At 67.2% G+C, this 57671-nt stretch carries 47 protein-coding genes (2 of these 47 only partly in view); 19 read left to right on the top strand and 28 right to left on the bottom strand.

The features are described 5' to 3' along the window. Window positions 1-10, top strand: partial view of a TetR/AcrR family transcriptional regulator gene (locus tag ATO6_RS20075; RefSeq protein ID WP_088625931.1) — the 3' end only. The gene continues 674 nt to the left of window position 1, outside the view; only the last 10 of its 684 coding nucleotides appear in the window; its start codon lies beyond the left edge, outside the window; it ends in the stop codon at window positions 8-10. Beyond that, a protein-coding gene (locus ATO6_RS20070) for an ABC transporter ATP-binding protein (RefSeq protein ID WP_088625834.1) crosses the window boundary here: on the top strand, window positions 1-771 show its 3' portion. The gene continues 21 nt to the left of window position 1, outside the view; the window shows 771 of its 792 coding nt (coding positions 22-792); its start codon lies beyond the left edge, outside the window; its stop codon occupies window positions 769-771. Before ATO6_RS20075 ends, ATO6_RS20070 begins: the two co-directional genes overlap by 31 nt. Then, a complete protein-coding gene (locus ATO6_RS20065; protein WP_303395925.1) occupies window positions 758-2659 on the top strand; it encodes a long-chain fatty acid--CoA ligase in 1902 nt (633 codons plus the stop codon). The genes ATO6_RS20070 and ATO6_RS20065 overlap by 14 nt, the downstream gene beginning before the upstream one ends. A 2-nt stretch (window positions 2660-2661) precedes the next feature. Beyond that, window positions 2662-3549 carry a branched-chain amino acid ABC transporter permease gene (locus ATO6_RS20060; RefSeq protein WP_088625832.1) on the top strand — a complete coding sequence of 296 codons (888 nt, stop codon included), beginning with the start codon at window positions 2662-2664 and terminating at the stop codon, window positions 3547-3549. Between the two features lie 2 nt (window positions 3550-3551). Then, window positions 3552-4625 carry a branched-chain amino acid ABC transporter permease gene (locus ATO6_RS20055; protein WP_088625831.1) on the top strand — a complete coding sequence of 358 codons (1074 nt, stop codon included), beginning with the start codon at window positions 3552-3554 and terminating at the stop codon, window positions 4623-4625. A gap of 8 nt (window positions 4626-4633) precedes the next feature. Next, complete coding sequence (locus ATO6_RS20050; protein WP_088625830.1) at window positions 4634-5440, top strand: ABC transporter ATP-binding protein; 807 nt, start codon at window positions 4634-4636, stop codon at window positions 5438-5440. Window positions 5441-5567: 127 nt separating this feature from the next. Then, window positions 5568-6722, top strand: coding sequence for an ABC transporter substrate-binding protein (locus tag ATO6_RS20045; protein ID WP_254919219.1), 1155 nt, complete (start codon window positions 5568-5570; stop codon window positions 6720-6722). Window positions 6723-6807: 85 nt separating this feature from the next. Further along, window positions 6808-7596, top strand: coding sequence for an enoyl-CoA hydratase-related protein (locus ATO6_RS20040; RefSeq protein WP_088625828.1), 789 nt, complete (start codon window positions 6808-6810; stop codon window positions 7594-7596). Between the two features lie 615 nt (window positions 7597-8211). Here the strand turns inward: ATO6_RS20040 and ATO6_RS20035 are convergent. The 15 genes from ATO6_RS20035 to ATO6_RS19965 form a co-directional block, all read right to left on the bottom strand. Next, window positions 8212-9504 carry a TRAP transporter large permease gene (locus ATO6_RS20035; protein WP_088625827.1) on the bottom strand — a complete coding sequence of 431 codons (1293 nt, stop codon included), beginning with the start codon at window positions 9502-9504 and terminating at the stop codon, window positions 8212-8214. 50 nt (window positions 9505-9554) lie between these two features. After that, window positions 9555-10082, bottom strand: coding sequence for a TRAP transporter small permease (locus ATO6_RS20030; RefSeq protein ID WP_088625826.1), 528 nt, complete (start codon window positions 10080-10082; stop codon window positions 9555-9557). 24 nt (window positions 10083-10106) lie between these two features. Next, window positions 10107-11144 (bottom strand): TRAP transporter substrate-binding protein, encoded by a 1038-nt coding sequence (locus ATO6_RS20025; protein ID WP_088625825.1) that lies wholly within the window; start codon window positions 11142-11144, stop codon window positions 10107-10109. A 516-nt stretch (window positions 11145-11660) separates the two neighbouring features. Beyond that, entirely contained in the window at window positions 11661-12260 is a 600-nt protein-coding gene (gene leuD / locus ATO6_RS20020) for a 3-isopropylmalate dehydratase small subunit (RefSeq protein WP_088625824.1), read from the bottom strand. Between the two features lie 11 nt (window positions 12261-12271). Further along, window positions 12272-13672: a 3-isopropylmalate dehydratase large subunit gene (gene leuC / locus ATO6_RS20015; RefSeq protein ID WP_088625823.1), complete on the bottom strand. Its 1401-nt coding sequence runs from the start codon at window positions 13670-13672 to the stop codon at window positions 12272-12274. Between the two features lie 8 nt (window positions 13673-13680). After that, window positions 13681-15186, bottom strand: a complete 1506-nt coding sequence (locus ATO6_RS20010; protein ID WP_088625822.1) for a tripartite tricarboxylate transporter permease — start codon at window positions 15184-15186, stop codon at window positions 13681-13683. A gap of 42 nt (window positions 15187-15228) precedes the next feature. Then, window positions 15229-15702: a hypothetical protein gene (locus ATO6_RS20005; protein ID WP_088625821.1), complete on the bottom strand. Its 474-nt coding sequence runs from the start codon at window positions 15700-15702 to the stop codon at window positions 15229-15231. Between the two features lie 66 nt (window positions 15703-15768). Beyond that, on the bottom strand, window positions 15769-16767 hold the full coding sequence (locus ATO6_RS20000; protein WP_176441031.1) for a tripartite tricarboxylate transporter substrate-binding protein: 999 nt from the start codon (window positions 16765-16767) through the stop codon (window positions 15769-15771). 79 nt (window positions 16768-16846) lie between these two features. Continuing rightward, entirely contained in the window at window positions 16847-17737 is an 891-nt protein-coding gene (locus ATO6_RS19995) for an oxaloacetate decarboxylase (RefSeq protein ID WP_217899034.1), read from the bottom strand. Between the two features lie 380 nt (window positions 17738-18117). Next, on the bottom strand, window positions 18118-18921 hold the full coding sequence (locus tag ATO6_RS19990; protein WP_088625818.1) for a GntR family transcriptional regulator: 804 nt from the start codon (window positions 18919-18921) through the stop codon (window positions 18118-18120). A gap of 145 nt (window positions 18922-19066) precedes the next feature. Next, window positions 19067-20341 (bottom strand): acyl-CoA dehydrogenase family protein, encoded by a 1275-nt coding sequence (locus ATO6_RS19985; RefSeq protein WP_088625817.1) that lies wholly within the window; start codon window positions 20339-20341, stop codon window positions 19067-19069. Next, window positions 20341-21120, bottom strand: a complete 780-nt coding sequence (locus ATO6_RS19980; protein ID WP_088625816.1) for an enoyl-CoA hydratase/isomerase family protein — start codon at window positions 21118-21120, stop codon at window positions 20341-20343. The genes ATO6_RS19985 and ATO6_RS19980 overlap by 1 nt, the downstream gene beginning before the upstream one ends. Beyond that, window positions 21117-22238, bottom strand: a complete 1122-nt coding sequence (locus tag ATO6_RS19975) for an acyl-CoA dehydrogenase family protein (protein WP_088625815.1) — start codon at window positions 22236-22238, stop codon at window positions 21117-21119. The genes ATO6_RS19980 and ATO6_RS19975 overlap by 4 nt, the downstream gene beginning before the upstream one ends. Before the next feature lie 7 nt (window positions 22239-22245). Then, the gene (locus ATO6_RS19970; RefSeq protein ID WP_088625814.1) at window positions 22246-23433 is read right to left on the bottom strand and encodes an acyl-CoA dehydrogenase family protein; all 1188 of its coding nucleotides are present in this window, start codon (window positions 23431-23433) and stop codon (window positions 22246-22248) included. Next, a complete protein-coding gene (locus ATO6_RS19965; protein ID WP_088625813.1) occupies window positions 23430-24527 on the bottom strand; it encodes a nitronate monooxygenase family protein in 1098 nt (365 codons plus the stop codon). The genes ATO6_RS19970 and ATO6_RS19965 overlap by 4 nt, the downstream gene beginning before the upstream one ends. Window positions 24528-24709: 182 nt before the next feature. On the opposite strand from ATO6_RS19965, the gene ATO6_RS19960 reads away from it, so the two are divergent. From ATO6_RS19960 to ATO6_RS19940, 5 genes are all read left to right on the top strand, one after another. Next, window positions 24710-25426 carry a helix-turn-helix domain-containing protein gene (locus tag ATO6_RS19960; protein WP_088625812.1) on the top strand — a complete coding sequence of 239 codons (717 nt, stop codon included), beginning with the start codon at window positions 24710-24712 and terminating at the stop codon, window positions 25424-25426. Between the two features lie 73 nt (window positions 25427-25499). Continuing rightward, a complete protein-coding gene (locus tag ATO6_RS19955; RefSeq protein ID WP_088625811.1) occupies window positions 25500-27383 on the top strand; it encodes a TRAP transporter fused permease subunit in 1884 nt (627 codons plus the stop codon). Then, window positions 27380-28687 carry a DUF1254 domain-containing protein gene (locus ATO6_RS19950; RefSeq protein WP_217899033.1) on the top strand — a complete coding sequence of 436 codons (1308 nt, stop codon included), beginning with the start codon at window positions 27380-27382 and terminating at the stop codon, window positions 28685-28687. Before ATO6_RS19955 ends, ATO6_RS19950 begins: the two co-directional genes overlap by 4 nt. Then, on the top strand, window positions 28684-29715 hold the full coding sequence (locus ATO6_RS19945) for a TAXI family TRAP transporter solute-binding subunit (RefSeq protein WP_217899032.1): 1032 nt from the start codon (window positions 28684-28686) through the stop codon (window positions 29713-29715). Before ATO6_RS19950 ends, ATO6_RS19945 begins: the two co-directional genes overlap by 4 nt. Further along, window positions 29715-31802, top strand: a complete 2088-nt coding sequence (locus ATO6_RS19940) for an acetate--CoA ligase family protein (RefSeq protein ID WP_088625809.1) — start codon at window positions 29715-29717, stop codon at window positions 31800-31802. The genes ATO6_RS19945 and ATO6_RS19940 overlap by 1 nt, the downstream gene beginning before the upstream one ends. Before the next feature lie 113 nt (window positions 31803-31915). On the opposite strand, the gene ggt is transcribed toward ATO6_RS19940, so the two are convergent. Continuing rightward, window positions 31916-33703 (bottom strand): gamma-glutamyltransferase, encoded by a 1788-nt coding sequence (gene ggt / locus ATO6_RS19935; protein WP_088625808.1) that lies wholly within the window; start codon window positions 33701-33703, stop codon window positions 31916-31918. A gap of 374 nt (window positions 33704-34077) precedes the next feature. On the opposite strand from ggt, the gene ATO6_RS19930 reads away from it, so the two are divergent. The 4 genes from ATO6_RS19930 to ATO6_RS19915 are packed head-to-tail and all read left to right on the top strand — an operon-like array spanning window position 34078 to window position 41483. After that, the gene (locus ATO6_RS19930) at window positions 34078-36327 is read left to right on the top strand and encodes an acyl-CoA dehydrogenase (RefSeq protein WP_088625807.1); all 2250 of its coding nucleotides are present in this window, start codon (window positions 34078-34080) and stop codon (window positions 36325-36327) included. After that, a complete protein-coding gene (locus tag ATO6_RS19925; protein ID WP_088625806.1) occupies window positions 36324-37607 on the top strand; it encodes an acetyl-CoA C-acetyltransferase in 1284 nt (427 codons plus the stop codon). The genes ATO6_RS19930 and ATO6_RS19925 overlap by 4 nt, the downstream gene beginning before the upstream one ends. Beyond that, a complete protein-coding gene (locus ATO6_RS19920; protein ID WP_088625805.1) occupies window positions 37604-39673 on the top strand; it encodes a 3-hydroxyacyl-CoA dehydrogenase NAD-binding domain-containing protein in 2070 nt (689 codons plus the stop codon). The genes ATO6_RS19925 and ATO6_RS19920 overlap by 4 nt, the downstream gene beginning before the upstream one ends. Next, a complete protein-coding gene (locus ATO6_RS19915) occupies window positions 39666-41483 on the top strand; it encodes an acetyl-CoA hydrolase/transferase C-terminal domain-containing protein (protein WP_254919218.1) in 1818 nt (605 codons plus the stop codon). Before ATO6_RS19920 ends, ATO6_RS19915 begins: the two co-directional genes overlap by 8 nt. Before the next feature lie 48 nt (window positions 41484-41531). Here ATO6_RS19915 and ATO6_RS19910 read toward each other — a convergent pair whose 3' ends face one another. The 8 genes from ATO6_RS19910 to ATO6_RS19875 all read right to left on the bottom strand — a co-directional run bounded on the left by ATO6_RS19910 (window position 41532) and on the right by ATO6_RS19875 (window position 51960). Beyond that, window positions 41532-42860: a TRAP transporter large permease gene (locus tag ATO6_RS19910; RefSeq protein ID WP_088625803.1), complete on the bottom strand. Its 1329-nt coding sequence runs from the start codon at window positions 42858-42860 to the stop codon at window positions 41532-41534. A 2-nt stretch (window positions 42861-42862) separates the two neighbouring features. Next, window positions 42863-43393 carry a TRAP transporter small permease gene (locus ATO6_RS19905; protein WP_088625802.1) on the bottom strand — a complete coding sequence of 177 codons (531 nt, stop codon included), beginning with the start codon at window positions 43391-43393 and terminating at the stop codon, window positions 42863-42865. A gap of 76 nt (window positions 43394-43469) precedes the next feature. Continuing rightward, complete coding sequence (gene dctP / locus ATO6_RS19900; RefSeq protein WP_088625801.1) at window positions 43470-44537, bottom strand: TRAP transporter substrate-binding protein DctP; 1068 nt, start codon at window positions 44535-44537, stop codon at window positions 43470-43472. Window positions 44538-44603: 66 nt separating this feature from the next. After that, complete coding sequence (dctP, locus tag ATO6_RS19895; RefSeq protein WP_088625800.1) at window positions 44604-45671, bottom strand: TRAP transporter substrate-binding protein DctP; 1068 nt, start codon at window positions 45669-45671, stop codon at window positions 44604-44606. Between the two features lie 79 nt (window positions 45672-45750). Continuing rightward, window positions 45751-46728 carry a phosphotriesterase gene (locus ATO6_RS19890; RefSeq protein WP_088625799.1) on the bottom strand — a complete coding sequence of 326 codons (978 nt, stop codon included), beginning with the start codon at window positions 46726-46728 and terminating at the stop codon, window positions 45751-45753. A gap of 388 nt (window positions 46729-47116) precedes the next feature. Further along, a complete protein-coding gene (locus ATO6_RS19885; RefSeq protein WP_088625798.1) occupies window positions 47117-48700 on the bottom strand; it encodes a class I adenylate-forming enzyme family protein in 1584 nt (527 codons plus the stop codon). Window positions 48701-48719: 19 nt separating this feature from the next. Next, entirely contained in the window at window positions 48720-51083 is a 2364-nt protein-coding gene (locus tag ATO6_RS19880; RefSeq protein WP_176441030.1) for an acyl-CoA dehydrogenase, read from the bottom strand. A 4-nt stretch (window positions 51084-51087) separates the two neighbouring features. After that, window positions 51088-51960 (bottom strand): enoyl-CoA hydratase, encoded by an 873-nt coding sequence (locus ATO6_RS19875; RefSeq protein ID WP_217899031.1) that lies wholly within the window; start codon window positions 51958-51960, stop codon window positions 51088-51090. A 149-nt stretch (window positions 51961-52109) separates the two neighbouring features. Here ATO6_RS19875 and ATO6_RS19870 point away from each other — a divergent pair, with 149 nt between their 5' ends. After that, entirely contained in the window at window positions 52110-52949 is an 840-nt protein-coding gene (locus tag ATO6_RS19870; protein WP_088625796.1) for an IclR family transcriptional regulator, read from the top strand. 43 nt (window positions 52950-52992) lie between these two features. On the opposite strand, the gene ATO6_RS19865 is transcribed toward ATO6_RS19870, so the two are convergent. After that, the gene (locus tag ATO6_RS19865) at window positions 52993-54645 is read right to left on the bottom strand and encodes an NAD(P)/FAD-dependent oxidoreductase (RefSeq protein WP_088625795.1); all 1653 of its coding nucleotides are present in this window, start codon (window positions 54643-54645) and stop codon (window positions 52993-52995) included. Between the two features lie 436 nt (window positions 54646-55081). Here ATO6_RS19865 and ATO6_RS19860 point away from each other — a divergent pair, with 436 nt between their 5' ends. Continuing rightward, the gene (locus tag ATO6_RS19860; RefSeq protein WP_176441029.1) at window positions 55082-55462 is read left to right on the top strand and encodes a nuclear transport factor 2 family protein; all 381 of its coding nucleotides are present in this window, start codon (window positions 55082-55084) and stop codon (window positions 55460-55462) included. Window positions 55463-55488: 26 nt separating this feature from the next. On the opposite strand, the gene ATO6_RS19855 is transcribed toward ATO6_RS19860, so the two are convergent. From ATO6_RS19855 to ATO6_RS19845, 3 genes are read right to left on the bottom strand one after another with little or no spacing between them, the layout of a single operon-like run. Next, window positions 55489-55899 (bottom strand): PaaI family thioesterase, encoded by a 411-nt coding sequence (locus ATO6_RS19855; RefSeq protein WP_088625793.1) that lies wholly within the window; start codon window positions 55897-55899, stop codon window positions 55489-55491. Next, complete coding sequence (locus tag ATO6_RS19850) at window positions 55896-56744, bottom strand: MaoC/PaaZ C-terminal domain-containing protein (RefSeq protein WP_217899030.1); 849 nt, start codon at window positions 56742-56744, stop codon at window positions 55896-55898. The genes ATO6_RS19855 and ATO6_RS19850 overlap by 4 nt, the downstream gene beginning before the upstream one ends. Window positions 56745-56778: 34 nt before the next feature. Next, window positions 56779-57579, bottom strand: a complete 801-nt coding sequence (locus tag ATO6_RS19845; RefSeq protein WP_088625791.1) for a crotonase/enoyl-CoA hydratase family protein — start codon at window positions 57577-57579, stop codon at window positions 56779-56781. Between the last annotated feature and the right edge of the window lie 92 nt (window positions 57580-57671).

The following is a 57671-nucleotide window of genomic DNA, read 5'->3' as shown; positions in this document are numbered from 1 at the left end:
ATCGCCCTGAGATGCACGGGTATCGAACGACGCTTTCACGGCGTTGTTGCGGTAACCGGCATCGACGTCGCAATCGCGAAGGGAGAAATATTCGGGCTGGTAGGCCCGAACGGCAGCGGGAAAACCACCCTCGTCAACGCCATCACCGGATTCTTCCCACCGTCCAGTGGAGAAATCCGCCTGAACGAAAAGGTCACGACCGGCCTTGCCCCCTATCGCATCGCGTCGCTCGGCGTGGCGCGAACATTCCAGAACCTGGCGCTTTTCAACGGGCTGACGGTTCTCGACAATATCCTCCTCGGCCGCCACATCCACATGCGCCCCTCAGTCTGGCGCACGGCACTCTATTGGTGGGCGGCGCAGGCTGAAGAGGCGGCCAATCGCGAAAAGGTCGAAGAGATTATCGAGTTCATGCAGCTGGAAAGCGTGCGTGACGAACTGGTCGACGACATTCCGATCGGCGTCAAGAAACGGATCGAACTGGCCCGCGCGCTGGCGTCCGAACCTTCGCTGCTGATCCTCGACGAGCCGATGGCCGGCATGAACCAGGAAGAGACCGAATACATGGCGCGGTTCATTCTGGATGCCCGCGACGAACGGGATGTCACCGTCCTGCTGATCGAGCACCAGATGGACGTCATCACCGGGATCTGTGACCGGGTCCTCGCCCTGAACTATGGCGAGATGATCGCGACCGGCACCCCGTCCGAAGTTGTCTCCGATCCCCGTGTGGTCGAAGCCTATATCGGGGGCAGTCGTGAACCTGTCTGACTCCGCACCCCACACGCTGATGCATCTGGTGCGGGACAATGCCCGGACCGTGCCAGGCGACATCGCGTTTCGGGAAAAGGTCCGCGGCATCTGGCGCAACCTGACCTGGGCCGAACTCGAACGAATGGTCGAGACCTGCGCTGCGGGCCTTCACGGTTTGGGCATGCGACCCGGCCGGGCAGTGCTGATCCTTGGCGACAACAATGTTCGTCTTTATGCCGCGCTTCTGGCGACCGGATACATGCGCGGCTACGCCATGCCCGCCTTTCCCGACGCCGGGTCCGAGGAACTGGCCCATATCGTCGGGGATCACGATCTCTGCGCGGTGATCGTCAGCGATCAGGAACAGGCCGACAAGGCCATCGAACTGCGTCGTCGCGGGCTGCAGACCGGGGTGATCGTCTATGACGACGACCGGGGTCTGAAGGATTATGCCGAAGACCGGATGCAATCGTGGGACAAGCTCCTGCGGGACGGCGCCGCGGCGCTGGCGGAGCAGCCGGACCTGCCTGAGCAATGGCTGGCGGCACTCGGCGAGGACGATCCGGCGGTTCTGGTGCATTCCTCGGGCACCACCGGAAAGCCCAAGAGCATCCTGCTCAGCCACCGCAACGTGTTGTCGGTGGGCCGGGCCTGCATCGAAGCCGACGTGCTGGAGCCGGGATGCGAACTGGTCGCTTACCTGCCCATGGGGTGGATCGGGGATATTCAGCTGTCCATCGTCAACGCGTTTCTGGGCCGCTGCACGGTCAATGTCCCGGAAAGCCAGGAAACCGTCATGCACGACGTGCGAGAGGTCGCGCCGTCGTTCTACCTCGCGACCCCGCGAAGCTGGGAGAACCTGCTGACCGCTATCCAGGTCGCGATGGAGGATGCCACGCCGCTCAAGAAGCGGGTCTACCGGTTCTTCGTCGACCGTTCGGTCGAACGCGAGCGCCGCCTGAACCGTGGCCAGTCCGGCGGCCTCGGCGGCGGGATGATCCGGTGGCTCGGGGACAGGCTGGTCTTTGGCCCGATCAAGGACAAGTACGGCCTGTCGCGTGTCACCCACGCATGGACCGGCGGCGAGGCGATCGGCGAGGAGACGTTCCTGTTCTACCGCGCCATGGGTCTGCGGCTGCGGCAGCTCTATGGCCAGTCGGAACTGTCGGCCTTCGCCACGGTGCAGGCCGCAGGCGCCACCAAGATCCATACCGTCGGCCGCCCGATCAATGGCGTCGAGCTGCGGATCAGCGACAGCGGCGAAGTGCTGGTTCGTTCACCCGGCGTTTTCGCCGGGTATCTCAACCGCCCCGACGCCACGGCCGAGGCGCTGCGCGACGGCTGGCTGCACACCGGGGACGCCGGGCGGATCGAGGACGGCGAACTGGTGATCGAGGGCCGTTTCTCGGAAATGGTCTCGACCGCTGGCGGCCAGCGCTACGTGCCGACCGCCATCGAGAACCGGCTGAAGTTCAGCCCCTACATCAAGGATGCCGCCGTCTTCGGCGCGGGCCGGGATGAACTGGTCGCGCTGGTCTGCATAGATTTCGGCGCGGTCGGACACTGGGCCCAGATCAACGGAGTTTCCTACACCTCCTATGCCGATCTGGCGCAGAAGCCGAAGGTTTACGACCTGATCGAACGGGCGGTGCGCGACCTGAACGCCTCGCAACCGGACGGCCTGAAAATCCGCCGGTTCGCCTGCCTCTACAAGCAGTTCGACCCCGACGACGGCGAGATCACCCGCACCCGGAAACTGCGCCGGACCGCCGTGCAGGAGATGTACGAGCCGGTGATCGAGGCGCTTCACGACGCACAGCCCGAGGTCCTGACGCAGGCGCGCGTGACCTACGAAACCGGCGCAACAGGCAGCATCGAACGCCGCCTCGAACTGAGGGAGATCTGACGATGGACTGGATCCTGTTCCTGGAACTTGCCGCGAACGGTGCCGTCACGGGCCTGCTCTATGCCATGGTGGCGATCAGCATCGTGCTGATCTTCAAGTCCTCGGCAGTGCCGAACCTCGCGCAGGGCGCGCTGGTCATGGTGGGCGCCTATGCGGTGCTGGCCTTCTCCGACTGGCTCGGCCTGCCGATGTGGCTGGCCATTCCGGCCGCGATGGTCTTCATGTTCGGTCTCGGGATCGGGATCGAGCGGCACGCGCTGCGCCGCCTCGCCGGCCAGCCGATCATCATGATCCTGATGATGACCCTCGGCCTCGATATCTTCCTGCGCGGCATCACCCTTGCGGCCTTTGGCGGTTCCGCGCGCCGCATGGACCTCGGCATCAGCGACGATCCCCTGTTCGTCGGCCAGATCCTGATGAGCCGGGTGCATCTGACCGGGGCCGCCGTCGCGCTGATGGTCTTTGCCGCACTGGTGCTGTTCTTCCGCACCCGGCGCGGCATCCGCCTGCGGGCGATTTCCAACGACTACGTGGCATCGTGGTCGGTCGGTATCGGTGTCGAGCAGGGCGTCGCCCTCTCGTGGGCGCTGGCCGCCGTCATCAGCACCATCGCCGGCGTGTTCTGGGGGGCGGTGCAGGGCGTCGATCAGAGCCTGTCGCTCCTGCTCCTCAAGAGCCTGACGGTTGCGGTTCTGGGCGGGCTCGACAGCCTGCCGGGGGCGATCGTGGCGGGCATCCTTCTGGGTGTTCTGGAAAGCGTGGTCTCGGGCTACCTCGATCCGCTGGTCGGGGGTGGCAGCCGCGAACTCGTCGTGGCGGTGACCCTCATCCTGACGGTGCTGATCCGGCCGCACGGGCTGTTCGGCGATCGCTCGGTGGAAAGGATCTGACGATGTTCTACCGACTCTCTGGCGTCCGCCACTTCAGCTATACCGGCGACCGCTCTCTCTATCGCATCCCGTTCGAGCGCAACGCCGCCCTCGCTTTGCTGGCGGCGGCGATCCTCGCGCCCTGGATCATCGGCGAACTGACCCTGACCAGCCTCGTTCAGCCCTGGCTGATCTGGACCAGCGCCGCGCTCGGGCTCAACCTCGTGGTGGGGTGGGCCGGTCAGCTGCACCTCGGCTACGCCGCCGTCATGGGGGTCGGGGCCTATGCCGGGACCCATGCCGCGCGCTCCGGCGTGCCATGGGAAATCGCCATCGTCCTCGCCGGTTTCGCCTCGATGGTCATCGGCAGCGTCTTTTCGATCGCCGCGCTGAGGGTCAAGGGGCTGTACCTGGCCCTGACGACCCTTGCCATGCAGTTCGTCATCGATTGGAGCATCGTGCACCTGTCGGTTGTCAGCGGCGGCGCCCTCGCCTCTCTGCGCGCGCCGGACATGTCCCTGCTGGGGTTCGAGATCAACGGGACGGCCGGGCTCTACTACGTCGCGCTGGCGTGGTGCGTGCTGGTCACGATCTTCATGATGAACCTGCGCCGGTCGGCCCTCGGACGGGCGCTGATGGCGGTGCGCGAAAAGGACTACGCGGCCGAGATCATCGGCGTCCGCAGCTTCGTGTTCAAGCTGGTCGCCTTCGCAGCGTCCTCCTTCATCGCGGGCGTGTCCGGCGCGGTGCTGATCGCCACCTATTACCATATCGTGACGCCTGACCAGTTCTCGACCCAGGTGTCGATCCAGGTGCTGGCCATGGTGATCGTCGGGGGACTGGGCAGCATCATCGGCACCTATCTCGGCACGGCGCTGATCCTGATCATGCCGGGCCTCGTCGCCGCGCTGTTCCACGGGGCAACCGAGCTGTTCGACCTGAGGATCGGGGTCGAGACACTCGCCCACCTTCCCAATGCGGCCTACGGGGCGCTCATCATGGGCTGCCTTCTGTGGGAACCGCTGGGTCTTGGGCGGCTCTACCACAACATGCGCAGCTACCTGATCGCATGGCCCTTCGGCTACCTGAAGAAGTGAGGCCCACCATGACGACGGCGTCCGCCGAACCCCTGCTGAGCCTCCGCAACGTCGAGGTGGTCTATGACAACGTCTCGCTCGCGGTCAGCGGCGTCTCGCTCGACGTGCCGGAGGGTCAGCTGATCGCGCTTCTGGGGGCCAATGGTGCAGGCAAGAGCACCACGCTGCGCAGCATCAGCGGGCTGCTGCAGGCGGCGCGCGGCAAGGTCACGCGGGGCGAGATCCGTTACGCCGGGCAACTGGTCAACACCCTCAGTCCGCAGGACAGGGTCAAGCTGGGCATCGTTCAGGTGCTCGAGGGTCGCCACGTCTTCGAGCAGTTGACGACAAACGAGAACCTCGAGGCCGCCTGCCCCGTCGAGATGAGCCGCGCCGAGATGCGTAGCGCCCTCGACCGGGCCTATACGTTCTTTCCGCGCCTTGCCGAACGCCGCAACGCCACCTCCGGTTACCTGTCCGGCGGCGAACAGCAGATGCTGGCCATCGCGCGGGCGCTGATGACAAGGCCCCGGATGCTCATGCTGGACGAGCCGAGCCTCGGGCTCTCGCCCATGCTGACGACCGAGATCTTCTCGATCATCCGGCGCATCAACAGGGAAGAGGGTATTTCGGTCCTGCTCGTCGAACAGAACGCATTCGCCGCGCTGGACCTCGTCAGCCACGGCTACCTGATCGAATCCGGTCGGGTGGTCATGCACGACACCGCAACCGCGATGAAGAACAACCCTGACATCCAGGAATTCTACCTGGGCGGTCATGGCGTCAACTTCCGCGACATCAAGCATTACCGCCGGCGCAAGCGCTGGCTGACCTGAACAATCAACTATGACCTGGGCCAACCGGGCAGCCAATCAACGGAGGAAAAACATGAAAATCAAATTGTTGTCCCTGTGCGCCGTCGCGGCGTGCAGCCTGGGAACTATTGCCCAATCACAGGAGACCGTGAAGTTCGGTCTCTGTTACGACCTGTCGCGATCCTACAGCTTCGCCACGCCCTCGTTCGTTCAGGCGGCAGAGGACCTCGCCACCCTCGTCAACGACAAGGGCGGGATCGAAGGGCACAAGGTCGAATTCCTTGTGCAGGACACGGCGAACGAGCCGCAGCGCGGGATCGAATGCTACGAATCCTACAAGCGCGAGGGCGTGCTGATCTTCGACACCATGTCGACGCCCGTCTCGCAGGCGGTCCTGCCGCGTGCGATGCGCGACGGCAACGTGATGATGCAGCCGCTCGTCGGTCGCGGCGATGCGATCGTGGGCGACGTGTTCGACTGGATCTTCCCCGTGGGGCCCACCTACTGGGGGCAGGCCGCGAACGCGATGGACTACATCAAGCAGCAGAGCGGCGGGTCGCTGGAGGATACGAAGGTTGCTTTCGTGTTCATGGACCATCCGTTCGGCTATGAACCGCAGCCGGTGCTCGAGGAGATCACCAAGCGCGAGAACGCCGACATCCGCTTCTTCCCGTTCCCGCTGCCCGGCGTCGACCAGTCCTCGGTCTGGTCGCAGGTCCGTCGCTATGGCCCCGACTGGGTGCTGTTCTGGGGTATCTCGAACATGCACGTCGTCGCGGCCCGTGAAATGCGGCGCAACGGCATCCCGATGGAGAAATACATCGGCGTCAATTGGGTCAGCAAGACCGACATCGAGAACATGGGCGGGCTCGGCAAAGGGCTGAAGCGCAGCTCGGTGGTCGACAGCGATCTCGAAAACCCCCTGCGGCAGGAGATCGTGGACAAGGTCTATGGTGCCGGCAAGGGTGCCGGCGACGTCGCGGGAACCGAGAACAGCTACTACATGGTCGGTCTCGCACTTTACTCGATCGCCTTCGAGGCCATCCGCATCGCCGCCGAGCAGACCGATGGTCCCCTGACCGCCGAGGCGATCAAAGCGGGGTACGAGAGCATCCGCGATTTCGACAATGCCGGGCTCACGGCCGCGGTGACCGTCACGCCCGAAGATCACGGCGGCGGCGGCAAGACGCGGATCGAATCCTGGGACGGCGAGACGTGGGTGCAGGAGACGGACTGGTTCTCGGCCTACGACGACATCGTCTGGTCCATCGCCCGCGACGCGGCGTCGAAATACGAGGACTGACGCCAACGGGTCCGGAAACGGACCGGTGACGCCCCGGCCCGAGCCGGGGCGTCCGCATCCCGATCCACTGCAAAGGAGAACGAGAATGGATTTCCAGGATATCGCCTATACCAAGGCGAACGGCGTCGCGAGAATTACGATCGACAGGGAAAGCGTCATGAACGCTTTCCGCGGTGAAACAGTCGAAGAGATGATCCTTGCCTTCAGAGATGCCGACAACGATCCCGCGATTGGGGTGATCGTGTTGGCCGGCGCAGGCGAACGCGCGTTCTGCACCGGGGGCGACCAGACGGCGCACGAAGGTTCCTACGACGGTCGCGGCGTGGTCGGGCTTCCGATCGAGGAGCTTCATACCGCCATCCGGGATGCACGCGTCCCCGTGATCGCGCGGGTTCAGGGCTATGCGATCGGCGGCGGCAACGTGCTGGCCACCCTCTGCGACATCACGATCGCCTCCGAGAAGGCCATCTTCGGTCAGGTCGGCCCCAAGGTCGGGTCTGTCGATCCTGGCTGGGGCACGGCCTACCTCGCGCGGGTGATCGGCGAGAAGAAAGCGCGCGAGCTGTGGTACTTCTGCCGCCGATACAGCGCGCAGGAGGCCGAACGCATGGGGCTGGCCAACATCGTTGTCCCCCATGACGAGCTCGACGCGACCGTCGAGAGTTGGTGTGCCGAGCTGATGGAACGCAGCCCCACGGCGATCGCCATTGCCAAGCGCTCGTTCAATTCCGACAGCGACAACATCCGCGGCATCAGCAATTCAGGGATGGAGACCCTTGCGCTCTTCTACCAGACCGCTGAGTCCCAGGAAGGCGCCAAAGCCTTCAAGGAAAAACGCAAGCCGGACTTCCGCAAGGCGCGCGACGCCGGATAGGCCGGCCGACAGGCCGGGCCGGGGCGCGCCGACAGGGCGCCTCCCGGCCCATTTGCCGTCCGGGTGGATCGGGACCCGCGTCGGCCTGCCCTATGCACGGGATCAGCCTCAATGCTCAGGCAACACTGCGCCGCGATGGCTTTCGTTGCCGATGAGCCGAGATCCGACACTTTCCCAATTTGACGACAAACCTCAGGCAGATTTCTCAGGCTGCGCGGCGCGCATTGCCAGCCCATTTAAGGTCGTGACCGCGACCGGTGAACGGTCCCGGTCCCCGAGTATGGGCGATGCTGAATGTGGTCCTGCTGCCATGCCAGACCCTGCGTCTCGACACAGGCGCAAGTCCGCAGCACGAAGGCCATCCGGTTCAGCCCGGCGCTTCTGACACGCCTTCCTGTCCCGGTTTCTGTCACCGCCCGACGTCGTTGGGCGACGGCATTCCGTTCCGCACGGTTGACGCTTCGGGTTGTAGAACATCTCGGTCTACCCAGTGGGCCTTGCGTCGGCAATCTCCTGCATGTCCAGGCCGACACCGCAATCGCCCGCCACGCTCCACCGCACTCTCGAGTTCATCGGCCGGTTCGGGCGACGGGCGCGCTGTCGGCCCGCGCCTGGTCAGAACAGCACCGAAGGAAGGTAGAGCGCAATGCCCGGCAATAGCGCCACCAGCGCAACGCGAAGCAGGTCCACGACGATGAATGGCACGATGCCCTTGATGATGCGCGTGATCGGAACATCCGGCGTGACGCTGCGCATCACGAACAGGTTGATGCCGATCGGCGGGGTGATCAGCCCGAGTTCGCACAGGATCACAAGGAGGATTCCGAACCAGATCGGGTCGAAACCAAGGCCGACGACCACGGGGAAGAACAGCGGCACCGTCAGCAGGATCATCGAGATCGATTCCATCATCATGCCCAGCACGATGTAGATCACGCATATGACGAAGATCACCAGGGCCGGCGAGAAGCCCGACTCCGTGACAAAGCTCAGCAGTGCGTCGTGTGCGCCCGAATAGTTCAGGAACTCGGTGAACAGCCCCGCCCCGATGATGAGCGCGAAGAGGATCGCTGTCGTCTCGGCGGTGTCGGCCAGAATCTCGTAGAACTGCTTCAGCCCCAGCTTGCGGCGGAGCAATGCGATGACCATGGCGCCGAAGGCTCCGAACCCCGCGGCCTCGGTCGTGGTGAAGAAGCCGGAATAGATGCCGCCGATCACCAGCACGAACAGCAGGACCGCCGCCCAGATATGCCCGATCGAGGACCAGCGTTCGGACCAGCTGGCCCTGGCGGCCGTGGGCGCCGAAGCCGGCGAACGCCAGACGGTCCAGCGCACCGCCACGATGTACAGCAATATGCCGATGATGCCGGGTATCAGCCCTGCGGCATACAGCATGCCGATGTGGCTTTCGGTGATGATCCCGTAGATCACCAGCAGGACGCTTGGCGGAATGAGGATGCCGAGGGTCGCACCCGCAGCGATCGACGCGGTCGACAGGCTGTCATCGTAGCCGTACTGCCGCATCGACGGCATGGCCACCTTGCCCATGGTCACCACGGTCGCCACCGACGACCCGCAGATCGAGGCGAACCCGCCGCTGGCCACCACTGTGGCCACGCCGAGCCCGCCCTTGCGTGCACCAAGGAAAGCCTGCGCCGCACGGTAAAGCTCGCGCGAGATTCCGGTGCCGGCGACGAGGTTGCCCATCAGGATGAACAGCGGGATCACCACCATGGAATAGGACATCGTGCTTTCCCGCGACACCATGGCCAGCATCGACGAGGCCGGGCGCCATCCCACGAGGTAGCCAAAGCCCAGAAAACCCACGAGGCCCATGGCAAGGGCGATCGGCACGCGCATGAAAATCAAGGCAAACGCCGAAGCGAAGCCCATCAAAGCGACTGTCATCCTAGTAATTTCCCCCAGACGTGCGGCGGTCGGTCTTGCCCGCAGCAAGTTCAGACATTGGAATTTTCCGTGACCATGGATTTGCCATCGGACGCGTCGGCGTCGCCGGGCGTGCCTCGCGTGTCGCGGAAGAAGTTGAGCAGAAGCGCCAGGAAGCAGGCGGCGGTGATCGCCGACAGGATGGACATGCCGTAGACCAGCGGCGCGATCGGGATCTGCATCGTCGGCGTCGCATCGTTGTAGCGCGCGGTGCTGTCCGCGAGATGCCATAGCCGCAACGCCATCATCCCGAAGAAGAACGTCCCGACGGCAATCATCAACAAGGTCTGAATCGCCTTGAAGACCCGGTTATGGATGATGTCCAACAGGTCCACGACGATGTGCTTCTGCCGGATGGCGATAAAGGGCAGCATCAGGAAGACGACGGCCGCGAGGATCAACTCGGTCATCTCGGCCGCCCCGTTCAGCGGCCGGTTGAAGAAGTTTCGCCCGATGACGTCGACGAAGGTCATCATCATGAGGAGGAACAACAGCACTGCCGCAATGAGGCTGATTGCTATTTCCACGGCCTTGAGCACGACTGCTCCTCCTCTGCTTCAGTCTCAGTTGGTCGCCTGGGATTCCGCTTCGGCGACGCGGCGGCGGAACTCGGCCAGCACCTCGAGCGGATTCTCCATGCCCTTCTCGCGGGCGCGCTCGGCCCAGGCTTCCTCGAGCGGGACGGTCGCTTCCTGCAACTGGGCGAGCATGTCGTCGCTGACGGTGTCGACGGTCATGCCTTCGGTTGCATTCATCTGCTCGATCGCCTCGCCAACAGCCTTCGAGAAGGCACCGCCGGCCTTTTCGGCCAGGGCGCGGCCCGAGATCGCCCAGATGGCTTCCTGGTCCTCGGCCGAGATGCGGGACCAGCTGTCCTCGTTCATGATCACGCCGAGCGTGGCCGAAAACAGGCCGCCGGGAACGATCGTGTAGTTGCTGGCAAGGTCGAGCCAGTTCAGGCTGATCACCGTGTCAGGCTGGCTGAGGCTGCCGTCGATCACGCCGGTCGACATCAGCTCGAACGCCTCGTTCGCGGATTTCAGGATCGGCACGGCGCCGACCGCTTCCAGCATCGACGTGGCGTAGGGACCCGCGGTGCGCAGCTTGAGGCCCTGAAGGTCCTCCATGGTCTCGATCTTCTTTTCGGTCGTCAGGATGTGGCCGGGCGCGTTCGCGAACAGGGTCATCACCTTGACGCCGTCGTATTCGCCGAGCGGCTCGATGGATTCCTCGAAAATGTCCCAGAAGATCGGAGCGAATACCGCGGGATCGTTGCCGACCCACGACATCTCGCCGATCTCGGACATGACGAAGCGGCCCGGCGTGTAACCGGTCACGATAAAGGAAATGTCTGCCAGCCCGTCCCGCACGACGTCGAACTGGCCCGCGGCGGTGCCGACCGTCTTGGGCAGGGCTTCGACGACCACGCGTCCCTCGGTCACTTCCTCGATCTGCTCGAAGTACGGGAACACGATGTCCGTGTTGATGTAGTGCTGCAGCGGCAGCCAGGAAGAATACCGCAGCGTGACGTCCTGTGCGGCGGCGGAAACGGCGGTGGTGGCGAAGATCGCCCCGGCCGTAAGTATTCTGGAATACGTCATTTTTGTTCTCCCTGACTTTGACTGTATTATGTTAATCAGTGCAACATCGGTGATGGGCACTTCTTACTTTGTTCACCGGGAACTAGTAACGCGCCCCGGCGGCGTCCCCTGTCCCCGTGGGGGGTTACAAGCGGGGCTTGAAGGCTGTCGGGTTAGTCCTTCGACGCGCTTTTACGGGCGGTGGTGGCTGTCATCGTCATGCCGTGCCGCGATCAGGTCTCGGGCGTGACACAGGTTGGCGAGCAAGCTTCGACCCGGATGTTGTCCAGGTGTTCACGGACGAGCTGTCCTGAGAGAAAGGCGCGCGCCTAGGCCACCTGCGACAATGGCTTCAACCCTCGCAAGCGCTGGCCTGAGCGCAGTGTGGCAGGGGCAAGGGCGTCCGAAACGGAAAGAGCGGCCCTCGCCGGAACGAGCCGCTGCACGGACCGCACGGTGGTCCGCTTCACGCCGCGCCGCGTGTCCGACAGCGCGTTGACCCCATCCACTTGGTCCGGGGGTGAAAAAGGCAGGGGCTCAGTTCAGTTCCAGCCAGGGTTTCCTGCGGCTGTACTCTGCCTCGAACGCCCCGATGGCCGCGTCATGTGTCAGCGTCAGGTCGATGTCGTCCAGACCCTGCAACAGGCGCTTGCGGCGCGAGGGCTCGATCTCGAAGCTGATCACTTCGCCATCGGGCGCGACGATCGTCTGCGCGTCGAGATCGACGGTCATCTCGGCGCCGGGTGTCGCGTGAAGGGCATCACGCAGGGCCTTGCAGACCGCGTTGTCCAGCCGGATCGTCAGCAGCCCGTGCTTGGCGCTGTTGGCGTAGAAGATGTCGCCGAAGCTGCTGGCGATCACGCAGCGAAAGCCCGCGTCGACCAGAGACCAGACCGCCTGTTCCCGGCTGGACCCGCCGCCGAAGTTGCGGTCGGCCACGACGATCCCGGCCCCCGCGAACCGGGGATCATCCACGATGTGCCCGCCCTCTGCCTTGCGCAGGTCGTGGAACAGCACATCCGCGTAGCCATCGCCGCGCGGACGACGCAGGAAGCGCGCCGGGGCCAGCTGGTCGGTGTCGACGTTGGGCTGGTCGACCGGCAGGGCCGGTGCGGTGAGTTTGGTGAATTTGTCCATCGTCGGTCTCCTCAGCCCAGGTCTCGCACGTCGGACAGGCGTCCGGTGAGCGCGGCGGCGGCGGCCATCGCGGGGCTCATCAGGTGGGTGCGGCTGCCCTGCCCCTGCCGGCCGCGGAAGTTGCGGTTGGTGGTCGAGGCGCAGCGCTTGCCCGAGGCCACGAGGTCGCCGTTCATGCCCACGCACATCGAGCAGCCGGATTCCCGCCACTCGAACCCCGCATCCCGAAAGATGCGGTCCAGCCCCTCGGCTTCGGCCTGTGCCTTGACGGTCGAGGATCCCGGCGAGACCATCGCGGGGACCACGGCCCTGCCGCGCCCGGCGACGGCGGCGGCGGCGCGCAGATCCTCGATACGGGAGTTGGTGCAGGACCCGATGAAGACCTGATCCACCGTCACATCCGTCAGCGCCATACCCGGCGTCAGCCCCATGTAGTCGAGCGTGCGCAGGATCGCGTCGCGGGTGATGTCGTCCTTGGCCTGCGCCGGGTCGGGCACCCGGCCCGTGATCGGCAGCGCGTCCTCGGGGCTGTTGCCCCATGTGACCATCGGCGTCAGTTGAGAGGCGTCCAGCCGGACCTCGCGGTCGAACACCGCGCCCTCGTCCGTGCGCAGCGCGCGCCAGCTTTCCACCGCGGCCTCCCAGTGCTCGGGACCGGGCGCGAAGGGCTTGCCCTTCAGGTATTCGAACGTCGTTTCGTCCGGCGCGATCATGCCGCTGCGGGCCCCGGCCTCGATCGACATGTTGCAGACGGTCAGCCGCTCTTCCACGTCGAGCGAGCGGATCAGCGATCCCGCGTATTCGATGGCATGACCCGCACCGCCATTCGCACCGATATGGGCGATGATCGACAGGACGATGTCCTTGGCCGTCACGCCGGCCGGACGCTCGCCGTCGATGGTGATCCGCATCGTCCTGGGCTTCTTGATCCACAGGGTCTGGGTCGCCAGCACGTGCATCACTTCGGAGGCCCCGATGCCGAAGGCCAGCGCGCCGACGCCGCCATGGGTCGAAGTGTGGCTGTCGCCGCAGACGATGACCAGTCCGGGCTGCGAGATGCCCTGTTCCGGCCCGACGACATGGACGATCCCCTGCCGCCTGTCGCCCAGACCGAAATGGGTGAACCCGTGCCGCTTGGCATTCGCCGCCAGCGCTGTGACGACCCGACGCTGGTCGGGGTCCGTGAGGTCCGCCATGTCGTGGCTGACGGTCGGCGTGCCGTGGTCCGGCGTCGCGAAGATCCGGTCGGGCCGGCGCGGTGTCAGGCCGCGTTCCTCCAGAAAGGTGAAGGCGTGGATCGATCCGTCATGCGCGAGGTGCCGCGAGACATAGAGCAGCGATGTGCCACCCTCGTCGCGCAGGATCTCGTGCTCCTCCCAGATCTTGTCGATGATGGTCTTCGGGTCGGACATGGCGTCACCTACCTTGCTGTGGCCGTGCGCGCGGCGCGGCTCTTGCGGATGAGCGGAAGCATCAGCGAGGCCAGCAGCAGGAGCGCCAGAACCATCGCGACGGGCCGCGAGAAGATGTAGGACAAATCGCCGCCCGAGATCTGGTAGGAGCGCAGCAGCTCTCCCTCGGCCATGCTTCCCAGAAGCAGGCCGATCACGACGGCGGCGACCGGATAGCCGTGGCGGCGCAGGAACCAGCCGAGGATGGCGAATACCAGCACGGTCACCGGTCCGCTGATGTTGCCGACCAGCGAATAGGCGCCGAACACGGCCAGTGTCAGGACCGACGGCGCGAGGTAGCGCACCGGCACACGCACCACGGACGAGGCGACGAAGACGAAGCCGAGACCCACGACGATCAGCATGAAGACCTGGGCGAAGTTGCCGAGGATGATCCCGTAGATGATGTCCATGTTGTCGCTGATGAAGCGGGGGCCGCCGGTCACGTCATGCATCGCGAAGGCCGAGAGCATCACCGCCGTCGCCCCGCCGCCGGGAATGCCAAGCGCGAGGAGTGTCGCCATCGAGCCGCCTTCGGACGAAGAGTTGGCGGATTCCGACGCCGCGACGCCGCGCGGGTCGCCCTTGCCGAAGCTCTCCGGATCGTCTGCACGGCGCTTGGTTTCGGAATAGGATACGAGGTTCGCGACCGCCGAGCCGACACCCGGAATGGCGCCGATGATGACGCCCAGCAGACCGCCGCGCAGCCAGACCACGGGATATTGCAGGACCATCACGAACCCTTCCATGATGCGGCGGAAGGAGATCTGGCGGCTGGTCTCGTCCTCGACGATGTAGTCCGAGCGGATCAGGCGGAACAGCTCCGACGCCGCGAACAGGCCGATCAGCGCCGGGGTCGTGGAAATCCCGTCCAGCAGGGCCATCTGCCCCATCGTCCCGCGCATGTCCCCGAGCGCCGAAAAGCCGATCAGCCCCAGCAGGACACCCAGCGTCCCCGCCAGCGCGCCCTTGGCGAAACTGCCAGCGCCGAGCGCGGCGATCAGGGTCAGGCCCCACATGGCGATGATGAACATCTCGACCGGCCCGAGTTTCAGGACGGACTCCGCGATCGGGCTGACGAACAGCAGCAGGACGATGTAGCCGATCGCCGTCCCGACGGTGGAGGCCGCCAGCGCGAGGCCGAGCGCCTGGCTGTGCCTGCCCGCCTGCGCCATCGGATAGCCGTCGAACGCGGTCGCCACTGCGGCCGCGGTTCCCGGCACGTTGACGAGGATCGCGGGGATCGCGCCGCCGAACGACCCTGCGGTGAAGATCGCGGTCAGGAACAGGATGGCCGGCAGGAAATCCATGTAGGCGGTGATCGGCAGAAAGATCGCCATGGCCACCGGCACCGAAAGGCCCGGCACGGCACCGAAGATAAGTCCGATCAGCAGGCCCGGCGGCACGACGAGCCAGGGTTGCCAGCTGGCCGACAGCATCTCGAGCGCCGAGGCAAAGGCTGTCATGTCGATCATGGCGCGGTCCGTGTGTTGGGCGTTCGGATCATCTCGGTCCCCTCAGAACAGCAGCGCCGGAACGTCGTAGGGCAGCATCTCGCTCAGCGCCCATGTCGACGCGCCGGCGAAGGCGGCGGAGTAGATCACCGCCAGCAGGATCTTGCGTTCGCCGAGCAGCAGAAGCGAGGCGAGGATGAAGACGAAGGCCGCCAGATCGAACCAGCCCCACGCCAGCCCGCCGATGAACGCGGCGAAAAGCGCGATGAACCCGAGACTGCGCAGGTCGGACAGCAGGGGCGCAAAGCTGCCGCCCTCGCCGTCCTCGCGGGACGGGTCGCGCGCGGCACGCAGAATGACGAAGAGACACAGCGCCAGCAGCAGAACGGCGGCGGGGGCGATCAGCATCAGGTTCTCGACGCTGTCTGACACCCGCCACGAGTCGTGCAGGAACCAGATGGCCCATCCCGCGACGACGAGAAGGACAATGACATGCTCGGTAAGGCGCGCGCGGCGGCCTCCGGTCGGGGACGGCATGACGGACTCCGGGGCTGATTGCGGAAAAGGCAGAGACGGGCGGCCATGTGGCCGCCCGGTCAGAGGTCACTTCTTGTCCGGCAGGTCCGCGTAGTCCTTGAGACCGTTGAAGCCGGCGGTCGTCAGCTCCTGGCTCTTTTCCGGACCCATCCAGCGCCCGCCGATGCCGTTTTCCTTCAGCCATGCCTGATAGTCCTCGCGCTCCAGCGTGGCCTTCAGGATCTCGACGAAGCGCGCATACCGCTCGGGATGCTGTTCCTCGAACTTCGCGTTGGCAATGACCGAGGTGGTGTATTCGCTGAACAGCGGCATATCCACGTCGTACTGCGCCAGCGCCTCGTTGATCTTCGGTCCGTCCCATTGCGGGACGTCATCCGCCGTCACCACGGCGATCGAGCGGATGCGGTCGCGGATCGACTCGGATCCGTTGGCGGCGACGAAGGTGAAGTCGACCTGACCCCCCGCGACCGCCGTGCGCAGCGGCGCGCCGCCGTCGTAGGTCACCATCCGGATATTCTCGCGCGGGATGCCCAGCATGTCGAACATCAGCAGCTGCTGCAGGTAGGACCCGCCGCTGGTCATCGTCGCGGCGGTGACAGCGCCCTTGCCTTCCTTGGCCTTGGAAATCAGGTCGTGAATGTCCGTGATGCGGCCGTCCGTCGGCACGGCCACGATGGGAAAGTCGGTCCACTGGGTGTTGATGACCGAGAAGTCCTCCCACTCGACCGGCACGTCGGTCTGCAGGATCACGTTGGCAAGGAACGGCGTCGCCTGCATGACGAGGAAGTTGCTGCCATCCGCAGGAAGCTGCGAGAAGAAGGCGACGCCCATGGCACCCGCGCCGCCGGGCCGGTTCTGGACCGTCACCGCGACGCCATCCAGCTCCATCTGCATGAAGTTGGCCAGACCCCGCGCCAGCCGGTCGGCACTGCCGCCGGTGTTGAACGGCACGGTAAAGGTGATGCGGTCACCCGATTTGGGCCAGTCTTCCTGCGCCAGTGCGGGCATTGCGGCAAAGGCAGCCAGCGTCAGCGCGCCGAGGGCGCGTCTCGTGAAACGTTTCATGTTTTCTCCTCCCATTTGTCTTTCTGGTCCGGTTCGCCCGGACGCCGCCGCCCCCTCCCCGAGGGCGGCGGAGCCGGCGTCAGTAGCCGGCGCGCGCGATGTCCGAGACCTGGTATTTCTCTTCCAGCGCCTTCACCTCGGGCATGCCCATGAGGTCGAAGAACTCGGTGAACTTGATCAGCTCGTTGGCCATACCGTTCACCGACCCGTCCGCTTTCAGCCGCTGCAGCGCGCTGGTCGCGGCGGGGATCGCCGCCATCAGCATCAGGTTCGGGTAGATCGCCAGCTTGAAGCCGAGCTGGTCGATTTCCTCGACCGACAGGAACGGCGTCTTGCCGCTGAGCGCCATGTTGAACAGGCACGGCGCCTTCACGGCCTTCGGGATCGCCTCCAGCTCTTCCATCGAGGTCGGCGCCTCGACGAAGATCACGTCGGCCCCCGCCTGCTCGTAGCGCTTCGCACGGTCCAGCGCCTTGTCGAAACCCTCGACCGCGATGGCGTCGGTGCGGGCGATGACCACGAAGTTCGGATCGTCGCGGGCGTCGCAGGCCGCGCGGATCTTGGCCTCCATGTCCTCCGCGGGGATCAGGGTCTTGCCGGCAAGGTGCCCGCAGCGCTTGGGCCAGTTCTGGTCTTCCATATGCAGCGCGGCGACACCGGCGGCCTCGTAGGTCTGCACGGTGCGGCGGACGTTCAGCGGACCGCCGTAACCGGTGTCGGCATCCGCGATGGTCGGCAGGTTGCTGGCGCTGGCGATCCGGCCGGCGTTGTCCGCCATCTCGGTCATCGTCATCAGCCCGATGTCGGGCCAGCCGAGCCGGGTGGCCGCGGTGCCCGCCCCGGTCATGTAGACCGCGTCGAAGCCTTCGCGGGCCACGATCCGGGCCATCACCCCGTCGGCCACGCCCGGTGCCATAAGCACCCCCGGCGCCGCGAGAAGCTCGCGGAGTTTCTTTGCAGATCTGCCCATGACTCGTCCTTTCGGTTTCGGCCGCCGCGCGGCCATGAATGTCCGGAAGGAAGGGTGCAGGTGCCGAGCACCCGCCATTCGGGACCTGCCGCGCAATGCGCGCCTGAGTCCCCGTGCGACAGGCCATTGCGCCTGCCGACCTTCCTCCCCGCGGCCCGTGGGATGACCGCTTTCTCGTCTACCGGACGCGTTTCGGACCGGGCTCCTCTTCCCGTTCCGGATGGCTGCGACGGATCGCGCTGGCCCGGTTGTCATATATCTATAACAACCAGAATTTCGCGCTGTCAATCCGTCGTGGCGCAAATGCGTCAACCTTCGCCGATCCGGATGAGCGGCGGGAATACGTGTTGTATTTCAGTGGGTTGAGGTGATCCCCGACGTCAGATCCGGGTCGAGTAGGCGACCGATCCGCTTTTCACCGTCCCATGCTCGTCGTCGATATTCCACGACATCGCGATTTCATACCGGGCGGGCGAGGCGCGCAGTTCGAGGTATTCGACCGGCCGCTCGGGCGAGGACAGAAGCCGCCGGATGAAGGTCAGGGCGGACCCGACGTCGACCTTCAGGGCCGAGGCAGTTGCCGGATCGGCAAGGCAGGCACCGATGGCCTGCGTCACGCGGTCATACCGGTTTCCCGTCTCGATCAGCATTTCGTAGAGCGGGCGGGTTTCCAGATCGTGGCGGGTGAAGTCGCGGGCGATGTCGTTGGGCACCCAGGCCACGAAATGCGTCAGCGGCATCCCCTGGCTGAAGCGCACGCGGACGACCCGCAACGCCGTCGCGCCTTCGGGAATCTTCAGCGCGGTCGCGACGACGGCGGGCGCCGCCACGCGGTCGAACTCCAGCACCTCGACCGGCAGTTCCCCGGCGCGCACGATTTCACCCCTGAGGGTGCCGATCGGGGCCCATTTCGGCGTCGGCGGCGGGGCGGCGGTGACGAAGCTGCCCAGCCCCTTGCGGCTTTCCACGAGGTTCTCGGCCGCCAGATCTGCCAGCGCCCGGCGCACCGTGATGCGCGAAACGCCGAACATCTCGGACAGGGCCGCTTCGGTCGGCAGGGCGTCGCCGGGCGCGTAGCGGCCGGAGCGGATCCCGTCCAGCAGGATCAGGAAGACGCGCCGGTGCAGGGTCGTCCCCAGATCCACGCTGCGCGTCGCGTCCTTCTTGGTCCGCTGACCAACCATTCCTGCAGCACCCCCTCCAGATCATGCGCGGCCGGGTCAAACTGGCTTCGTTCAGGCGGCGTGCATCGGAACGCGCCTGTTCGGCGCGTTCTTTAGTGCATGCGTTTGCATCGGTCCAACAGAATGACAGAGCCGCCCGGATCCGTCAGGCGGTCCGCCACCGTGACCGGTCGGAAAAGTCGGTGCAGAAGTACTGCATCAGGCCATCGGGATAGGCCGCCGACTGCGCCGCGAATTCGTGCCGCGCGATGGTGCGGACATGCACCTCGTCCGGCCCGTCGTAAATCCTGAGTGCGCGCATCGCCGCCAGAAAGTCGGCGGCGGGGCTGTCGTCCGTCATCCCCATGGCGCCAAAGACCTGCACCGCGCGATCCGCCACCTCGTAACAGGCGCGCGCCACGGCCAGCTTGATCATCGAGATCTCGGCCTGCGCGCCCTTGCCGCCCTTCTCGTCCAGCGCCCGAGCCGCGTTCAGCACCAGCAGCCGGGCCTGTTCCAGCTCGACCCGGCTGTGCGCGACGAATTCCTGCACCTTGCCGTGCTCGGCGATCCTGCTGCCGAAGGTTTCGCGCTGCCCCGCCCGCTCGCACATCAGGGCGAGCATCAGCTCGGCCCCGCCGATCGACCGCATGCAGTGATGGATCCGGGCCGTCGCCAGCCGGACCTGCGCGGCGACGAACCCCTTGCCGCGTTCGCCCAGCAGGTTCTCCTTGGGCACGCGCACGTTGTCGAAGACGACCTCGGCGTTCGGCCGGGACCGGTGCGAAAAGCCGAGGACGGGGATGTCCCGCACGATGTTCACGCCGGGAAGGTCCACCGGCACGATCAGCGCCGAGTGCCGGGCATAGGGGGCCGCCTCCGGGTCCGACACGCCGATCAGGACGGTGAAGGCCCAGCCGGGCACGCCGCTGTTCCCGGTGAACCACTTGTGGCCGTTGACCAGCCAGTGATCGCCCATGTCCTCGATACGGGTCCGGATGTTGCGGGCATCCGAAGAAGCCGTGTCCGGCTCGGTCATCGAGAAGCCGGTGCAGACCTGACCTTCGAGCATCGGCTTCAGCCAGGTGTCCTTCTGCGCCTCGGTGCCGATGGACACCAGCATCTCCATCGTCGGCAGATCGGGCGCGTGGCAGTTGAAGACCTCGGCGGCCCAGTCGACCCAGCCCAGGGTCTCGGCCATCGGGGCGAATTCGATATTCGTCAGCCGCGTGCCCGGCGCCCAGTCCGGCAGGTTCGGCAGGCCCATGTTCCACAGGCCCTGCGCGCGGGCCCTGGATTTGAGGTCGGCCATGAAGGCCGGGCGCGCGCCCGGCGGATTTTCGGCCACGAACTGCTTCATCTCCTTCACGCGGGGAAAGATCTCCGCATGCATGAAGGCGGTCAGCCGGGCGTTCAGGTCAACGGCGGTCAGGTCCTCCATCACGCCCCCCGGAACGTCGGGCGACGCTTTTCGAGGAAGGCCGCCGCGCCCTCGGCGAAGTCGTCGGTCAGGAAGTTGTCGATGGCGGTGTCTCGCTCCCAGTCGAGCACGGGGTCGAGCCCGGCGATGTCCTGCGCGAAGAACCGTTTGACCGTGGCCTGCGCCAGCGGCGGGCCATAGGCGAGTTTCTTCGCCAGCTTCTGTGCCACCGACAGCGCCGCGCCGTCCGCGGCGGGATAGTCGGCCAGCCCCGTGGCCAGCGCGGCCTGCTGGTCGATCTCGTCCCCGGTCAGCAGCAGCCGCTTGGCCGCCGCGCGCCCCATGCGCCGTGGCACCGACCAGAACATGCCGCCGTCAGGCGATGCGCCCACCCGGATCTGCGCCGCGCAGAACCGCGCCGCATCCGCCGCGACGACCAGATCGCAGGCCGCCGCCAGCCCGACACCCGCGCCAAAGGCCGGCCCCTCGACCGCCGCGATATAGAGCTTGTCCGACCGCAGCATCACGCCGATCGTGCCGCCGCCCTTGGTGATCCGCTCCTCCATCTGCGGGCGCGACCGCAGGCCCTTGAGCACCTTCAGGTTGCCGCCCGCGGAGAACGTCCCGTTGGCGCCCGTCAGCACCAGAACCCGCTGTCCCGGATCGGCCTCGAAGGCGTCGACCGCCGCCGCCAAGCCCTCGCGCACGCCCGGCGCGCCCATCGAATTGCGGTAATCCGGCGAATCCACCGTTACCGTCGTGACCGGTCCCTCGACCTCGGTCCTGACCACTTCGCTCATGCCGCTTCCTCCTCGATCGTCATGAATATCGCGCGGAAATGCTCCGCGCTGCCCAGCCACCGGCTCAGCACGTCCACCCGCATCAGGTGATAACCCACCCCAAGCTCGCGGGTCATGCCGATGGCCCCGTGCAGATGGATCGCCTCGCGCCCGACCAGATCACCGGTCTGCACCGCCAGCGTCATGGCGGCGGCCACGTCCGCGCGCGCCCGGCGCGTGTAGCCCTGCGTCAGCGCATTGGCCGCACCCAGAACCTGCGAGCGCAGCATCTCGATATCCGTGTGCAGATCCGCGGCGCGGAACTGCAGCGCCTGGTTCATCGCCAGCGGCCTGCCGAACTGGGTCCGGGTCCTGAGGTAATCCAGTGTCTGCGTGATCGCAGCCTCGCAGGACCCGAGGACTTCGGCAGCCGCCGCGAAGGCGGCCAGCGTGAACGCCTGCTCCAGCGCGGTCGCCCCGTCCTGCGGCCCGATCAGGCGGGCCGTGGCGGGCAGCATCACACCGTCGGCCCGCAACGTGGCCCAGGTCGTGCCGTCCGTCACCGGATGCGCCGAGACCGTCAGGCCGTCCGCATCCGCAGGCACCAGGAACAGGCTGATCCCGTCACCCTCGCGGGCCGACACGATGAAGGCCCCGGCACCGGACCCTTCCGCGACGTGGGTCTTGACCCCCGTCAGCCGGATCCTGTCGCCATCCGCCACGGCCACCGCCTGCGGCGTGCCCAGGTCCCACCTCGCCCCCGGCTCCATCGCGGCGACGGCCACGGCGATCTCGCCCGTCGCGATCCGCGCCGCCAGCGCGTTCGCTTCGGCTCCGCCGGCCCGCGCCAGTATCGCACCCGGCAGGACACAGCCGCCGATCAGGCCGTGGTGCGTCGGCACCCGCCCCAGCCCGCGCGCCAGTGTCATCAGCAGGCGCGGCCCGCCATCGGACCCGCCCGCCGCCTCGGGCAGCCACGCGCCCCACAGCCCGAGCCCGCCCAGCGTCGCCCGCAGGGCCACCGGGTCGGGCCGCGGCGCATGTCCGTCCACACGTTTCGCGGAATCGCGGGCGTCGCCCAATGCCCGGTCGAGCATGTCCTCGACCATCACCTCGTCTTCGGTCGCAGCAAATCTCATGGCCGCCTCACAGGTTCAGAATGTGTTTGGTGATGATGCCGCGCTGCACTTCCTGGCTGCCGCCTGCGATCGCCGGGCCGCGCCACCAGTACCGCGTCTCGGCCGCGTTGCGCGCGTCCTCGGGCACGAGGCCGTCCAGCGCCCCGCCCTCCCACGCGGCCTGCGCGGGCAGCGCGTCGGGGCCGAGCAGCTGGACGATGGCCCGGTCCAGCCGCTGGTTCACCTCGATCCCCCGCAGCTTGAGAACCGAGGCATAGGGGCCGATCCCGCCGTCGTCCACCAGCCGCTCCAGCGCGCGCATGGTGGCGTTTTCCAGCGCCCGCAGCTCGATCATCCGTTTCGCCAGGTCGTCGCGGAACTGCGCGTCCTCGATGGCGGGCCTGCCGCCGATCCGGACCTCGTGCGCCAGCCGCCGCAGCCGCCCCAGCTTGCGCCGCGCCTCGGTGTGACGGGCCGAGAACAGCCGCTCGTGTTCCAGCAGCGACTTCGCGATCCCCCATCCGGCGTTCTCCTCGCCGACGCGGTTCGCCACCGGCACCCGCACGTCGTCGAAGAAGAACTGGTTGAACACATGCGCGCCGTAGAAATGGTGGATCGGCCGGCGGGTGATGCCGGGGGTGTTCAGGTCGATCAGCAGGAACGAGATCCCGCCCTGCTGCCGCCCCTCGCGCGAGGTCCGGACGAGGCAGAACATGTGGTTCGCCAGATGCCCGCCCGAGGTCCAGATCTTGGTCCCGTTGACCACGTAGTGATCGCCGTCGCGCTCGGCCCGCGTCTGCAGCGAGGCGAGGTCCGAACCCGAACCGGGTTCCGAATAGCCCTGGCACCAGACATGCTCGAAGCTCAGCGCCTTCGGCAGGAAATGCGCCTTCTGCGCCGCGTCCCCGTGGGCCTGCAGGATCGGGCCGATCATCTTGATGTTGAACGTCCCGACCAGCGGCGCCCCGTGGGCCGCCATCTCTTCCTCGAAGATGAAGAGCTTGCGCATGTCCCAGCCGGAGCCGCCCCATTCCTCGTCCCACGAGGGGGCGCCCCAGCCCCGCGCGACCAGCTTGGTCTGCCAGTCGAGCGCCGCCTCTTCGCCGACCGGCAGGCCCAGATCGCTCAGCCGCCGGACCTCGGGATCGAGGTTGTCCTTGCAGAACTCCGCGATCTCGGCCCGGAACGCGGCTTCGTTGCCCGCCTGCATGTTCATGCCGCCGCCCCCCGCAACCGTGCCGCCTTGCCCAGGGCCGCGTCACCGTCGCGCACCAGCTCTGCCATCACCTCCGACACCGGGCGCAGGTGGTCGAACCAGCCGATCCCCTGCCCCGCGCCGTAGTGCTGCAGCGGACGGATGTCATGTTCGATGATCGCGCCGAGGATGTCGCCCACCAGAACGTCATGCAGCGGATGGCTGAGCGGCTTGGGCGCGTCGGGCATCGCCCATTCCTCGGACCATGCGGACCGCGTCTGGCGGAAGGGTTTGCCGCTTTCCGCGCGGCTGATGACCGTATCCGTGGCCTGCGCGTGCAGCAGCGAGTCCAGCTCGCCGGGCGACAGGTGCGGCGCGTATTCCTCGGTCACGAGGAAGGCGGTGCCGATCCACACGCCCTGCGCGCCGAGCGCCAGCGCCGCCGCGATGTGCCGCCCGGTGGCGACCCCGCCCGCCGCCAGCACCGGGACGTCCCCGGCCAGATCGACGATCCGCGGCACCAGCGAGAATGTCCCGACCTCGCCCGTGTGCCCGCCCGCGTCGTAGCCTTGCGCCACCAGCAGGTCGACGCCGGCCTCAAGCGCGCGGGCCGCGTGGCGTTCCTGTCCGACCAGCGCCACCGTGGTCTTGCCGCGCGATTTCATAAGTTCGACCACCGCCGGCGGGCAGCCGATCCCGAGCGCGACCATGTTCACGTCCGAGGCCGCGACGGCCTCGATCTGCTGGTCCTGTATCTCTTCCGACCGGATGAACCGCGTGCGCATCCCCGGTTCGGACGGCTTGGGCACCGCGTATTTCGACTCGAGCGATTCGATGAAGCTGCGGTGCACGTCCGGCACCTGCTTTTCCAGCTCGGCGCGGTCGTTGCGTTCGGGCACCTTGTTGGGAATCACCAGGTCGAGGCCGAAGGGCCGATCCCCGACCGCCGCCCGAATCTGCGCGACCTCGTCGGTGATCTCGGCCGCCAGTCGCCGAGTCGCGCCATAGACACCGTAGCCGCCCGCATTGGTGACGGCGGCCACGACCTCGACCGCATGGCTGAAGCCGAAGATCGGCACGTCGATACCGAAGCGCTCGCAAAGCTCTGTTTTCAATGGGTCCTCCTACCATTTCCCTGCGTCGCACCCGCGCGCCCCCGCTTCGGAAAGCTCGCAATTTCGCTGCGCCGCAGCTATCCTCCCAGACCGATGAACGAGAAAGTTCTCGCGCAATCTAATCGAGTGGCATTATTTTTCCGATGCCGAAAAGAATCAACTCCTGATGTGAGGGACCGGCCTTGGACATCGAAACGGAACTCAGCGACACCAAGATGGGTCTTCTGCTTGCGGCCGAGCGGCTGTTCGCCACGAACGGCATCGCCGCGACGACCATCCGGCAGATCAACACCGAAGCGGGGCAGAAGAACAGCTCGGCGATCCACTACCATTTCGGGTCGCGCGACGCGATTCTGGATGCCATCGTGGCGGTCCGCGTCACCCCCGCAAACACCGAGCGCGAACGTCTACTGGCCGAGGCGCGGGCCGAGGCGGACGGCCAGCCGCTGTCCCCCGAAACGATCATCGACCTGCTGATGAAACCGGGCATCAGCCGGTTTCTGGACACGCAAGGCCCTCATTTCTCACAGAGATTTCTGATTCAGCTGCGCATGGATATCGACACCTGGCGCCGGTACGAACGCGAACACCTTGCGTGGACCCTGAACGATCTGCAGGCCGAGTTGCGCCGCGCGCGCCCGTTTCTGCCGGCCAGCGTCGTCCGTGGCCGGTTCCGGAATGCCGTGAATTTCTCGATGTTTGAAATGGCCGAGATCGAAAGCGCCGAGGAACGTCTGGGCGGCCGGTTCAGCCGGGAAGAGGCGATCTTCCGCATCGAGGAACTGAAGTCCATTCTCGTGGCGATGCTGGACGCCCCGATCCCGCCGCGCACGGCCGTCGCGCTTGAAAAGGTGATGGCCTCCGAGCGGGACGTGCCGAGAAAGCAAACACCAGACTAATTGACTTCAATTAATTCTTGTGCTGATTTCCCTGTGGGACCGGAGAGGAGACCGGGCCCGACGGAGGAAATACATGGCACTCAGTTTCTCGCGCAGGATCGGGCTCGCGGTCGGCTTCCTTCTGGCCGTTCAGGCGATCTACACGGCCTATTTCGGGATGTTCGAACCGGGGCTTCACCGGACGCTCGCCTTCGGCGCCTGCATCCTTGCCGCCGTTGCGGTCAAGCCGCTGGCCGCCCGCCTCGCCAATCCGACGCCGCTAAAGTCCGCGCTCTGCTGGACGGTGGATGTCGTCCTCCTCGCCATCATCGCGGCCGCGCTCCAGCGCTTCATCGCGACCGCCGACGCGATGGAGAACATGCTGATCAGCTACTCGCCCACCGACCAGTGGCTGGCGCTGCTCGCGCTCTTCGCCTGTGTCGAACTGACCCGCCGTGAATTCGGACTGGGCCTGACGATCGTCGCGGGCGGCGTTCTGGCCTATGTCCTCTGGGGTCAGCATCTGCCGGGCATGCTGCGCCATGCCGGCTTCACGCTGGACCAGATCGTGCAGGGGACGTGGTACGGCTATGCCGGCGTGTTCGGCCTGCCCGTCTCGGTCGTGATCGAGCTGCTGTTCATCTACATCGTCTTCGGCATGGTGCTGGAAGCCACCGGCGCGGGCCATGCCCTGATCCGGATCGCGGTGCGCCTGACCGGTCGCGTCGCGGGCGGTCCGGCTCATGCGGCCATCGTCGCCTCTACCCTATTCGGGTCGATGTCCGGATCCGTCACCGCGAACGTCGCGGGCACCGGCACCTTCACGATCCCGATGATGAAGCAGAAGGGCTTCCGCCCCGAATTCGCCGGCGCGGTCGAGGCCGCCGCCTCGACGGCCGGACAGTTCATTCCGCCCGTCATGGGGGCCGTGGCCTTCATGCTGGCGCAGCTGACCAGCACGCCCTACCTGATGGTCTGCATCGCGGCCATCGTGCCCGCCGCGGCCTATGTCATCGCGCTGTTCATCGCCGTCTGGCTCGAGGCGCGGCGCAGCGGCATCGGCGCGACGGCGCCCGAGGACATGCCGGTCCTGAACCGCCGCGACGCGATCGACAGCCTGATGTTCGTCATTCCGATCCTGACCGTGATCGCGATCCTGGTCGCGGGCCGGTCGCCCGCCATGGCCGGGTTCGGCGCGACCGTCGCCGCGCTCGTCCTGGGTTTCCTGAACCCCGAGGTCCGGCGCAATCCGTGGCGGCTGGTCGAGGCGCTGGTCAAGGGCGGCATCTCGGGCGCCCGGATCATGATCGCGGTCGGGGCCATCGGCATCGTCGTCGCCGGGATGAACCTGACCGGGCTGGGCCTGAACTTTGCCCAGGCGGTCGGATCGCTCGGATCGGAGAACCTGTTCTTCTCGCTGATCCTGACGGCGCTGGCCTGCCTCGCGCTCGGGATGGGGATGCCGACGCTGCCCGCCTACCTGATCATCGTTCTGGTGATGGGCCCGGCCCTGTCGGCCATGGGCGCGCCGCGCATCGCCGTCCACATGTTCGTGCTCTATTATGCCGTCCTGTCGGCCATCACGCCGCCCGTCGCGCTGGCGGCCTTTGCCGCCGCGCCGATCGCGGACGCCAACCCGATGAAGGTCGGCATCGTGGCCATGCGGCTGACCATCGTCGGCTTCATCGTGCCCTTCCTCTTCGTTCTCAACCCGTCGCTCCTGCTGATCGAGAACTTCGACCTGGCCGATTTCACGGTCGGCATCCTGCGGATCGCCTGCATCATCTGGGCGCTCTCTGCGGCACTGGCCGGATATGGCGCGACCCGGCTGTCGCCGCTGTGGCGCGGGGCCTATATCCTGGCTGCCGGTCTCTGCCTCGCCCGCTGGACCGAGGTCGACGTGATCGGCTTCCTGATGGTCGGCGGCCTGCTGGTGCTGGAACTGCTGCGCGCCCGCACGCAGCCCCGGATGGCATGAGCCGCGCCATGCCCAAGGACGTCACCACCGCCGGTCTGACCGCCATCGCGCGCGAGGCCTATACCTTCACCCTGCCGCTGGTGGCGATGGAGAGCTTTCGCCGCCGCCGCATGGCGCTCGGCCCGATGAACGACATGCTGCACGCGCGCAAGCTGCTGCATCACAAGTCCCGGCACATCACGGCGCCGAACAACGACACGCTCTATTCCAATGCCTGGCTGGACCTGCGGAAGGGGTCCGCCGAAATCACTCTGCCCGAGACCGGCGAGCGCTACATCTCGGTCGCGGTGATGGACATGTGGACCGACAACATCGCCATCCTCGGGACCCGCACGACAGGCGGAGAGGGCGGCAGCGTGACGATCATCGGGCCGGACGCCAGCGCCGAAGGCATCGCCGGGCCGGTGATCCGGTCGACCACGCCGATCTGCTGGGTCCTGGCGCGCATCCTCGTCACCGGCCCCGAGGATCTGGCCGCCGCGCGGGCGGTTCAGGACGGCTTTACCCTGACCATGCCGCCGCCACCCAACGACCCCGCAGGCGATCCGTCACAGGGCACGCGCACCGCGCCGTGGCCCGAGTATTTCGCGCAGGCGGCCGAATTGCTCACCCTTCACAGTCCCCGCGCGACGGACATCGGCGTCATGCGCCGGATCGCGGCCCTGGGTCTCGACGCGCCCGGCGGTTTCGATCTCGACCGCTTCTCGCCGGATCAGGCCGCGGCCATCGCCGCCGGCGTGGCCGAGGCGCGGCGCGCGCTGGAGGGCGGGATGATCATGGCGGGCGACGGCGACGGCTGGCTGCCACCCAAGCCCGGCCTCGGCTTCTATCACCAGGACTACGAATTCCGCGCCCGCGTCGCCATCGGCGGCCTCGGGGCGCTGACGCTGGAAGAGGCGACCTACTATCCCGCCCGCTCCTTCGACGGCGCCCCGCTGGACGGGCGCCGGGCGATGCGCTGGCATATCCCGGCCGACCGCCCGATCCCCGTCAACGCCTTCTGGTCGCTGTCGATGTACGAACCGACCGGCGACGGAGAGCTGTTCTTCATCGACAACCCGCTGTCGCGCTACGCCATCGGCGACCGCACGCCCGGCCTGACCCGGAACCCGGACGGATCGCTGGACATCTGGATCGGCCATGACAGCCCCGGCCCCGCGCGCGAGGCGAACTGGCTGCCCGCGCCCGCCGGGCCCTACACGCTGCTGCTGCGTGCCTATTTCGCGAAACCGGACCTGCTGGAGGGGCGCTATGCGATCCCCGACCCGCAGCCCGTCACCTTGGAGGAGGAGACCCAAGAATGATCAAGATGACCCGCCGTTCGGCCATGGGCAGCATGGCTGCCATGGGACTGGCGTCCACCGCCCTGCCGGCATGGGCGCTGCAGGAGAACCTGCGCGTGCACACCGGCGCGCCGGGCAGTTCGTCCTTTACCTTCACCACGACCATGCAGACCATCGTGCAGCGTGACACGCCGATCCGCATGAACGTGACTTCGGGCCAGACGGCCACCCGCTCGACGCTCGACGCGGCCAACGGGAACGTCGACCTGTTCATCTCGTCGCCCGCGATCAACTACTACATGTCCGAGGGCGTCCAGATGTTCAAGGACATGGCCAACGCCCCGGAACTGTTCAAGAATGTCCGGCAGGTCGTGAACTTTCCGCTCGGGCCCTACCACATCCTGACCTATGCGGATTCCGGGATCGAAACGCTCGAGGACTGCCGCGGCCGCCGCATCTTCATCGGACCTCCGGGCGGTGCCGCGACCACCGTCGGGCTGGCGATCATGGAATCCGCGACCGGCATGGTGCCGGGCGACTACGAGCAGGCCAAGCTGGACTGGTCCTCGGGCCAGCAGGCGTTCCAGGACCGGCAGGTCGACCTGGCGATCATCCCGACCGAACTGCCCTCGGCCTCGGTCATGCAGTTCGCCCTGCTGGGCAAGATCAAGCTGATCTCGATTCCCGAAGAGGCCTTCGAGAAGGGGCCGCTGCAGGCGATGCTCAATATCCCCGGCCGGACGATCACCGACATCCCGCCCGACATCTACGGCGCGAACCAGATCAACGACGCCCCGATCAAGGCGGTCGGGAGCTGGGTCGGCATCGGTTCGCATGTCGGGGTGGACGCGGACACGGTCTATGCCGTGACCAAGGCGATGTTCGACAACCTGTCCGACATGCACGCCGCGGCGGAATGGATGAGCTTCTTCACCCCCGAAACCGCGCTGCTGCAGCTGAACGCGCCGGTCCATGCGGGGGCGTATCGCTGGTACAAGGAGAACGGGATCGAGGTGCCCGCCGAATACATCCCGCCGGAGGCGTCCTGATGCTCGATGACGGCAAACCGCTGTCCGGCCTCGACGCCGTCTTCCGGCCCCGGTCGGTTGCGGTGATCGGGGCCTCGGACACCGAGACCAAGATCGGGGGCACGCCGCTCAGCTACCTGAGGACGCTGGGCTATACCGGCCGCATCATCCCGATCAACCCGAAAGCCCCTGAGATTCAGGGGCTTCCGGCCTATCCGAACATCAAGGACGCGCCCGGTCCCGTGGACCTCGCCATCATCGCCGTCCCCGCCAGCCTTGCGGTGCAGGCGCTGCAGGACTGCGCCGATGCCGGCGTGAAGGGCGTCGTGATGTTCTCGTCCGGCTTCGCCGAGGTGAGCGAGGAGGGCGCGGCCAACCAGGCCCGCATGCACGAGATCGCCAGGGCCTCGGGCCTGCGGCTGATGGGGCCGAACTGCCTCGGCTTCATGAATATCGAGGAACGGGTGTTCGCCACCTTCGCGCCTGTCGTGGGCGCAGGTGTCGCGCCGAAGGGACGGATCGGGCTGGTCAGCCAGTCCGGCGCGTTCGGCGGCTTTGCCTTTTCGGTCGCACGCGAACGCGGCATCGGGCTGAGCTACTGGATCACCACCGGGAACGAGGCCGATCTGGGCTTTTCCGAAAGCGTGGAATGGCTGGCGTCGGACCCCGGCACCGACGTGATCGTCGGCTACATGGAGGGCTGCCGCGACGGCGACGGGCTGCGCCGCGCGCTCGACGCATGCCGCCGCGCGGGCAAGCCGCTGATCGTCTGCAAGGTCGGCAAGACCGAGGCGGGCGCCAAGGCCGCCGCATCCCACACCGCCGCACTGGCGGGCGAGGATGCGGTCTTTGACGGCGTGTTCCGGCAATACAACGTCGTGCGGGCGGACAGCATCGAGGAATGCCTCGACATCGCCTATGCCGCCTCGATCGCCGGTCTGCCCAAGGGGCCCCGCGTCGGGCTTTACACCGTGTCCGGCGGCGCCGGTGTGCTGATGGCCGACATGGCCGAGGCGCGCGGCCTGACCGTCCCGGAGTTCAGCCGCGAGACGCAGGACAAGGTGCTGGCGATGGTGCCCTTCGCCGGCACGCGCAACCCGCTCGACATCACGGGACAGGTTTCGCAGATCCCCGGTGCCTCGCGCACCGCGCTTGGCCTGATGGCCGCCGACGGCGCCTGCGACACGATCGTCAGCTTCATCTCCGCCGCCGGGCTCGGCCCCGCCGGGATGGAGATGGCGGGCGACATCGCCCATGTGCGCGCCGCGCGTCCCGAGGTGATGCAGGTCGTGGCGACCCTGCCCAGCCCGGCGTTCCGCAAGGCGGTCGAGGCGGCGGGCGTTCCGGTTTTCGAGGATCCCAACCGTGCCGTGAATGCGGTCGCGGCCCTGGCCCGCATCGCGCGCGGCTTTGCCGCTTCCGGCGACGGGACCGGGGACACCCCTGCCCCGCTCACCGTTCCGGCGGACTGCACCGAACCGCTCGCCCTCGCCGCGCTCGGCGAGCGCGGTCTGCCCGTCGTCGATTTCCGGCACGTCCGAACGGCTGCCGAGGCCGGACAGGCGGCGGAAGAGATCGGCGGCCCGGTCGTGGTCAAGATCGTCTCGCCCGACATCGGCCACAAGTCCGATATCGGCGGGGTCGAACTGAACCTGACCGGGCGGGCCGCGGTCGAGGCGGCGGGCGACCGCATCCTGACCGCCGCGCGCACCAAGGCGCCCGGCGCGCGGCTCGACGGCCTGATGGTCGCCCCGATGCGGCGCGGCGTCGCCGAATGCGTGATCGGCGTCCAGCGCGATCCGACCTTCGGACCGGTGGTGATGTTCGGGCTGGGCGGCGTCCACGTCGAGGCGCTGCGCGACGTCGTGTTCCGCGCCGCGCCCTTCGGCGAGGCCGAGGCGAAAGCGATGATCCACCAGGTCCGCGCTATCCGCCTGCTGACGCATCCGCGCGGCTCCGATCCGGCGGACATCGACGCACTGGCCAGCCTCTTGGCACAGGTCAGCCGCATCGCGGCCGCTTCGCCGGGGCTGGAAAGCGCGGACATGAACCCGGTGCTGGCCCTGACAGACGGCGCTGTCATCCTGGATGCGCTGTTGATCGGCTGACAGGCGCCCGCAGCGGTGAACACAAGAAGTGCCGGCGCATCGTCGCCGGCACTTTTGTCTTCGTGCAGTGTCGCGGCAGGTCCGCCGACGAACCATTGCGACAGTCGCCAGGCCTACTCGCCCAGGGCGATCCCCTCGCGCCGTGGATCAGCGCCGCCCTGGAGCGTAGCCCCGAGGGCAATCGCGTGCAGACCCGAGGTCAGATCGCGTTCCTCCACCTTGAAACCCAGGGTCGACAGCGGCTCGACGAGCGCGCCGGCATCCGTACCCGCTTCCACGTCGAACGTGCCGAACCGGTTGACGAGGTTCGGCAGCCCGACGGCCTGCTGCACATCCATGCCCCAGTCCAGATGGGCGATGATCGTCTTGGCCACATAGCCGATGATGCGGGACCCGCCCGGACTGCCCACCACCAGCACGGGCTTGCCGTCGTCCAGCACGATGGTCGGCGCCATGGAGGAACGTGGGCGCTTGCCGGGCTCGAGCCGGTTTGCAATCGGGCGTCCGTCATCGTGGGTGGAAAACGAGAAGTCGGTCAGTTCGTTGTTCAAGAGGAACCCACGCACGAAGAGCTTGGAGCCGAAGGCGCCCTCGATGGTGGTCGTCATCGACAGCGCGTTGCCCTCGGCATCGACGATGGAAATGTGGGAGGTCGACGGGATCTCGATGCTGGTGTCCGGTGCGTAGTCGACCGCGGCATGATCCCACTTCGGTTGCCCCGCGCTGACCTCGGACAGTGCACGATCACCCGACAGAAGCTGCGCCCTGGAAGCGAGATAGGCCGGGTCGACAAGGCCGGCGGCCGGGACCGGCACGAAATCACTGTCGGCCATGTAGAGGCCGCGATCGGCAAATGCGAGACGCGAGGCGTCACCGATCAGGCGCCACGCCTCGGCGCTGTCGGGCTCCATCGAGGCCAGATCGTAGGCATCGAGCATCCCCAGGATCTGTCCGACGGTCAGCGCGCCGGACGACGGCGGCCCCATGCCGCACACGTCGCGCCCCCGGTAGGCGGCACAGGCCGCGGGCCTCTCCTTCACATGGTAGATGGCCAGGTCGATGGCCGAGAGCACACCTGGATTGCCGGCCGCGGTCCGGACGGTCGAGACGATGTCGTCGGCAATCGGCCCGGTGTAGAACGCCTTGGCACCGTGTGCCGCGATGGCGCGGGCGGTCGCGGCGTACTCCGGGTTCACCAGCGTATCGCCCGCCTGTATCGCCGTTCCTTCCGGGAAGAAGTAGGCCGAGGTGGCCGGAAACCGCGTCAGCCGCTCCGTGTCCCCGGCGACGGATTCGGCAAGGCGCGCGGATACGGTGAAGCCGGTTTCGGCCAGCGAGATCGCCTCGGAAAACAGCCCCGCCCAGGGCTGGTTGCCCCACTTGCGGTGCGCCTCTTCCATCAGGGCCGGGGTGCCCGGCGTGCCGACCGAGCGACCGCCGACGACGGCGTCGAAGAAGCCCATGGTTTCGCCCTCGGCGGTCTGAAAGAGCGTCGGCGTGGCGTCCAGGGGCGCGGTTTCACGGCCGTCCAGCGTGGTCAGTTCGCCGGATTTCGCGTCGTACCAGACAAGGAAAGCGCCGCCGCCCAGGCCGGAGCTCTGCGGCTCGACAAGGCCGAGGACCGCCTGCACGGCAACCATCGCGTCCGCCGCGGATCCCCCGTCACGCAACACGCGCGCACCCGCCTCGACCGCGAGGGGGTGGGCCGCGACGATCATCCAGTCCTCGGCATCCACCGGCGTCCCGGCGGCTTTCGCGGACAATGAGGCGTCCGAAGCCTCGGTCAGTTCGCCGAAGGTGGCGCCGGAGGCGGCGATCTCCGGGTCTATGGCATCCGTCACCTGCTGGGCCTGGGCCGGCAATGCGGCCAAGAGCAGAACTGCCGATAGCTTTCTCAGCATCGTGACCTCCCGGAATATCTGTGATGACGCCTGAAAGTGTTGCACAGGCGCGCACCCTTCGTCCCGCCCAAATTGCGGATAAGGCGAAATGTGCGATGCGTTGCCACTGCAGGGGCCATGACACCGATCATCTTCGGATTCTCGGGGTCGCCCTCGAGCAGGCCCGACCGGGCCCGCTTGCACATCGCCGCGGATCCGATGGTTGCATTCGGCACCATGAACGGCAGCCCCGCTTCGGTACCCGCGATGAGTTGCTCCGGCGTGTCGCCCTTACGGGTGTCGGCGCAGGTTCCCCTGCGTGGCCGCGGTGCAGCATGGAGTCTTCACGGAACCCCCCTGCCCGGCGTCGCGTTGGCCTGAACGGAGGACCCGACATGTCGTTTCGCAGGAATGTTCTGACCCGCCCGATTTTCAAATGGGCCAAGACCGCGCTTCCCCAGTTGTCCGAGACGGAGGCCGAGGCGATTTCCTCGGGCGATGTCCATTTCGAGGCCGAGCTGTTCTCGGGCCACCCCGACTGGTCGAAATTGCGCACCATGAAGGCCCCGCAGCTGACCGAGGAGGAGCAGGCGTTCGTCGACGGCCCCTGTGCCGAGCTTTGCGCCATGCTCGACGACTGGGAGATCAACAACGGCACCGCCGACCTGCCCGAAGCCGCGTGGGACTTCATGCGCGCGAAAGGCTTCTTCGGCATGATCATTCCCAAGGAACATGGCGGCCTCGGCTTCTCGGCCTTCGCGCATTCCGAGGTCGTGCGCCTGATCTCCAGCGCCTCGGTCCCCGGCGCGGTGACTGTCATGGTCCCGAACTCCCTCGGGCCGGGAGAGCTGATCCTGCAGTTCGGCACCGACGAACAGAAGACCGACTGGCTGCCCCGCCTGGCGAGCGGCGAGGAGCTTCCCGCCTTCGGCCTGACCAGCGAACAGGCCGGCTCGGATGCTTCGGCGATGATCGACGAGGGCGTGATCTGCAAGGGCCGGTGGAACGGCGAAGAGGTGCTGGGCATCCGGCTGAACTGGGCCAAGCGGTACATCACGCTGGCGCCCGTCTGCACGGTGCTGGGTCTGGCGTTCCAGCTGCGCGACCCGGACGGTCTGCTGGGTGATACCGAGGATATCGGCATCACCTGTGCGCTCGTCCCCACCGACCTGCCGGGGGTCGAGACCGGGCGGCGGCACCTGCCCTCCGGCACGATGTTCATGAACGGGCCGACCACCGGCAAGGACGTCTTCGTCCCGCTCGACCACATCATCGGCGGGCCGGACTTTGCCGGGCGCGGCTGGATGATGCTGATGTCGGCCCTCGCCGCCGGGCGCGGCATTTCGCTGCCGTCTCTCTCGGCTGCCGCCACCGCGACCGCCGCGCATACCACCGGGGCCTATGCCCGGATCCGCCAGCAGTTCGGCATGCCGATCGGCCTTTTCGGCGGCGTGCAGGAGCCGATGGCCCGGATCGCCGCGAATGCCTATGCCATCGACGCCGGCCGCCGCCTGACCTGCGCGGCGCTGGACGAGGGGCACAAGCTGGCCGTGATCTCGGCGATCATGAAATACCACGCGACGACGCGGATGCGTGACGCGGTGAACGACGCGATGGACGTGCATTCGGGCAAGGCGGTGATCGACGGGCCGCTGAACTACCTGCAGCCGATCTACCGCTCCATCCCCATCGGGATCACCGTGGAGGGGGCGAATATCGTTACCCGCAACCTGATTATCTTCGGCCAGGGCGCGATCCGGGCACATCCGCACCTGCTGGACGAGATGCAGGCGCTGCAGGAGCCGGACCCGGACAAATCCCTCGACGCGTTCGACAAGCACTTCTGGAAACACGTCGGGCATTCGACCAAGACCTTCTTCCGCGCCTGGTGGGGCGGCTGGACGGGACGCGGCGCCGCGCCCGAGGATGCGGGCGACGTGGCGCATGTCTACCGCCGCCTGTCGCGCTGGTCCTCGGCCTTCGCGGTCACGGCCGACATGGCCTTCCTGACCCTCGGCGGCGCGCTGAAACGGAAGGAGATGATCTCGGCCCGGCTCGGCGATGCCCTGTCCGAGATGTATCTCCTCTCCGCCGTTCTGAAACGGTGGGAGGACGAGGGTCGCCAGAAGGCCGACCTGCCGCTGGTCGAATATTGCGCCGACACCGCCTTTGCCCGCATCGGCGCGGCGCTGGACGAGGTGATCGCCAACTTCCCGGCACGATGGGTCGGCTGGCTGCTGCGCCCGACATTGCGGCCGGGGTCCCATGCGCGGGGTCCGTCCGACGCGCTGGCGGAGAAGGTGGCGATGCTGATCTACCACCCCTCGGCCAGCCGCGACCGTCTGACCTCCGGGCTGGCGAAGGCGAAACCGGAGTCCGGGATCGGCCTTCTGGAAGAGGCCTACCGGCTGGTCCTGGAGGCGGAGCCGATCGCCAAGCGCCTGCGCGAGGTGAAGAAGACGCCGCATCAGGCGCGCGACGCCGGCATCCTGTCGGAAACCGAGTTCGCCCAGTTGCAACGGGTTCAGCAGGCCGTTCAGCGGGTCGTCGCCGTCGACGACTACACGCCGGAGGAGATGGCCGGGATGTTCCCGTCCTACCGCCCGAACCCGGCCAACCCCGCCCCGCGTGAGGCCGCGGAATGAGCCGGCCCGTCTACCTTGTCGATGGCGCCCGCACACCGTTCCTGAAGGCCCGCGGCAAGCCCGGCCCGTTCACGCCGGTCGACCTCGCCGTGCAATGTGGGCGGCCCCTGCTGATGCGGCAGCCCTTCGCGCCGACGGCCTTCGACCTCGTGATCCTCGGCTGCGTGAACGTGATCCAGGACGAGATGAACCCCGCCCGCGTCGCGGCGCTCCGCCTCGGGATGGGTGAGCAGCAGGTCGCCTTCACGGTCCAGATCAACTGCGGCTCGGGCATGCAGAGCATCGACACCGCCTATCGCTATATCCGCGAGGGCAGCCACGAGATGATCCTCGCCGGCGGCACCGAGGCGCTGAGCCATGCGCCGCTGGTCTTCCGCCGCGAGGCGACGGAGTGGTTCGGCGAGATGGCCGGCGCGAGGGGCGCGCTCGACAAGGTCAGGGCGATGGCCGAGGTGCGGCCCGACTTCTTTTCGCCCGTCATCGGCCTGGAACGCGGGCTGACGGATCCGATCACCGCGCTGAACATGGGCCAGACCGCCGAGGTGCTGGCGCATCGCTTCGGCATCGACCGGACCACCGCCGACGCCTACGCGGTGCAGTCGCATCAGCGCCTTGCGGCCGCGCAGGAGGAAGGGCGGCTGGACGGAGAGGTCCTGCCCGCCTTCGACCACGACGGCGAGGCGCATGCCAGGGATGACGGCGTCCGCCCCGACAGCTCGATCGAGAAGCTCGCCAAGCTGGACCCGGTGTTCGAGAAACCCTACGGCAAGGTCACGGCGGGCAATGCCAGCCAGATCACCGACGGGGCGTCGTGGACGATCCTCGCTTCGGAAACCGCCGTGGAGGCGCATGGACTGACGCCGATCGCCAAGATCGTGGACAGCCACTGGGCCGCGCTCGATCCCGCCATCATGGGGCTGGGGCCGGTGCTGGCCGCCACCCCTCTGGCGCAGCGGCACGGGCTGGGGGTCGATGACGTGGACCTCTGGGAAATCAACGAGGCCTTCGCCGCACAGGTGCTGTCGTGCCTCGCCGCCTGGCAGGACGAGGATTTCTGCCGCGAGGTGCTGGGCTATGACGGCGCCTTCGGCCGGATCGACCGCGGGCGGCTGAACGTCGACGGCGGGGCGATCAGCCTCGGCCACCCGGTCGGCACCAGCGGCAACCGCATCGTCCTGCATCTGGCCAATGCCCTGAAGGCCGCGGGCGGCAGGCGCGGCATCGCCACCGAATGCATCGGCGGCGGGCTGGGCGGCGCAATGCTTCTGGAGGCCGCATGACCGACGTTCTGGACGAAATCACCCCCGACGCACAGACCGAAGCCGCCCCCGCGCCCGACTGCCGTCACTGGCGGATGGAGACGCATGACGACATCCTGCGCCTCTGGCTCGATTGCGAGGGGACGGGAACCAACGTGATCTCGGAGGCCGTGCTTCGGGAACTGGACGCGCTGCTGGATCATGCGAAGGGCGAGGCGCCGAAGGCGCTGGTGATCCGGTCGGCCAAGCCCTCCGGCTTTGCCGCCGGGGCGGATATCGACAGCTTTGCAGACCTGCGCGGACCGCAGGCGAAGGAGAAGCTGGAACAGGGGCACGCGGTGCTCGACAAGCTGGAGGCGCTGCCGTTCCCGACCATTGCCGTGGTGCATGGCCATGCCCTCGGCGGGGGGTTCGAGCTGGCGCTGGCCTGCGACCGCCGCATCGGGATCGAGGGCGTGAAGCTGGGCTTTCCCGAGATCCAGCTGGGCCTGCATCCTGGCCTCGGCGGGACCTTCCGTCTGACCGGACTGATCGACCCGGTCGAGGCGATGCAGATTATGCTGACCGGCAAGACCGCCCATGACCGCAAGGCCAGGAAACTGGGCATCCTCGACGCGCTCCTGCCGGAGCGTCATGTCGAGGCCGCGATCCGCGACATGGCCGCAGGCGGCGGCGCGCAGCACGACACCGGTTTCCGGGCCTCCGCGCTCCGCACCCGGCCGGCCAGGTCCTTCGCCGCCACACGGATGCGTTCGGAAAGCGAGAAGCAGGCGCCCCGCGCGCATTTCCCCGCCCCTTTCGCGCTGATCGACCTGTGGGAGGATCACGGCAACGACCCCGAGGCGATGCAGGCGGCCGAGATCGCCTCCTTCGCCGAACTGCTCGAGTCGGCGACGGCGCAGAACCTGATCCGGGTCTTCTTCCTGCGGCGCAAGCTGAAGGAGGCCGGCAGGGGCACCGACGGGATCGCCCATGTCCACGTGATCGGCGGCGGCATGATGGGGGCCGGGATCGCCGCATGGTCCGCCATGCAGGGCAAGCGGGTGACGATCGAGGATATCGACCTGCCGCCGCTCGGCAAGGCTGTGAAACGGGCGGCGGAGATCTATGACCGCAAGCACCTTACCGGCATCGAGGCGCGCGACGCGCTCGACCGGCTGATGCCGGATCCGGGCGGGCTGGGTCGTGCGCGGGCCGATCTGGTGATCGAAGCCGTGCCGGAAAAGCGCGAGCTGAAGGAGAAGATCTATCGCGGCCTCGCCGAAACGATGAAACCCGGCGCGATCCTCGCCAGCAACACCTCCAGCCTCCGCCTCTCGGACCTGGTCGATGCCGCCCCTGCGGCGGATCGGTTCGCGGGGCTCCATTTCTTCAACCCGGTATCCTCGATGCAGCTGGTCGAGGTCGTCTCGCACGACCGGGCCGACCCCGCGACGCTCGACCGCCTCGCGGCCTTCGTCACGGGCATCGACCGCCTTCCGGCGCGGGTCACGGACTATCCCGGCTTCCTCGTGAACCGCATCCTCGCCCCCTACCTGATGGAGGCGATGGTGATGCTCGACGAGGGCATGGCGAAGGAGGACATCGACCGCGCCGCGCTGGCGTTCGGGATGCCGATGGGGCCCGTGACGCTGGCCGATCAGGTCGGGCTCGACATCTGCCTCGAGGTGGCGAATTCCATGCGGACCTCGCTGGACCGCCCGGTGGCAAAAACGCCCGCATGGCTGCGTGAGAAGGTCGAGGCGGGCGAGACCGGGAAGAAGGCGGGCAAGGGTCTCTACGACTACGCGGCCGGGGAAAAACCGCCGAAAGAACCGGACGAGGACGCCGCCCCGGAAACCTGCGACCGGCTGATCCTGCCGATGTGCGACGCCGCGGTGGAATGCCTGCGCAAGGGTGTCGTGGCCGAAGAGGACACGCTCGACGGGGCCGTGATCTTCGGCACCGGCTGGGCGCCGTTCCGCGGCGGCCCGATGCGCTATGCCCGGACGCGGGGTGTGTCGGAGTGCCGGGACCGGCTGCAGTCGCTCGTGACCCGATATGGCGAACGGTTCACCCCGGACCAAGGGTGGGATGACCTTGACTAGGACAGTCGCCCGGCCCGACGCCATCGCGGCCGAGATCATCGAGCGCACCGGCGGAGAGATCCGGCTGGCCCTGCCCCTGGGCCTCGGCAAGCCGGTGACGCTGGTGAACGCGCTGACCCGGATGGCGGCCGCCAGCCCGGACATCAGCCTGTCCATCGTCACCGCCCTGACGCTGGAACGTCCCGACATGTCCGGCGACATGGCGCGCCGCTTTCTCGAACCGGCCGCCGACCGCCTGTTCGGGACATACCCCGCGCTCGACTATGCCCGCATGCTGCGCGACGGGACCCTGCCCGCGAATATCGAGGTGGCGGAGTTCTTCATGCAGGCGGGTCGCTGGCTGAAGGTGCCCCTGATGCAGCGCCACTACATGCCGGCCAATTACACCCATGCCTTCGAACGCCTGCGCGACTGGAACCCGAACGTCGTCATGCAGCTGCTGGCCCCCCTGCCCGACGGCGGCTTCAGCCTGTCGTGCAACACCGACATCTCGTCCGACCTGATCCGCGAGCGGCGCGCGGGCGAGATGGAGTTCCTCTTGGTGGGCGAGACCAACGCCCGGCTGCCCGCGATGGACGGGCCCGAGGCCCGGATCGCGGCGGGCGAGGTCGACCTGCTGCACGATGACGGACCGGGGTTCGACCTGTTTTCCGTGCCCAAGCGACCGGTCGGGCTGACCGAGCACGCCATCGGCCTGCATGTCGCCCGGACCATCCGCGACGGCGGCACCCTGCAGATCGGGATCGGCGCGATCGGGGACGCGGTGGCCCATGCCCTGATGCTGCGCCACGCGGGCAAGGCCGCGGAGGTTCACGCCGTCACCCCCTTCGCGACCGACGGGTTCTCGGAAAGCGGGGCGTTCGACACCGGGCTCTATGCGGTGACCGAGATGCTGGTCGACGGCATCCTGCGACTGTTCGAGGCGGGCATCGTCCGGCGCGAGGTCGACGGCGCCGCGATCCACGCCGGGTTCTTCGTCGATTGCCGCGACTTCTACCACCGCCTCGCCGCCCTGCCCGAGGCGGACCGCCGCCGCATCCGGATGATGCCGGTGTCCTTCACAAACCAGCTTTACGGCGACGAACCGGCCAAGCGCGCGGCCCGGCGCGACGCGCGGTTCGTCAACGCCGCGATGAAGGCCACCCTGCTGGGCGGGCTGGTCAGCGACGTGACCTCGGGCGGGCAGGAGGTCAGCGGCATCGGCGGGCAGTTCAACTTCATCGAACAGGCCTTTGCCCTGCGTGGCGCGCGGTCGGTCATCACCCTTCCCGCCACCCGCACCCGCGCGGGCAAGACCGGGTCGAACATCGTCTGGTCGCATCCGCACGAAAGCGTTCCGCGCCAATACCGCGATGTGGTCGTCACCGAATACGGCATTGCCGACCTGCGCGGGCGCCGGGACGAGGACGCGGTCGCGGCGATGCTGCGAATCACCGACAGCCGGTTTCAGGGCGACCTGCTGGAGCAGGCGAAATCGGCGGGCAAGATCTCGCGCGATTTCCGCATTCCCGACGCATGGCAACGGAATACGCCGGAGACCCTGCGCGACTGGCTGGGGCCCTTCGACCTGCCGGACTTTCCGTTCGGCACCGATTTCGATGACGTCGAGCGCCAGCTGCTTCCGGCGCTCGACCACCTGTCCGAGGTCGAGGGCAGCCGGACGGCGCTGGCCGGGCTCGTGCTGCGGGGGCTGAGGGACGGCGCGTCGCGGGACGCCGCGCTGGCCCGGATGGGGCTGGACGCCCCGGACACGATGCGGGACAGGCTGTCCGCCTGGGCGCTGCGCGGCGCGTTGGCGAGGCAGCGCTAGGGCCGATTTGGCCGACGGTGCCCAAGAACTCCGGTGGAGCGCCGCTTCTTACGTCAGCCAAAGGGCGATGCCGGGCGCTGCGATCAGCAGTGCGACCACGACGACGTCCATCGCAAAAAACGGCACCACCCCCGAGAATATGCGCCCCGCCGGAATAGGCGGCTTTGTGACGCTGCTGATGACGAAGACGTTCATCCCCACAGGTGGCGTGATCAGCCCCATCTCCAGCAGCTTGACCACGAGCACGCCGAACCAGATCAGGTCGACGCCATGCTGCTCGACCAGCGGAACCGAGAACGGCAGCGTGAGCAGCAGGATCCCCAACGGGTCGAGGAACATGCCCAGCAGAAGGTAGACCAGCACCACGGCGACAAGGACACCCGCCTGCGACAGGTCCATGTAGCTGACCAGTTCCACCAGCGAGCGGGTCAGCCCGGTCAGCGCCACGAGACTGCTGAACACGGCCGCCCCGCCACCGATCAGGAACAGCGCCGCGGTCTGGAACGCGGTTTCCTTCAGCGCCTCCGCCACGCCCCTGCCGTCGATCCGGCGCATGGCGAGCGAGATGACGACGGCCAGTGCAAAGACCACCGCGCCGGCCTCGGTCGGGGTGAAGAACCCGCCGTAGATGCCGCCGATGATGATGGTGAAGATCAGCAGCGCGGGCCATGTCCGCAGGGTGACGCGCAGCTTCTCGCGCGAGCTCTGCTTGAGCACGAAGCGCGGGGCGTCCTGCTTGCGGACCATGGCCCAGATCGTGATGACGAGGATGTAACCCAGCAGGCTGATGATCCCCGGCACGATCCCGGCGATGAACAGCTTGCCGACCGACTGCTCGGCGAAGACGCCGTAGAGGATGAACAGAATGCTCGGCGGGATCAGCGCCCCGAGCGTGCCGCCCGCCGCCACGGAGGCCGAGGCCAGCCGTTCGCTGTAGCCCGACCGCGTCATCTCGGGCACCGCGACCCGTCCCATCGTCGCCGCACAGGCGAGGCTGGAGCCCGAGATCGCGGCGAACCCGCCGCAGCCCATGACCGACGCGATCGCCAGCCCGCCGGGGATCCACGAGATCCACGTCCGCGCGGCGTCGTAGATGTCGCTGGTGATCCCGCTGCGGTAGCAGATGTGCCCCATGGCGACGAACAGCGGCACCGCGCTCAGGTCATAGGAATGGAACAGGGTGAAATAGGACTGCGTCGCCGTGGTCAGCGCGGGGATATAGCCGTTCGGATTGAAATCCGCGCCGGGCCGGAACGAGAAGAAGATCCAGAGCCCGATCAGACCGACCGCCCCGAGCGCGAAGGCGATCGGCACGCGGAGAAAGATGAAGATGAGCGCGAGGATGACGGCGAGGCTGCCGAGAGTTGTCGGGTCCATGTCTACTCCAGACCGCGCTCGGCCGGTTGAAGGTCGTCCTCGTCATTCCGCACGCCTGCCAGCATCTGCAGGAGCATCAGCGCGAGGCGCACCGAAACGGTGAGGAAGGCGATGAAGAAGAACAGCTTTGCGGGCCATTCCGGCAGGTTGATCTCACCGAAGTAATAGGCCCCGGTGTCGACGCTCTTCATGAAGTTCTTCCAAGCCCAGTAGGTGATCGGCGCGGAGGCCAGCAGCCCGACGACCAGCGCCACGAAATCCGCGATGCGCTGCATGCGTTGGCCGAAGAAGGCATAGGCGAGGTCGATGGAGATATGGCCGTTCAGCCGGGTGATGTAGGCCAGGCTGCATCCGACGGTGACGACCATCGTCTGCTGCAGGACGACGACGTCATCCGGCACGCCGGGGCCGAAGTTGAACCGCTCGAAGATCACCAGCAGTACCATGAGGGAGATGGCCACGAGGCAGCAGACCGCCACGAAGAGCAGCAGGTTCTCGAGCGTCGTCAGGATTTTGTCGGCTGTCTTGATCATGTCCGGTGTCCGCCGCGTTCAGGGATGGCGGGACGGCCGGATCCGCGATCCTCCGTCCCGCCGGCAGTGTCGGGCCTCAGCGCTCCCAGGGATAGCCCTTGGCGTCGCGTTCGGCTTCGAATTCGGCAATGGTGGACAGATAGGCATCCCGCAGCGCCGCGGCGTCGAACCCGAACTCCGCGCTGCCGTCGACCCAGGCCTGCACGTCCGGCGCACCGGCCTGCCACAGCTTCTCGCTCTCGTCCGGGGCGAACTCGTGGATCACCAGCTTGTGCCCGTCGATGCCGGCGGACAGTTCGGCCTCGATATCGGCGCTGGCCTTGTCGACATTCTGCGCCAGCCGGTCCGTCAGTTCGCGGCCGAGGTCCATCAGCGCGGTCTGGTCCGCGTCGGACAGCCGTGCGAGCGAGTCGCGGTTCACGGCCATCCCCATGGCGACGGGCGAGATGAAGTTGGTGTTCACCAGCTGCTCGGTCACCTCGTGCAGACGCAACGCCTTGGCCGCGTAGGTGTAGATGATCGTGCAGTCCAGCAGGCCCGACGACAGGCCGGGAAAGGCCTCGGGCATGGTGATCGACACCGGCTTGGCGCCCACCTTCTCGTAGGGCGCGGTCAGCGCGCCGAAGGTCAGGATGCGCTTGCCTTCGAGATCGGCGATCGTGGTGATGTCGGTGCCCTTGCACAGCAGCTGCGTCGGCCCCACGGGATAGATCGCGGCCATCTCGACGTTCTGTTCGGCCAGCGACTTTTCCAGTATGCCGCCATCCTCCTGCGACAGCGACAGGACCGCGCGGGCGGCGGCCCACATGTCGTCGACCCGGATCGGCACGTCGCCGACCAGCAGTTCGTTCAGTTCGCGCGGGTTGTAGACGGCGGCGATGGTGCCCATGTCCGCCACGCCGTTGGTGATGCCCGGCAGGATTTCACGGGCCGGCAGCAGGCTGCCGCTCCAGAAATACTCGACCGTCACGCGGCCCTCGGTCCTCGCTTCGAGCTCTTTCGCGAACCAGTCCATCTGGTCGGCCCTGAGGCCCCGCCCCGCACTGAAATCCGCATAGCGCAGGACGGTCTGTGCCGCCGATGCGCCCGCGCCCAGTGTCAGGCCGAGGGCAAGTGCCAGTCCGGTCAATCTTTGAAAGATCATGATGTCTCCTCCTCCTGAGACGTTCGACCCCGGAGCCGCAAGGCTCCGGAGCTGGCTATGCGGGGCTCAGCGCTCCCACGGATAGCCCTTGTCGTCCTTCTCGGCCTCGTAGGCCTCCACCCGCTCGAGGAAGGTGTCGCGCAGCGCGGCGCCGTCGAAACCGAAGCCCGCGCTCTCGTCCACCCATTTCTGGACGTCCGGCGCGCCGGCATCCCAGAGCTTCTGCGAGTCCTCGGTGGTGAATTCGTTCACCACCAGCGTGTGCCCGTCGACACCCTCGGCGACCTGCGCCTGCACATCCGCGCTGGCCTTATCGACGAATTGCGACAGCCGGTCCGTCAGCTCGACGCCCAGTTCCCGGAATGTCGCCTGATCCTCTTCGGACAGCCGCGCCAGCGAGTCCTGGTTGACCGCCATGCCGAGAGCGACGGGCGAGATGAAGTTGATGTTGACGAGCTGGCCCGTCACCTCGTGCAGCCGGTAGGCGGTGACGGCGTAGGTATACATCACCGTGCAGTCCAGCAGGCCCGACGACAGGCCCGAGAACGCCTCGGAGATCGTGATCGACACCGGCTTGGCGCCGACCTTTTCCAGCGGCGCGGTCAGCGCGCCGAAGGTCAGGATGCGCTTGCCCTCGAGATCGGCCGCCGACTTGATGTCGTCCCCGGTGCAGACCAGCTGGGTCGGGCCGACGGGATAGACGGCGTTGAACATGATGTTCAGCTCGTCGAAGGACGCGTCGAGGATGCTGCCCTCTTCCGACGCCATGTCCAGCATCGCGCGGGACGCGGCCCACATGTCATCCACGCGGATCGGCACGTCACCGACCAGCAGTTCGTTCAGTTCGCGCGGGTTGTAGACGCCGGCGATTGTGCCCATGTCCACGACCCCGGTCGAGATGCCGCCGAGGATCTCGCGCGCGGGCAGCAGGCTGCCGCCCCAGAAGAACTCGATCGACACGCGGCCCTCGGTGCGTTCGTTCAGCTGCTCGGCGAACCATTGCATCTGCTCGGCCCGCAGCCCCCGGTCCGAGCTGTATTCGGCATAGCGCAGCACGGTCTGGGCGCTGGCCGCGCCAGCCCCCAGCGTCAGCGCGATACCGGCCAGCATACCGGTCATCAGTTTCTTGTTCATGGTGGTCTCCTCCCGGAAATCTTGTTGTCTGTTGTGCCGTTCCGCGACCCATGTCTCTCGTCGCGGCGCGGTCGGGGTATCAGCCGAAGAACCGTTTCGGGTTCTCGACCAGGACGTGGTCGATCTGTGCCTCGGTGACACCGAGGGCGCGCAGGCGAGGCAGGAAATCGTCGAACAGGAAGGTCGGCGCGACCGGCCACGTGTCGCCCGCATCCACGATGGCGCGGTGCGTGCGGACGGCGTCGCTGTCACGCGCGGCGAAGGGATAGCGGCCGGTCCAGTAGAGCGGGATGTCCTGGCTCAGGATCAGCCGGTCGATATGGCCGTCGTCGATGATCCGTTTCGCGTTTTCGGCGCGCGTGGCGTCGGGCATCAGGAATTCGTAGCTGACGCGGTCGAACCCGATACAGGCGCCCTCGGCCAGGATACGAGCATGGTAGTCCGGCGAGGCGTTGCCGCAGCTGTGGCCGATTACGACCTTGTCCATCGGCACGCCCTGCGCGCGAAAGAACGCCGCCTGCTCGGGCCCGCAGCACCCGGCCTGCGTATGGGTGAAGACCGGCACGCCCGTCGCCTTCTGCGCGATGGCCGCCGCCTCCATGAACTTCTCTTCCAGCGCCGAGATCGCGGGCTCGCCGGTGCCGCACTTGATCGCGCCCGCCCGGATGCCGCTGTCCCCGATCCCCTCCTCGATCTCGCGGATGTAGAGCTCCGCGATGCTCTCGGCGGGCTGCGCGCGCCAGTAGGCCGGCAGGCCGACCGCCTCGTGGTAGAAGCCGGTGGTGCAGATGATCGTCATCTCGGCGGCCTCCGCGATCTCGCGCAGCAGCACCGGATCGCGGCCCAGCTCGATCGGGGCCGGGTCGACAAAGGTGCGCACGCCATGCGCGCGCAGCGCCTTCAGCTTGCGGACGGACAGGTCGATGACATGGGACCGGTCCACCGGATACCACGGGTCGAATTCGGATCCCGGCATCGCGATGAAGACGTGTTCGTGCATCAGCGTCTTGCCCAGGTCTTCGGCGGCAATGGCTCCGGTAACCGTCTGAATAGTCATGTCGTATTCACCTGCCGCCCACTGGCGACCCTTCTGTAGTCGTGCCGGTCCGCAAGGCCGGATCTCCTCCGCGAGCCGCCGGGCCGTTCGCCCCGCGGCCCTGAAACCCTGACGGGATTTCAGCGCTTGTCCGGTCTGTCCCCTGCCGGTGCAGCGAAGCTTTAATCGTCTCAGATGCCCGCTTTCCGGTCTGTCTCAGGGCACCACAGCCGCCCTGTCCGGTCAAACCGAAACGGGGTCATCCGCCCGTCCGTGGGCAAAGAGTCCAATTGACGGAATGCGATCCACGGCCTGTCACGGGCCGCGCGCGCAAAAAGCGAAAACGCCGGCGCAGACCGGCGTTTTCCCAAATGTTCCGGGCGGTTCGCAGCATCCACGCCGCGACCCATCAGGCCGCCGACCGGCCCGTCAGTTCAGGCAGCATCGCCCGCAGGCGCAGCTTGTCCGCCTTGCCGGATCCGAGCCACGGGATCGTCTCCTCGGACACGAAGACCCAGTGCTTGGGCACCTTGTAGCCGGACAACGTCAAACGGGCGCGGCGGGTCATGTCGGCCTTGTCCGGACGGGCGCCGGACTTCTGCGCGACGACGGCAAGGACCGCCTCGCCCTGATCCTCGTCGGGCACGCCGAAGACGAGGCAATGCACCACGTCCTCGAATTCCTCGATCGCCGCCTCGACCTCGCGCGGGGCCACGTTGGCGCCGGAGGTCTTGATCATCTCGGTGTAGCGGCCCCGGTAGAAACTGCGCGGATCGCCCTCGAGCTGGAACACCTTGTCACCGCTGTGGAACCAGCCGTCGGCGTCGAAGGCCTCGGAGCGCGGTTTCTTGTAATAGGCATCCATCACGCCCGGACCACGGACGCAAAGCTCGCCATCCTCGCCCCAGGCCACCGTGTCGCCCGTGTCCGGGTCGATCACCTTAGTCTCGACGCAGGCGAAGGAGCCGAGCGTCTCGCTCATCCCGCGATGCACCGGGACGCCGGGGACGGGAATATTGGTCATCGCCGTGTCGATACCGCTGGTGATCGAGGGCGCGCTGGACAGGTCGAAGCGATCGAAGTCGGGATGGTTCACGATCTTCTGCTGCAGGGTCGGCCAGCCCATCAGGACCGTCGCCTTTTCCCGTTCGATCAGCGTCATCGCCGTGACCGGATCGAAGCGCTCCATGATCATCAGCGGGATCGGTCCCAGCATCGACCCGGCGAGCGTCAGGATGCCACCGACCCAGAAGAACGGCATGCCGCAGATGATCTTGGCCGGAAGATCTCCCGACCGCGCCTGCATCAGACCGGGCAGCATCGAGCTCTGGTAGATGATCGAGCCGTGCGTATGGACGACCCCCTTGGGCAGCGCGCTGGAGCCGGAGGTGAAGACGACCACGGCCGGATCGCTCGACACGACCTCCTCCTCGACCGCCGCCAGCAACGCGGCGTCCGGGTCCGTCGCCGCAGGCTCTGCGGTCAGATCGAAGTGTTCCGCCCATGGGCGATCCGCGGCGTCGGTCATCCAGATCTGACGCAGGAACGGCGCCTCGGCCAGGCGCAGGTCGGGACCGTCCGCCGCCGCGAGGCCCGGCAATGCCGTTTCGAATGCATCCGACACGCTGCGGCTCAGCAGGGTCGCGGGCGCGATCAGGACCGAGATGTCGCTGAGCTTGAGCACGCGGCCCAGTTCCAGCGGCGCGTAGATGGTCGACAGCGGGATCACCAGCGCGCCGATCCGGCTGGCGGCCAGCCAGCAGATGACCCATTCGGGACCGTAGGTGAAATAGAGCCCGACCCGCGTGCCCTTGCCGATGCCCTTTGCCAGCATCCGGCGCGCGACCCGCGCCGATGCGGCCTCGATCTGACCGTATGACCAGCGGTCGTCTTCGGAGACAAGGAAATCGGTGTCGGGCGTGGTCGCCGCGCGGTGGCGGATCGCGGCGCCGAGGGTCGGGTCGATGTCGAGGTCCGGTAGCTTGATACTCATCTGTCCTTCCCCGCCCCGCTCAGGAGGCCTCGCTCAGAACCGAGCGTCCGATGATCGTCAGCTGCACCTCGCTCGCGCCGCCAAAGATCGTGTGCACCCGCTCGGTCAGGTATTTCGGCGTGGCGATGGCCTTGGCCTGCTCGACCGGATCCTCGATGTCGAGCGCGCTCAGCGGGCGCGGCGTGTGGAAGCGCAGCGCCTCGGGGCCGAGGATGTCGGTCACCGTCTCGCTCAGCGCCTGCCGGATCTCGCTGCCGCGCAGCTTGGCGATCGACGCGGCCACGCCGGGATTGCGTCCGGCCTGCAGCGTCGCGACCATGCCCAGTTCCATCATCTGGTAGGCGTCGAGGTCGGACGAGATCTGCGACAGCCGGTTCAGGACATAGGAATTGTCCAGCGCGTTGCCGTTCCCGTCCTGCTTGGACTGCGCGACCTTGAGCGCGGTGTTCAGCGTCGCCCGCAGGAACGGCCCGTGGACCGAGCCGCGTTCGAACTCCAGCAGGTATTTCGCGACCTCCCAGCCCTTGTTCTCGGGCCCGATCCGGTTGTTGGCCGGGATCCGCACGTTGTCGAAAAAGACCTGGTTCACCTCGTGCTGGCCGTCCATCGTGATGATCGGCTGGATGGTGATCCCCGGCAGGTCCATGTCGAACACGACGAAGCTGATCCCGTCCTGTCGGCGCGGCGTGTCCGCCGTCCGCACGAGGCAGAAGATCTTGTCGGCGAAATGCGCGTGGCTGGTCCAGATCTTGGAGCCGTTGATGACGTATTCGTCGCCCTCACGCACCGCGCGCGTCTTGAGCGAGGCGAGGTCGGAGCCCGCACCGGGTTCCGAGAAGCCCTGGCACCAGTATTCGTCGCCCGTCAGGATGCCCGGCAGCAGGCGTTGCTTCTGCTCTTCGGTGCCGTATTTCAGCAGCACCGGCCCGACCATCCGCAGCCCCTGCCCCTGCAGCAGCGGGGCACCGGCCTTGGCCAGTTCGGTGGCGAAGATGTAGCTTTCGGTCGGCGACCAGCCGGTCCCGCCATCCTCGACCGGATAGGCGGGGGCGACCCAGCCCCGGTCGTGCAGCGCGCGGTTCCACCGGCGGTTCACCTCGGGTTCCGAGAAGAAACTGGGATTCAGGCGCTGCGCGCGGCGCAGGTCGGGGGTCAGTTCGGCGTCGAGGAACTCACGCACCTCATCGCGGAACGCCACTTCCTCGCCCGTCAGGCCGAGGTCCATGCGGTCCGCGTCGCGCACCGCACCGGCCGAAGCCATGTCCATGATGTCGCGCGATGCCACGTCATCCTTCAGGGTCTCGCCGACGGCGGCGGCATGCGTGTCGGTTGTGCCGTGCAGCTGTTCGAAGGCCAGCAGACGACGGAAGTAGCGGTGCACAGGCAGCTCCTGGCTGACGCCCATCCCGCCATGCAGCTGCACCGCGGTCTGCGCGACAAAGCGGCTGGCCCGTCCGACCTTGGCCTTGGCCGAGCTGACGACCGTGGCGGCATCCGCGCCCTCGTCCACCCTGATCGAGGCCAGCAGCGCAATGCCCCGCGCCTCTTCGACGCCGATGCTCATCTGCGCGATCTTGTGCTCGACGGCCTGGTTGGCGGACAGCTTGCGACCGAACTGCTGGCGCTGTTCGACATAGGACGACGTCATATGGAACAGGTGATCCATCGCGCCGACCGCGTCCGAACACAGCGCCGAAATGGCCTTGAGCCGCGCGTGCTTCAGCGTGGCTGCGATGTCGCCGTGAACGAGCGCGGCGTCGGCCGGAACCGCCACATCCTCCAGCAGCAGATCCCCGGCCATGCCGTGATCCACCGTGTCGTAGGCCGACACCGTCAGGCCCGCGGCATCGCGCGGCACGAGGAACAGAGCGGCGCTGCCATCCTCAAGCGTCGCCTCGACGACAAAGCTGTCGGCCAGCTCCAGCCCGCGCACGAAGCGTTTCTGCCCTTTCAGCCGCCATCCGTCACCATCTGCGACGGCGGTGGTCCGCACCGGGCCGCCGCCACCGCGCCAGCCGTTTTCGTCCAGCGCCGGGACGGGAATACTCTGCCCGGCGGCGATCCCGGCCAGCAGGTCCCCGCGCCGCTCGGGCGGCGCGAGGTTCGCGAACAGGTCGGTCACGAAGACCGCGCAGTCCACGAAGGGCACGGTCACGCCGGCCCTCCCCAGTTCCTGCATGAAGACGCCGACGCCATCCGACCCGAACCCCATGCCCCCCAGATCCTCGGGGATCGCAAGGGCCAGCCACCCGGCCTCGGCCAGTTCGGACCACACGGCGCGGGGATCCGCGCCGGGGCCGTTGCCGACCGGCATGTGGGGTTTCAGCAGCCGGGCCGCGTTGTCGCGGACCATGTCCTGTTCGGGGGTAGGCAGAAGGCGCATGGCGTCACTCGGCCGGTTTCTTGGCGGGGGCGGCCGACCAGCCCGGCACATGGGTGGGGTCCATCGCCCGGCCATAGAGCCGCATGTTGTGCTGGTGCGCGAGGTGGTGCAGCGGCATGTTCGCCTCGATCGACGGCTGGATGCCGGGATGGTCCGCCGCGCGGTTGATCGCCTCCTTGACGGTCCGCAGGGCGAAGGTCGGCTTGGTCGCGATCTTCGACGCCATCGCCAGCGCGGTGTCAGCCAGCGCATCGCGCGCCACGACCTCGTTCACCATGCCGAAGACCTTGGCATCGGCCGCAGTCCACTTGTCGGCGGTGAACAGCATCTGCTTGGCCTTGCGGATCCCCAGCTCGTAGGGGTGCGCGAACCATTCCACGCCGGGCATGCCGTAGGTCACGACCGGGTCCATGAAGGTCGCTTCCTCGGAGGCGATGATCAGGTCGCAGGCCCAGGCCAGCATCAGGCCCGCCGCGATGCACTTGCCCTGCACGGCGGCGATTGTCGGCTTGGGCAGGTTGCGGATCCGCTTGACGAGGTCGAGGTAGATTTCCTGCTCGGTCGCGTACATCCCCTCGGCGCCGTCGCGGTCGAAACCGCCTTCCATCGTCACCGGGTTGATGCCCTTGATGTATTCGATGTTCTTCAGGTAGCCCGCCGACAGATCGTGCCCGGCCGAGAAGTCCGCACCGGCGGCATCGAGGATGATGCACCTGATGTCGTTGTCGCGCGCGGCCTTCTGGAACGCGGCGTCAAGCGCGTAGAGCAGGGGCGCGTTCTGGGCGTTGCGCTTGTCGGGACGGTTCAACGTGATCCGCGCCACGCCGTCAGCAGGGGTGGCATAGATCACGAGCTGTTCTTGGTCTTGGTCCGGCACCTGAAATCTCCGTTTTCGTGCTTGGCGGGGGCCGACGACGGCAAGCCCGCGATGTGGAATTCAGGGTGACGGAAACCGCCGGACGATCCAATCGCTCTTGTAAGCCCCGGTCCGGAGTTCTCATATTGTGGACTCGGGAGGAGTTGGACATGGACGTTAAATTCGAACAGATGGAGGGGCACGGCCGCCCCCAGTCCGGCACGCAAGCCCTTGATCGTGCTATGACAATCCTTGCCGAGCTCGCCTCTCACGCGCCGCTTGGGGTGCGCCTGATCGACCTGTCCCGCGCCGCCGGTCTGACCCGTCCGACGACCCACCGGATCCTTCAGGCGCTGCGTCGCGTCGGCCTTGTCGTGCAGGAATCTTCGGGCCGCCGGTACAAGCTCGGTTCGCTGGCGTTGGCGCTGGAAAGTGCCGCGCCGCCCAAGCTGCTGATCGACGCCGCGCGCGACCACATGACCCGCATCAGCGAGGAGACCGGCGAGATGACCTTGCTCACCAGCCGGCAGGGGCGCTTCGGCGTCGTGGCGGCTTCGGTGCGCGGGCGAAACGACTTCATCAATGCCAACCAGTCGGTCGCCAAGGTGGGCTATGTCAGCCTGCTGGGGTCGAGCGCGGCCAGCCTCGCGGTCTTTTCGCGGCTGGACGACGCACAGGTCGAGGAGATCCTCTTTGCCAACGAATGGAACGTGCTGACGCGCGGCGGGCTGGGATTTGACGACATGATGAACATGGTGGCCGAGGTCCGGCGCCTCGGCTACGCGCGCACCCAAGGGTTTTTCATTCCCGGAATCGGCGCCGTGTCGGCGCCCATCCATGCCCTGTCCGGGCAGTGCTACGGCGCTATCACGATATTCACCAAGGCCGACGACATGACCGCGGAATTTGCGGCATCGCTGGCGCCGATGCTGACGGACGCCGCCCACGCCATCGCCACGGAACTGGATCACCAGCGCGGCGCGGGCGAGGACGACATGGACGCTGACTGAACCGGCGGGGGAAACCCCATCCGGTTCAGTTCGTCGAGTACGATCAGGTCGTTGCCGGCGCCGTCAGTCGGTAGGCGGCGAACCCGTCGTCCAGCGACTTCTCCGCCCAGTCCCGGTAGGCCGCGAAGCCACCCGCATAGGCCACCGGCTGGCGCGGCTTGCCGGGGACGTTCGCGCTCATCCACCAGCTGCCGGATTTCGCGACCATCGTCTTTTCCATCACCTCGGAAACATGGCGGGTCCAGCCGTCCACCGCCTCCGGCGTCACCTCGACCCGCCCGTCGCCGAGCGCGTCCGCCGCCTCCATCAGCCGCAATGCGAGCTTGGTCTGGTAGACGACCAGCAGCGGCGGCGAGAAATGCGCGGCCGGGCTCTGCGCGCCGCCCAGGACGTACATGTTGGGGAAGCCGTCCACCATCATGCCCAGATGCGTGCGGATGCCCTCGGACCACGCCTCGGACAGTGTGAGCCCGTCGCGCCCGCTGATCGCGATCTGCCGCAGCGCCCCGGCCCCCGCGTCGAAGCCGGTGGCAAAGGCCAGAACGTCCAGTTCCACGACCGTGCCGTCCTCCAGCCTGACGCCTTCGGGACAGATCGAGGCGATCGGGTTCGCCTTGCAGTCGATCAGCTCGACGTTGTCGCGGTTGTAGGCCTCGTAATACCCGTATTCGCCGCAGGGACGACGCGTCAGCGGCGGGAAATCGGGGATCAGCTTTTCGGCGGTTTCGGGATCCTTGACCGTGTCGCGGATCTGCTTTTCCCAGAAGGCGCGCAGCGTGTCGTTCGCCCCCTCGTCCAGGATCAGCCCGAAGAAGCCCCGCGTGATGTGGATCGCGCCCTTCTTCCAGTAATGCTCGTAGATCGCGTTCCGCTCCTCCTCGGAATAATCGAGCGGAGAGCGGGTGTTGGCGGTGCTGATCTCGTAGTCGAAGAGGACATGGCCCGCCCCGCGCTGCTCATGCTCCTGCTTGCGGATCTCGGCGTAGTTCTCCTTGACGAAGCGTTCGTAGTCCTCGCGCATCGGTTCGTTGCGCTGCGGCAGGCACCAGTTGGGCGTCCGCTGGAACACCGACAGGTGCCCGGCGACCTTGGCCACCTCGGGGACGAACTGCACACCGGTCGCGCCGACACCGACGCAGCCGACACGCTTGCCGGCAAGGTCGATCCCCTCGTCCGGCCAGCGCGACGTATGAACCAGCGTGCCCTTGAAGGTGTCCCGCCCAGGAATGTCGGGAATATAGCTCTGCGACAGGAAGCCGAGCGCCCAGAACACGTGCCGCGCGACAAAGGTCTCGCCCGCCTCGGAGGTCAGCGTCCAGACGCCGTCCTCATCCGAAAAGGTGGCCGAGACGATCCGCGTGTCGAACTGCATGTGCCCGCGCAGGTCCAGCTTGTCGGCGACGAAGTTCAGGTAGTCGAACACGTCCTTGCGCGGCGAATAGCGTTCCGACCAGCTCCATTCCTGCTGGATTTCCTCCGAGAAGGCGTAGGAGTATTCGAGGCTTTCGATATCGACCCGCGCGCCGGGATACTTGTTCCAGTACCACGTCCCGCCAAGATCGCTGCCCGCCTCGACCAGATGCGCCGTCAGCCCCTGTTCCCGCAGGTGATGCAGGGCCTGAAGCCCGCCGAACCCGGCGCCGACGACGATGGCGTCGACCTGGCGGCTGGCCTGAATGGATTGGCTTTGTTTCATTGTTCCTCACCCTTTTCGGGAAATCCGGCCCCGTCGGGCAACAGGCCCTTCGACACACCGCGTGTTCGCCCGCCACATGCTCCGCGCGGCGGCTCCGTCCCGGTTTCCTGGCTGTCGGCCACGCGCCGGGTCTGTGCACATACTAGGGCGGCGATCCGGCTGGCATCAAACCTGAGGAGTCCGGAACATGGAATTCCGCTAGCGCGGGAATAGCGTGCAAAGTGCGGGATCATGTCGCCCCAGATTTGATATTTTCATCTATCTTACAAAGGCATGCATGCATGGCCGTATCGCGCGGGGTCAATACCCTTGCGTATGGATCGCACCCTCCCGTCCCAACCGGCCGCTTGTTCCCCCGATCCGGAGCGGCAAGTCTGGGCGCACCGGCGGCCCTTATCGCGGTCGCGGGACGCATTTGCCTCGGGGAGGAGATCACATGAGCGCCCAGTCCACCGAAACCGCCATCCTGAACCGCGAAAAGGATCGCTGCCGCGCGATGCTCGAGGGAGACTGGGAGCTGCTGGCCGACTGCCTGTCCGAGCGGCTGGTGTTCTACCACGCCAGCGGCACCCTCGACGGACGCGCGGCGCTTCTGGACAAGCTGACCTCGGGCGCGATCCGTTACCGCCGCATCACCCATCAGGACGAAACGGTTCAGGACCTCGGCGACGTGGCGCTTCTGCATTCGCGTCTGACCGCCGACATCACGGCTGGCCCGCGCGAGGCGACCGTGGACAACCAGACCCTCTCGGTCTGGGTGAACGAGGGCGGGACCTGGCGTCTCGCCGCCTACCAGCCAACCGCGCTGAAATCCTGAACCGGGGGGCGCGGCGGCGGACATCGTCAGGCCCGGATGATGATCTGGGTCTGCGTCACCATCCCCGCCATCTTGCCGTCGCGCCGCGTGATCGCCGTCTGCCAGACCAGCGTCCGCCAGCCGAGGTGCAGCGGCGTCGTACAGGCATAGGCCACGTCGCCGAGCGGCAGGGGCTTCATGAAGTTCGTCTTGCTCTCGATGGTAGAGGTCGTGTCGCCGGGCCGCAGGTGAAAGGCCGTCGCGGTGCCGCCCATGTTGTCCGCCAGCGCCATCAGCGCGCCGCCATGCAGGACATCGTTGCGGTTGCAAATGGCCTTGATGACCGGCATCTCGGCCTCGATCCGGGTGGCTGTGGCCGAGGTGATCGTGATCCCCAGCAGGTCGGCGAAGGGCGGCTGGATGGACCTCAGTTCGTCGGTCAGGTCTTCTGTCGTCATGTCGTTTTCCCCTCCTCGTTGGCTGCCGATCCGGACCGTCGGAACGTGCCGTCACAGACCGGTGCCCCGCCCGCGACACAGGTCCGGTAGATCGCGGTCGCCCCGTCCAGCCATATTTCCGTGCGCAGGGTGTCGCCCGGAACCGCATGCCCGGCGAAGCGGACCCGCTGCGTTCCAACGGCATCCGGGCGGCCTTGGCACAGGGCGTCGGCAAGTGCGCGCCGCGCGACGCCTGCGATGGCGAGGTCCTGCAGAACAGGCCGGTCCAGATCGGCGGCCCGCGCGGCGGCGGGATCGAAGTTCATCGGCTGGCCCCCGCCCGTCTCGACATGGATCAGGGCCATCTGCGGCTGCGTCGCGGCCTCGACCACATGGTCGGGCGCCCTGTCAGGCATGACCGGAGCCTCGGTCTGCCGCAGGTTCTGCCGGCCCGTCGCCGCCCCCGCCATGACGACCTGCCGCGCGGTGGCCAGAGTTCGACCGAGGTGATCGACCCGGTGCTCCACCTCCAGGCGCGACATCCCCCCGGACAACGCGTCGCTGGCAAGAATGCGACTGTGCCGCCGAAGCTCGGCCTCGACCGGCACCGGCGCATGCCAGGTGACCTCGTGCCAGACGAGCGACGTCACGCCCGCATGCCACTGAGCCGGGTCGAGGATCGCCGAAACCATGTCCGGCGCAGTCCTCATGCGGGCCTCGTCCAGCAGGTGGTGATCGTGTTCGGCCGCCGGATCCATGCCCGCGCCGATGGCGAGCGCATGCAACATGCAGTCGCGCCAGCCGTGGCTGCGCACCGCTTCAGGGATAAAACGGTCGCGTATGGTCCGGGCGGCTTGCGGTGTCACGATCCGCCCTCGGGACGGCGCAGCGGGGGCATGGTCACTCTCCGGTATAGGTGCCGTCGCGCTTCTCCAGCATCGCGCGCACCGCCTCGTCGTGATCGCCGGTTGCATGCGCCAGCGCCTGCATCGCGGCGGAGGTTTCGAGGATGCCGGACAGTGTCGCCTGCCCCGCCTCGCGCAGCAGGCGCTTGGTCATGCGCACCGCATGCGGCGGGTTCGCGGCGATCTGGTCGGCCAGCTTGCGCGCCTCGGCCATCAGCTCGGCCTCGGGCACCACGCGGGACAGGAGCCCGCAGGCCAGCGCCTCGTCCGCCGTGACGGGTGCGCCGGTCAGGGCCATCTCGCAGGCCTTGGAGAAACCGACGATCCGGGGCAGCAGCCACGCGCCGCCATCGCCGGGGACGATGCCGACCTTGACGAAACTTTCGGCAAAGACGGCCCGTTCGGACCCGATCCTAAGGTCGCACATGCACGCCAGGTCACAGCCCGCGCCGATGGCGGGGCCGTTCACGGCCGCGATCACCGGCACCTCGAGCGCCTCGAAGGCCAGCGGAAGGCGCTGGATCCCGGTCTTGTAGTTCTTGCGGGTCCGCACCGGCAGCGCGTCGTTCAACCCGCCGTCCTTGCCCATCTTCCGCAGGTTGCCACCCGCCGAGAACGCCTTGCCCACGCCGGTCAGGATCACGACGCGGACCGACACGTCGTTGTCCGCCCGCTCGATCGCGGCAAGGATCGCCTCGACCATCTCGTCGTCCGAGATCGGGTTGCGCAGGTCCGGCAGGTTCAGGCTCAGCGTGACGACGTGGCCGTCGCGGTCTTCCAGCAGTATGTCCGACATTTCGTTATTCCCAGGTTAAGTTCAGCGCAGCCCGAGGCCGCGCGCGATGATGCCGCGGAGGATTTCGCGGGTTCCGCCGCGGAGCGAGAAGG

Origin of the sequence: Oceanicola sp. 22II-s10i (assembly GCF_002210105.1) — a bacterium.
Classification (GTDB): domain Bacteria; phylum Pseudomonadota; class Alphaproteobacteria; order Rhodobacterales; family Rhodobacteraceae; genus Pseudooceanicola.
This window is presented reverse-complemented; position numbering and strand designations above follow the sequence as displayed.

Excerpts from the sequence above, each read along its gene's own strand:
- ATO6_RS20060 (WP_088625832.1), top strand. The coding sequence starts at position 2,662 with ATGGACTGGATCCTGTTCCTGGAACTTGCCGCGAACGGTGCCGTCACG.
- ATO6_RS20055 (WP_088625831.1), top strand. The coding sequence starts at position 3,552 with ATGTTCTACCGACTCTCTGGCGTCCGCCACTTCAGCTATACCGGCGAC.
- ATO6_RS20050 (WP_088625830.1), top strand. The coding sequence starts at position 4,634 with ATGACGACGGCGTCCGCCGAACCCCTGCTGAGCCTCCGCAACGTCGAG.
- ATO6_RS20040 (WP_088625828.1), top strand. The coding sequence starts at position 6,808 with ATGGATTTCCAGGATATCGCCTATACCAAGGCGAACGGCGTCGCGAGA.
- ATO6_RS20035 (WP_088625827.1), bottom strand. The coding sequence starts at position 9,504 with ATGACAGTCGCTTTGATGGGCTTCGCTTCGGCGTTTGCCTTGATTTTC.
- ATO6_RS20025 (WP_088625825.1), bottom strand. The coding sequence starts at position 11,144 with ATGACGTATTCCAGAATACTTACGGCCGGGGCGATCTTCGCCACCACC.
- leuD (WP_088625824.1), bottom strand. The coding sequence starts at position 12,260 with ATGGACAAATTCACCAAACTCACCGCACCGGCCCTGCCGGTCGACCAG.
- leuC (WP_088625823.1), bottom strand. The coding sequence starts at position 13,672 with ATGTCCGACCCGAAGACCATCATCGACAAGATCTGGGAGGAGCACGAG.
- ATO6_RS20010 (WP_088625822.1), bottom strand. The coding sequence starts at position 15,186 with ATGATCGACATGACAGCCTTTGCCTCGGCGCTCGAGATGCTGTCGGCC.
- ATO6_RS20005 (WP_088625821.1), bottom strand. The coding sequence starts at position 15,702 with ATGCCGTCCCCGACCGGAGGCCGCCGCGCGCGCCTTACCGAGCATGTC.
- ATO6_RS20000 (WP_176441031.1), bottom strand. The coding sequence starts at position 16,767 with ATGAAACGTTTCACGAGACGCGCCCTCGGCGCGCTGACGCTGGCTGCC.
- ATO6_RS19995 (WP_217899034.1), bottom strand. The coding sequence starts at position 17,737 with ATGGGCAGATCTGCAAAGAAACTCCGCGAGCTTCTCGCGGCGCCGGGG.
- ATO6_RS19990 (WP_088625818.1), bottom strand. The coding sequence starts at position 18,921 with ATGGTTGGTCAGCGGACCAAGAAGGACGCGACGCGCAGCGTGGATCTG.
- ATO6_RS19985 (WP_088625817.1), bottom strand. The coding sequence starts at position 20,341 with ATGGAGGACCTGACCGCCGTTGACCTGAACGCCCGGCTGACCGCCTTC.
- ATO6_RS19980 (WP_088625816.1), bottom strand. The coding sequence starts at position 21,120 with ATGAGCGAAGTGGTCAGGACCGAGGTCGAGGGACCGGTCACGACGGTA.
- ATO6_RS19975 (WP_088625815.1), bottom strand. The coding sequence starts at position 22,238 with ATGAGATTTGCTGCGACCGAAGACGAGGTGATGGTCGAGGACATGCTC.
- ATO6_RS19970 (WP_088625814.1), bottom strand. The coding sequence starts at position 23,433 with ATGAACATGCAGGCGGGCAACGAAGCCGCGTTCCGGGCCGAGATCGCG.
- ATO6_RS19955 (WP_088625811.1), top strand. The coding sequence starts at position 25,500 with ATGGCACTCAGTTTCTCGCGCAGGATCGGGCTCGCGGTCGGCTTCCTT.
- ATO6_RS19950 (WP_217899033.1), top strand. The coding sequence starts at position 27,380 with ATGAGCCGCGCCATGCCCAAGGACGTCACCACCGCCGGTCTGACCGCC.
- ATO6_RS19945 (WP_217899032.1), top strand. The coding sequence starts at position 28,684 with ATGATCAAGATGACCCGCCGTTCGGCCATGGGCAGCATGGCTGCCATG.
- ATO6_RS19940 (WP_088625809.1), top strand. The coding sequence starts at position 29,715 with ATGCTCGATGACGGCAAACCGCTGTCCGGCCTCGACGCCGTCTTCCGG.
- ggt (WP_088625808.1), bottom strand. The coding sequence starts at position 33,703 with ATGCTGAGAAAGCTATCGGCAGTTCTGCTCTTGGCCGCATTGCCGGCC.
- ATO6_RS19930 (WP_088625807.1), top strand. The coding sequence starts at position 34,078 with ATGTCGTTTCGCAGGAATGTTCTGACCCGCCCGATTTTCAAATGGGCC.
- ATO6_RS19925 (WP_088625806.1), top strand. The coding sequence starts at position 36,324 with ATGAGCCGGCCCGTCTACCTTGTCGATGGCGCCCGCACACCGTTCCTG.
- ATO6_RS19920 (WP_088625805.1), top strand. The coding sequence starts at position 37,604 with ATGACCGACGTTCTGGACGAAATCACCCCCGACGCACAGACCGAAGCC.
- ATO6_RS19910 (WP_088625803.1), bottom strand. The coding sequence starts at position 42,860 with ATGGACCCGACAACTCTCGGCAGCCTCGCCGTCATCCTCGCGCTCATC.
- ATO6_RS19905 (WP_088625802.1), bottom strand. The coding sequence starts at position 43,393 with ATGATCAAGACAGCCGACAAAATCCTGACGACGCTCGAGAACCTGCTG.
- dctP (WP_088625801.1), bottom strand. The coding sequence starts at position 44,537 with ATGATCTTTCAAAGATTGACCGGACTGGCACTTGCCCTCGGCCTGACA.
- dctP (WP_088625800.1), bottom strand. The coding sequence starts at position 45,671 with ATGAACAAGAAACTGATGACCGGTATGCTGGCCGGTATCGCGCTGACG.
- ATO6_RS19890 (WP_088625799.1), bottom strand. The coding sequence starts at position 46,728 with ATGACTATTCAGACGGTTACCGGAGCCATTGCCGCCGAAGACCTGGGC.
- ATO6_RS19885 (WP_088625798.1), bottom strand. The coding sequence starts at position 48,700 with ATGAGTATCAAGCTACCGGACCTCGACATCGACCCGACCCTCGGCGCC.
- ATO6_RS19880 (WP_176441030.1), bottom strand. The coding sequence starts at position 51,083 with ATGCGCCTTCTGCCTACCCCCGAACAGGACATGGTCCGCGACAACGCG.
- ATO6_RS19870 (WP_088625796.1), top strand. The coding sequence starts at position 52,110 with ATGGACGTTAAATTCGAACAGATGGAGGGGCACGGCCGCCCCCAGTCC.
- ATO6_RS19865 (WP_088625795.1), bottom strand. The coding sequence starts at position 54,645 with ATGAAACAAAGCCAATCCATTCAGGCCAGCCGCCAGGTCGACGCCATC.
- ATO6_RS19860 (WP_176441029.1), top strand. The coding sequence starts at position 55,082 with ATGAGCGCCCAGTCCACCGAAACCGCCATCCTGAACCGCGAAAAGGAT.
- ATO6_RS19855 (WP_088625793.1), bottom strand. The coding sequence starts at position 55,899 with ATGACGACAGAAGACCTGACCGACGAACTGAGGTCCATCCAGCCGCCC.
- ATO6_RS19845 (WP_088625791.1), bottom strand. The coding sequence starts at position 57,579 with ATGTCGGACATACTGCTGGAAGACCGCGACGGCCACGTCGTCACGCTG.